Below are 57,671 nucleotides of genomic sequence, written 5' to 3'. Positions count from 1 at the left end.
CACAGCCACATACTGATGTTCCACAGCAATTTGTTAAAGATGGCCAAATCGTTTTAAATATCGTGCCTCATGCTGTTCATCAACTTATTATTGGAAATGAAGCCATTACTTTTTCTGCTCGTTTCGGGGGAGCATCAAAAGACATTTATGTACCTATTCAAGCTGTTCTAGGTATTTATGCACGTGAGAATGGACAAGGTTTATTTTTTGATCCTGAAGAATATGCCAATGTAGCGCCTGTAGAAAATACAGTAGAGTCTGAAGTACAAGAAACAATTGAAACAACATCAACTAAGAAAAAACCAACGTTAAGAATTTTAGATTAAATTTAGAGGAAGAAAGCATGGCATTTGATTTAGTCCAATACTTTGCTGAGCAGATAAAAATTCAAAAGCCTCAGCTTTTAAATCAATATCCAGTTAATGAAAAAAATAAACTGATTGATGAGGTGAATATTCTTACGCTTGGAAAACTGATTAGTTTATGGCGCCAAGATGACAATAAGATTTATCAAGAAATCAAAACTTCAGATCCACTTTATATTCAAGAAGTTGCTCGTCATTTAACAACGTCTAAGCATAATCAGTCAGCTTTAAAAAATTCAGAGCTAGAACAGAGTATTTCTGAAATTTTAACTTTGCAGTTAGCAGAACTTAACCAACTCGATGAAACAGGTGGTTTTGGGCATAATGGCTTAAAAGAATTAATTTTAGGCCAAGTAGAACATTTATCAGGTCAGGCAGAAGATTGGGTTTGGTCAACAAACCACCTAAATGAGTTAATTGGTTCTAAACCTGTGGAACAAGAAGAGCTATCATTGGATACAACAATGAAGGAGTTCAACCAAATGGTTCACCAAGCCCAACCTCATCATGACGATTTGCATATTGAAGAACAAGCTACTGAGAGTTCTGTACCTACATGGTCAAAGATTATTGCCCCTGTCGTTGCTTTAGCAATTTTGGGCTATCTCTATTGTATTTACACACAACTCGTTTAGTTTAATCATTGTTATAAAAAGGGGAATTTTTTTATTCCCCTTTTTTGATTAAAATTAAAATAATTTATTAATCAATATTGTATTAATATTCTATTACAATTACTTTAACTAAATTTTAAAATATATAATGTAAACCTCATCGCAGTCTCAAAAGTATAATGCAAGAATAATCTTATAATGTTTTTCAAAACTGACATTTTACGTCACTTCTTTCCCAAAACTGAAACTTCTCAATTTACTTGATTAATTGACTTCAAATTGTTCAGAAATATAATGAATTTTAACTACTTTTAGGAAAAAGTAGTAAATATAACTTTAGAATCCTGAGAGATAAAAACATGGCTAAACTTTCTTTAGATAGCTTAACTGAAATTGATGGTTTTATTGCTTCTGCACTTGTTGATTCAGAAAGTGGATTATCACTTGCAACACAAGGTGGTGGGGAAATTGATTTAGAATTGGCTGCTGCTGGAAATACAGAAGTAGTTCGTGCAAAACGAAATATCGCCAATGCTTTGAAATTAAATGACAATATTGAAGACATTTTAATTACATTGGGTAAGGCTTACCACTTAATTCGACCTCTAGAAAGTAATAATAATTTATTCCTTTACTTAGTGCTTGATCGTGCTAAATCGAACTTGGCTATGGCTCGTCATGAGTTAAAGTCATTTGAAAAAGAGCTAGACTTTAGCTAATTAATCTAAGATATGCTTTTTATATTTATTATAAAAAGCATATTAAAACTATTATATTATTCAATAAAACTTAATGTGATACTATGGATAGGAATTACATAAATATTGCTACTACTGGTTTAAGCTTAAAAGTTTTAGATGAATTAAAAACTTTAATCAGAAAGTTAATATCTAATGAGTATAGTATTAATTGGGTCAATATTTCTAACAGTCATATTGATCTATTATTAATTAATGAAAACTTTTTTGACTCAGATAATATTCAAAATATTCTTCAAAAGAAAAAATGTCCTTATTTAAAAATTACTAAAACTCCTTCACAAAATGGATATCAACTTAATGAACATACCCTACATCTGCCATTAGAAAAATTAGAATCTCTATTAGACTGGCTACAAATAAACCTAATATCTTATTTAAACCAAAAGGAGACTGTTGTAGTTTCAAATTTATCAAATGAGCCACTACTCATTGATGATAAATTTATTAGGAATTTGCACAGCCCAGAAAATGCCAAACTATACCTTTTTGATGATAAAGGCACTCTCGCCATTATTGATAACAGGACTCAGATGGCTTGGTTGGAACCATCACGCCAACAAACTCAAACCAATCAAAGCTTTGATTTCACTTTTGCTAAAACCTCTGACTTCACCAAAGTATCTCGTAAAAAAAACTACTATTTGCAGGACTGGCTATGGAATTTGATTTGGCATTCAAAAAACTTTGGAAATCTAGCTACAGAGGATAGATATTTTAAAATTGATCATTGGCCACAGCCCTACCAAAAAGAATATAGAAAAGTGAGCCTACAACTCTCTGCTTGTTTTATACAGGGAGCAAAAATTACTGATGTGGCTAACCAGCTGAACTTGTCAATTGATGATGTCTTGCGCTTCGTTACCGCTTGTTTAATGGCAAATAATGGAAAATTTATTTCTGCAAATAAATGTGCTTACACCCCCAATTCTTATTTAGAAAATTCAAATACAGACAGTCATTTTTTTAAAAATTTTATAGGGAAGATTAGACGGCGTTTTGGTCTTTAAGGGAAGTTATGATTATACAGCAATATAAAATTGTCTTTGCAGGTAGTATGGGGGCAGGTAAAACAGAAGCGATTAAATCGCTATCTGAAATTCCAATTCTAGAAACAGAAGCATTCAACACTGATGTACAAAGCCACCAGAAAACCCAGACCACTGTAGGCATTGATTATGGTGAAATTACTTTAGATGATGGAATCAAAATCGGACTCTATGGCACCCCGGGACAAAGCCGTTTTGATTTTATATGGTCGGTCATTTGTGAAGGTGCAATTGGCGTTATTTTATTATTAGATCACAATAGTCCTAATCCAATTGACGAGCTAGAAAGCTACTTAGAAACCTTTAAAAATTATAATGATAATATTGCAATTGGTATTACTCATATTGATGAGAATAAAGAATCATCACTTCAACAATATCGTCATTGGATAAAAGAAAACGGACTGTCATATCCGTTGTTTTTTATTGATGCACGCGAGCAAGAACAAATTTTAATGATGGTTGAATCATTAATTGCATCACTTGAAGTCAAAGTAGGTTAACATCTCAAGGGAATGATCATGCTTAGTATTCCAACTCAAAAACGCACCGCCCCTACACAACTGTTACAGCTGGCAAAAACTGAAGCTCATAATATTCTGATGAATACGCGTGGTGTAGATTTTGTAATGATTTGCTCTTCTGATGGTTTTGAATTAGCGACAGTAAGTCATAAAAATTACCATAACACCACCAAATTAGCAGCGGTGAGTAGCTCAATTTTGGCAATGGTCACTGCTTTTTTAAAAGAGATTCAACTCACTGGCTGTAATAACATTACTTTAGATGCAGATAATGGTAAGGCTATTCTGACGGCTATTCCAGCAACTCATCACCCGATGGTTATGGTCACGCTCAGCAATAAAGAGGTCCTTTTAGGGCAACTGCTTTATAGTCTAAAAAAAGCAAGTCAGTTGATTGCAGAGGCTGATGGAGAATAAATCAAGACTTATGATCGAAAATAAAAACCGCTCAAATAGAGCGGTTTTTTAATTAAATTTGAATACTAAATAACATTTGTCGTTTTTTTACTTGTTGCCCCTGTTGTCCTAACACATCTTCAACTACACCATCCACATCAGATTTAATCTGCTGTTGGATTTTCATGGCTTCAAGTACTAATAAAGTTTGACCTTTCACAACTTGATCACCTTTATTAACCAAAATATTTACCACAGCGCCATCCATCGGCGCACGAATATTGCCATCACCAGCCACATCAGCTATTTCAGGGGCAGCATAAGTCACATTTCGTATCGCAACATTGCCATTCTCTCGATCTAAGTAAAGCTGATCACCATCTAATACATATTGCACACGGCGGCGTACGCCATCAATTAAATAAACTAATTGCTCTGGTGTTCTCTCAAGCACTTCAATACAAACTGTTTGATCACAAAGCTGTGCCGTAAACGTGTTATTTACGGATGAAAGCTGCAATTGAATTTGCTGATCATCATATTTAAGCTTTAATGGTAATGGTACGCCAAGCCCAGTTTGCCACATCGCAGTACTTTTAATTTGGCTAAATAATGCCGCTGCAATCGCTAATGTTTCTAAAGATAAAACCTGCTTATGTAGACTGCTGTCATTTTGAAAATGCTGCTGAATAAATGCGGTATTGGTATCCCCTGTAACAACAACTGGATGGCGCAGTAAATTGACCAAGAACTGTTTATTACTATTCACTCCAAGTAAAACACTATCATCGACTGCACGAGCCAGTAAGCGAATCGCATCCTCACGGGTTTTACCGTATGCAATCACCTTCGCTACCATTGGATCGTAAAATGGACTGACTTCATCAGTTGCCAACATGCCATGATCGATACGCACATTTGGCAAAGTTGCAGGCTTCCAGCGTAAAACTTTTCCTGTTTGTGGTAAGAAATCCTGACGTGGGTCTTCTGCATACAAACGCACTTCGATAGCATGTCCATGTAAGGTCAATTCTTGTTGCTTTAACGGTAACTGCTCACCATTCGCAACACGTAGCTGCCATTCAACCAAGTCTAATCCAGTAATGAGTTCAGTGACTGGATGCTCTACCTGTAAACGGGTATTCATTTCTAAAAAATAAAATGCACCTGATGTATCAAGTAAAAACTCAACAGTTCCTGCACCTACGTAAGCACATGCTTTTGCCGCTGCTACAGCTGCTTCGCCCATTTGCTGACGCAGTTCAGGCGTCATGACCGGACACGGCGCCTCTTCAACAACCTTTTGGTGACGGCGTTGGATCGAACAATCACGCTCAAATAAATACACATAATTGCCGTGAGTATCACCAAAAACCTGAATTTCGACATGGCGTGGAGCAATGACTGCTTTTTCTAAAATGAGCTCGCCTGAACCAAAGGCATTTTCGGCTTCGGAACGTGCGGTTTGCAATGCCTCAACCAATTCGGATGACTGTTGTACCAAACGCATGCCACGACCACCACCACCCGCGGAAGCTTTGACCATAATTGGCAAGCCAATTTGCTCGGCTTGTATCGCTAAATATTCAAGGTCTTGATGATCACCTTCGTAACCCGGCACACAAGGTACGCCTGCTCCAATCATGGCAATTTTTGAAAGGCGTTTACTGCCCATTAACTCAATTGCAGAAGCAGTAGGCCCAATAAAAGTAATCTGGTTATCGATACATGCCTGAGCAAAATCAGTATTTTCAGACAAAAAGCCATAACCAGGGTGAACTGCATCAGCACCTGTTTTTTTGCATGCATCTATTATCTTGGTAATTGAAAGATATGACTCAGATACTTTTGAAGCACCAATATAAACAGCTTCATCGGCCTCTTGCACATGGCGAGCGTTATGGTCAGCATCAGAATAAACTGAGACAGTTTGATAACCCATTGCCTTAGCAGTTTGCATGACTCGAACTGCAATTTCACCACGATTGGCAACCAGTACTTTTGAAAATATCATTATTTTTATCCTTATCTCTTATGGCTCATCAGCCCAGTTTGGCAACCGTTTCTGGATAAAAGCCATCGTTCCCTCTTGTCCTTCAGCCCCACCAACCGCTTGGGCAAACTGCTGTGCAGCATCATCTAGTAAATCACTCAGAGGCTCATTGAGTGTTCGATGTAACAGTGCTTTAGTCACACGCGAAGCTTGAGGAGCTGCTCGTTTAATGTGTTGAATGGTTTCCTCTAGAGCTTGCTCTAATTCGATTTCATTATGTGCAATTTGATGAACCACTCCGGTACTAAGTGCGGTATGGCCCTCAAAACGCATGCCGAGTAAAGCAAGTCGGCGCGCCTGAGTCAGGCCAATACGTTTCACCACAAAAGGAGCAATTTGTGCAGGAATCACACCAAGCCCTGTTTCAGGTAAACCAAACTGGGCATTGTCACGACTAATCGCAGCATCGGAAACACAGGCCAAACCAAAACCACCACCTAAAACAGCACCTTCTAAAATCACTACAACCGTTTGCGGAGCAGCTTCAACTTGCTCAAGCATGGCACCAAAACGGCGGTTAAAATCAGTATAAGGTTGCAGGCTACCAACGTTAGTTGCTTCAACGCGTAAAGCAGCCATATCTTTAATATCACCACCTGCACAAAAGGTTCCGCCTTCCCCACGGATAATTACCGCACGAATTGAAAGGTCATCGCGAATAGCATTAAAGACTTGTTGAATGGCATTGACCATCTTCAAGTTCATGGCATTACGGCTCTCTGGTCGATTTAACCAGAGATATAAAATACTGCCGTCTTGTTCTAATTGAATGCTGTCATCAAGATCTAGGGCTTGTAGAGATGTCGAAAGTGTCATGGTGTATTCCTTATTTTTATTTCTGCTTTTTAGGCAGAATGTCCATTAACTTACAGATAATCCCCAACATAATCTCATCTGCCCCACCGCCAATAGAGCCTAAACGACCATCACGATACAGCTGTGATGCTGGGTTATCCCACATAAAGCCGTTACCACCCCAGTATTGCAGACAACTATCGGCAACTTCACGAGTTAAACGTCCAGCTTTGAGCTTTGCCATAGATGCCAGCTTGGTCACATCTTCACCAGCAATATGCTGTTCACACGCTTGATAGGTTAAGGCTTTAAGCGCTTCCACTTCAGTCATGAGTTCGGCAAAACGAAAATGGATATATTGGTTATTAATGAGGGGTTGACCAAAAGTGGTACGCTCTTTTGTATAGTCGATGGTCTTTTGGATTAAATTTTCCAACCCGCCAATGGCATTGGCACAAGCCCATAGACGCTCTTCCTGAAATTGCATCATTTGCATCATGAAGCCCATACCTTCAACACCCACCAAATTACGCTGTGGTACACGTACATTGTCTAAATAAACTTGTGCTGTGGTCGTTGAGCGCATACCTAATTTATTTAATGGTTCTGAAAAACTAATCCCCTTAGTCTTTGCCGGCACAATAATCATCGACTTATTAACGTGTGGTTTATCATCAGATGTATTGGCTAAAAGACAAAAGAAGTCGGCCTGCAATGAGTTGGTAATCCACATTTTGCTGCCGTTAATGACATAGTCATCGCCATCTTTTTTAGCAGTCGTTTTAATAGCAGCAACATCCGAACCAGCATGTACTTCTGATACTGCAATGGATGCGACATATTCCCCAGCAATCGCTGGTGTTAAAAACTCATCACGTAATTCTTTGCTACCAAAACGCGCCAAAGCAGGTGTTGCCATATCGGTTTGCACACCAATCGCCAAAGGTACCCCGCCACAAGCGGCATATCCAATTTCTTCTGCAACTACAAGGTTATACGAATAATCTAATGCCAAACCACCATTTTCCTCAGGCTTACAAATTCCTAATAAACCAAGATCACCCATTTTTTTAAATACATCGTGGATTGGGAACTGCCCCGCAGCTTCCCATTCTGGAATATGTGGATTCAGCTCATTTTGAACAAATTGACGAGCTGTGCGGCGCAATGCTTCATGTTCGGCAGTAAATTTCATGGTGTTATTCCTATTAATTTTTTTAATTGCGGTAGCGGTAAATGTTGATTAAAAACGGGACACACCAAAACGAGTTGGATTTAGCTCTCGTTGCTGTGCTTCATAAATGGTTTGTAAAAGGAAAATTAATAATTTTCGAGTATCTCGCGGATCGATAATGCCATCGTCATGTAGCATGGCCGTATTGAAAAGCGCGGTAGATTGCTGCTCCAATTTCATGGCCGTACTTTGTTCAAGAAAATCGAGCATTTGCGGATTAGGCTCCTGACCAGAAGCTTTTTGCTTTCCTTCAGCCACAATGCGTAGCACCTTTCCAGCTTGTGCAGCGCCCATTACAGCAACATGCGAATTTGGCCAAGCAAAAATAAAGTCTGGCGATAAACTCCGACCACACATTGCATAGTTACCTGCACCATATGAGCCTGCCACAACAATTGAAATTTTAGGTACAGAACAATTGGCAACCGCTTGAATCAGTTTTGAGCCATGCTTAATAATGCCATTTTGCTCGGCATCGGTTCCCACCATAAAACCTGTGGTGTTATGCAAGAACAATAATGGACGTTTGGTTTGCTCACACAGGTGTATAAACTGAGCTGCTTTCGCTGCCCCTTGAGGTGTAATCGGGCCATTATTGGTAATAATACCAATATGCAAGCCTCCAATTTTTGCCCAGCCACATACCGTTAAATCATCATATTCCTGTTTAAATTCTAGAAAATCTGAATCATCAATAATGCGCGCAACCACTTCTTTCATGTTAAATGGTTGTTTAGGGTCACTTGGAATAACACCCAACAGTTCATCGGCATCGTAACGAGGTTCTTTATAAGTCGTTTCAACTGGTTTGATTTGCTCTTTCCAGTTCAGATGTTCAAAAATTTCACGTGCAAGTCGAATACCATCAGCATCATTTTCTGCTAAATATTCTGCTGTTCCGGCAACCTGTGCATGCATTTCTGCCCCACCCAACTCTTCAGCTGTTGCAATTTCACCAGTGGCAGCTAAAAGTAAAGGTGGGCCTGCAAGTAACATTTCGGTTTGTTTGCGTACAGCAATGACATAATCGGAAAGACCGGGTTGATAAGCTCCTCCTGCCGTTGCATTACCATGCACCACTGCAAGTTGGGGAATACCCGCCGCAGAAAGACGTGCCTGATTGGCAAAGGTCATACCGCCATAAGTAAATACTTCAGCTGCATAATTTAAGTTGGCACCGCCACTTTCAGTCAGCGTAATCAGCGGAATTTTTTGTTCTAAGGCAATTTTTTGCAAACGCAAAGTTTTTTGTACACCCATAGGGGACATGGTCCCGCCCTTGATCGCACTATTACTTGCAGAGACCAGACAGCGCACACCACTGACAAAACCAATCCCAGCAATTACACCACCACCAGCTTCGGAGCCATCCTTGTCATCATGCATGTTGTAGCCAACCAAACCACAAAGCTCCACGAAAGGCGAATCGGCATCAAGTAATAACCGCACCCGCTCATGCGGCAAAATCTTGCCTTTTTTATCGAACTTCGATTTGGCAGCATACGATTTATCAATACTTTTTTGTTGAATTGCACGGACTTCACTCAGCTGAGCAAGCAGTGCCTCTTTATTTTTTTGATACTGTTCACTACCAACAGCAATTTCGGATTGAAGAATGGTCATTTTTTATTCCTCACTCCGAGCCTGAATTATTGCTTTGCTCGACTTTTTCAGTCTTATCTTTTTTAAAAATTTCAGGAATAAATGCACGATGGAAACCATTATAAGACTGACTATTTGTCGCCTCAGCTAGTGGATACATGCGTGTTCCTTGTGAGGCAGCACCATCAATACGTAAGGTCACGCCAGAAACAAAAGCCGCAGCATCGGACAGTAAATAACAAATCGCCGACGATACTTCTGACTCAGTTCCCATACGTTTTAGCGGTACATTGCCAGCAAGACTTGGAATAATTACTTTGGCAAAATCACCGCTATAATTATCCATACCAGATGACACAATCCACCCCGGTGCAACCGCATTTACACGAACACCTGATTTCCCCCACTCAACTGATGCTGTTTTAGTTAAGTTATCAACTCCCGAACGCGCAGCGCCAGAATGCCCCATTCCCGGCATGCCGCCCCACATATCAGCAGTCATGTTGACAATACTGCCACCATGTTTTGCCATCCATTGGTTATAAGCTTCACGCATTAAATAGAAAGTTGCGTGCAAATTATTACGCACTACTGCATCAAAACCATTTACAGAGATATTCTCTAAAGCTGCCGGGAACTGGCCACCCGCATTATTTACAAGCCCATCGAGCTTGCCGAATTTCTCAATCACTTCGGCAATCATATTTTTCACTTGTTCTTCTTCACGGTTATCACAAACAATGAAATGAACCTGACCACCATCTTCTATAATTTCTTGGCTTACTTTCTCTAATTTCTCAATTTTGCGTCCTGTAATCACCACTTGGGCACCAAGAGCAGCAAGCTCATGTGCTGTACAACGACCAATACCTGAGCCGCCACCTGTCACAATAATGACTTTATTAGCAAAAGCATCTGGTCTAAAAATTGATTGATAACTCATCTTTGTTTCATCCATTCATTTTATTTTTCTAAAAGATTTGCCGGAACTTTGACAGGCATATCCAATAATTGTTGTGCAAATGCTTTACCTTGCGGATCGATTCGCAGGCTTGCAACACCACCACCGCCTAAAGCATTCTCCAACATAAAATTCAGTGCATTTAAACCCAGTAACTCATAACGGATTACTCGCCCTTTCTCAGCATCCAAGACATGCTGCATATAACTTGCAACCGTCTGTTCAGTCAGTGCTGCACGAATCCATGGTAAATATTCTGCTTTACGCGCAATCACACCGATATTGCTATGATTGCCTTTATCACCACTACGGGCATGCGCAATTTCAATCAAAGGAACTTCAATTTCATTCCCTTGATAAACCGCACTTTCACCCGCTGCTAAAGTATTGAATTGCTCTGTAGAAGTGTTCCGAGGAATCTCAACCTGATAACGGTTTCCATCAAAATCGATTTCGACATTAATTTGATTTTTATCAATTAAAAATGAAAATAACTTAATCACTGGAGATGCTTTTGGTCGACCTCCAACAATTCCTGCCAAGGCGGGAGCCATACCTGTAGAGGCCTGTGCAATTTCAGACGCAAAGAACATACATGCTTCTTTAAACATGTGTTTTACAGCTATTTTGACCACAACTTCACGGCTATTTAAAGCCTGAGCATGTGCTCCATAGGTACTTTCAATACCTAAGATTTCAACCGACTTTTCACTAAATGGCGGCACCGAACGCATTGCTAAAACACGCTCACATTTCGCCAAAATTGCATCAGCAATCACTTGCGCTTTTTGTGGTGCCTCACGTCCTGCAATTAAGAAACTGACTAAAACCCGATAGCCATCAGGATAGGTCGCGCTGACTTTATATTGCGCAGTCGGTGCTTGCCCTTTTGCACCCGTCACACGAACTCGGTGCTCCCCGACTTGCTCTAAGTGCACGTGGCTGAAATCAGCAATTACATCAGGTAGTAAATATGCTTGAGGATTGCCAATTTCATAAACAATTTGCTCAGCAACCGTGGCGGTAGAAACCAGACCACCTGTCCCTTGTGGTTTGGTCACAACGAATGAACCATCTTCAGTCACTTCAACCACTGGAAACCCCATGTTGTCGAAGCCTTGTACCAATTGCCAATCGGTAAAATTACCGCCTGTACATTGCGCACCACATTCAATGACATGACCTGCCAAGGAACCTTGTGCCAACTTATCGTAGTCATCTAAAGACCATTGATATTCATGAAGTAAAGGGGCAAGCACCACTGCCGAATCAACTACTCGACCAGTAATCACAATATCTGCGCCTAAATTTAAAGCATCGCGAATAGCCACCGCACCTAAATAAGCATTACTGCTTGCCACCTGTTCTGGCAAAGCTTCACCGCTAAACATTTCCTGAATATTTTGCTGTTTGAGTTGTTCATGCTGCGCTAAAAGATCATCGCCTAAAACCACGGCAACTTTCAGATCTAGACCATATTCTTTAATTATTTTTTGCAAGGCATCTCGACACGCCAATGGATTAACACCACCAGCATTACTAATTACCTTAATCTTTTTTTCTGCAATTTTTTTAATTAGAGGTGCCATCACTCGACTGACAAAATCCAAAGCATAACCATGCTTTGGTTCCACCATCTTCGCTTTTGCCATAATCGACATAGTGATCTCTGACAAATAATCAAAAACCAAATAATTAATATCGGTTAGATGTACTAATTGGAAAGCGGCAGTATTGGTGTCTCCCCAAAAACCTGAGGCACAACCTATTTTTACGACATGCTCATCATCCTGTTGATTACTTGCCATCTTATTTCTCATTATTTTGTTTAAAAATTACACTCAACATTACCAAGCAAGCGCTTGGTTTGTAAAGAGCAAAATGTTATTGTGAAATTGACCAAAACTGCCAAACTCGACAGCTAAGCTAAAACATGATGAGATTTGGCAAACTTTTCTGTTAAGTATTTTTATATAGAGGAACCAGCTTTCGCATGATTGCTACTTCAATTGAACAGATTCCAAATATCTCTTGCTTTGACGATAGCCCACGTGGTCGTTTATTACGGGGGGCTGCTTATCTATTTCACAAACAAGGCTATGATAAAACTACCGTACGCGAACTTGCTCAATTTATTGGAATCCAGTCGGGAAGCTTATTCCACCACTTTAAAAGTAAAGATGACATCCTCGCTCACGTGATGGAGGAAACCATTATTTACAATCTTGCTCGTTTACAAGATGCGGCAGCTCAATCTACCAATCCAGAACAACAACTCCGTGCTCTTATTAAATCTGAACTCATTTCAATTACTGGAGACACAGGGGCAGCCATGGCTGTTTTGGTTTATGAATGGTTTGCCCTATCAAAAGAAAAACAAGATTATCTTTTAAAAATGCGTAATGAATATGAGCAAATCTGGTTGGATGTTATTGAAAAATTACGCACTGAAGGCAAGGTAAAGCATGATGCCTTTATTTGGCGAAGATTAGTTGGTGGTGCAATTTCGTGGACCGTCACTTGGTATAAAGCTGAGGGTAAAGTCAAAATTGATGGGTTAACCGAAATGGTCTGGGAGATGGCTTTAAAATAATAAAAGGTGGCTAAATGACCACCTTATAAAAATCAGTAAGCCAACTGCTTACTAATCAAATCTTTCATAATTTCTTCAGCACCACCACCAATCATATTGACCTTCACCTCACGGTAAATACGTTCCGACTTGGTACCTCGCATAAAGCCCATACCACCTAATGTTTGGACAGCTGCATCAGCACAAAATTGCATAGTGCGAGTCGCAACATTTTTCAGCATCGAAATTTGAGCTACTAACTCAGGTCCTTGTAACTTCGGCTGAGTCATTTTCCATGCAGTTTCTTCAAGCAATGCCCGTGTTGAGGTCAATTGTGTTGCCATATCTACCAATTTATGACGAACCACTTGATGATCAATTAATCGCTTACCAAAAGTTTTCCGTTGTTGCGCCCACTCTAAAGCTTCTTCGTAACAGACTAATGCATACCCATAAGCCACAACTCCCAAGAAGAACCGCTCCATATTAAAGTTATTCATAATAACTTTAAAACCGGCGTTTTCTTTGCCGAGCAGATTTGATGCAGGTACTCGTACTTGATCAAAATGCAAATGAGCCGTATCTGAAGCCCACCATCCCATTTTCTTTAAAGGTGTTTTAGTAATTCCTTCACTGTGCGCATCAACGAGCAACATTGAAATACCTTCTGCACCTGTTTTAGTTGGGTCTGTACGCACTGCAACTGTATAGTAATCTGCACGAATTCCCGATGTGATAAACGTCTTCTCACCCGAGACAATATAGTAATCACCATTACGAACAGCTTTAGTCTGTAATGCAGCGACATCCGAGCCACCACCAGGTTCTGTAATAGCTAAAGCAGAAATTTTTTCACCGGAAATAATACTTGGCAGGACTCTAGCCTTTAACTCCTCACTTCCAAAATGCTGAATGGGAGGGGCACCAATTGTGTGCACCATAAGTGAGGTATGTACTCCCCCAGAACCCCCCTTTGCCATTTCAATACCAGCCAGTAATGAATAGAATGGATCTGCATCAGGAATACCACCATATTCTTCTGGAAAACCTAGACCTAATAGACCAATTTCAGCTGCCTTTCTATAAAGCTCTCTAGGAAATGTCTCAGCCTCATCCCACTCATTAACAAAAGGAGCCATTTCTTTTTGTACAAATCGGCGAACATTGTCAGCAAAAGCAATGTGTTGTTCATTATAATAAATTGGATTGAGTTGCATATTTAGAAATGTCCTGATGTTTTTATATAATTCCTAAACATATCTTGTCATGTTTACAGTCAATCAAAAGTTGCAAGAATCTCCATTTTCTTGGCATAAAACATCAAACAGAATTATTTTTATTTATGCACAACACCTATACTCTTAAGCAGCAACGGAAACCACGAACAGCATAATAAGACTGTGCTCCATTATGATAAATGAATACCCGACTATAACGTCGGTCAGCAAAAATAGCTCCATCTAACCGTCGAATCTCATCTGGGGTTTTGAGCCAACTTGATGTTTTAAGATCAAACTCCCCTAACTTTTGTAATTCATGGTATTGCTCTTCTGTGAGAAGCTCAGCTCCCATTTCTTTAGCCACATCGATTGCACTATTTTTGGGAGGATGATCTTTTCTAGCCTCCAAAGCCTCTCGATCATAACAAAGGCTTCTACGACCTTTGGGTGCCTCAGGAGAACAATCAACAAATAAATACTCATCCTTCTGTTGATCATAAGAGATAACATCAGGTTCTCCTCCAGTATTTTCCATTTCTTGCAATGACCATAATTTTTCAGGCGATTCTAATAATTTAGCTCGGACATTTGTCCAATCAATTTCTTTATGGCGATGTGTGTTCTTTTCAAATCTCTTCTTTAATAGTTCAAGCAGTGAATCTAATTCTGTTGGAGTTAATTGTTTTTTAGTTGTCATTGAATAAATCCTTATAATTATTAAACTGAACGTCCATCAAAATAATTTATTTTTATTTTATCTAAGTCAAAGTCATCTATACATCGAACATTAATCGCCAATATAGAATTACCTTGGGGATCTATACCTTCAGCATAAGGATGAATACCACAATTTTTGCAGAAATGATGATTAATCACATGTTTATTAAAAGTATAGTTCGCTAAAATTTCAGGCGTTTCTAAAGAAACTTTAACTTGATTACTGGGTAAGAACCAAAGCAATGAGCCTTTCTTTTGACATATTGAACAATTACAAGATAAGGCTTCTATTAGCTCACCTTCTGCGACAAACTTTACCTGACCACAATGACAACTTCCTTGATATTTCATTATTCTTACTCTTTATAATTTTCATCCTATTTACTTTTCCAGTTTAAAGAATAAGTTTCCATATAAAAATGTAATCGAGCTACTTAATATTGATTTAGATGACTACGATAATAATGATCTTAAGTTTGAATTTAAGGGCCCATATGTAGGCTTAGAAGCCTATTTCTAACTTAGAACGGGTTCGAAGTTTCCTTCATATATAAAAAAGGACTCATATAGAGTCCTTTTTTATGGTCTTACTGCATCTAAATTAATAGATTAATTTAATTTCCCATAAAGAAACACCCCGGTTTCTTTCGAGACCGGGGTGTTAGAATAATGAGCTGGCGATGACTTACTCTCACATGGGAAACCCCACACTACCATCAGCGCTAAGAGGTTTCACTTCTGAGTTCGGGAAGGGATCAGGTGGTTCACTCTTGCTATGGTCGCCAGCACAACTGGTATGGATACTTGCATTGGTCTTAATATGCCGATGCGTTTTCCAAATCTTTACAGATGGGCTGATTGAATCTTACTTTATTTGTTCATTTTAGCTAAGCATATAACTAAATCAAGTTGCTTTGCATATTAATGAATCGATTGATGCTTTATATACAACTGCTTGGGTGTTGTATAGTCAAGCCTCACGAGCAATTAGTATTGGTCAGCTTCACATATCACTATGCTTCCACATCCAACCTATCAACGTCCTAGTCTCGAACGGCTCTTTAGAGGACATAAAGTCCTAGGGAAATCTTATCTTGAGGTAGGCTTCCCGCTTAGATGCTTTCAGCGGTTATCCCTTCCGAACATAGCTACCCGGCGATGCGACTGGCGTCACAACCGGTACACCAGAGGTTCGTCCACTCTGGTCCTCTCGTACTAGGAGCAGATCCTCTCAAATTTCCAGCGCCCACGGTAGATAGGGACCGAACTGTCTCACGACGTTCTAAACCCAGCTCGCGTACCTCTTTAAATGGCGAACAGCCATACCCTTGGGACCTGCTTCAGCCCCAGGATGAGATGAGCCGACATCGAGGTGCCAAACACCGCCGTCGATATGAACTCTTGGGCGGTATCAGCCTGTTATCCCCAGAGTACCTTTTATCCGTTGAGCGATGGCCCTTCCATACAGAACCACCGGATCACTAAGACCTACTTTCGTACCTGCTCGACTTGTGGGTCTCGCAGTTAAGCGCGCTTTTGCCTTTATACTCTACGCGTGATTTCCGACCACGCTGAGCGCACCTTCGTACTCCTCCGTTACTCTTTAGGAGGAGACCGCCCCAGTCAAACTACCCACCAGACATGGTCCTCGCCCCGGATTACGGGGCAGAGTTAGAACCTCAACATTACCAGGGTGGTATTTCAAGGACGGCTCCATTGGAACTAGCGTTCCAACTTCAAAGCCTCCCACCTATCCTACACAAGTAAGGTCAAAGTTCAATGTCAAGCTGCAGTAAAGGTTCACGGGGTCTTTCCGTCTAGCCGCGGGTACACTGCATCTTCACAGCGATTTCGATTTCACTGAGCCTCTGCTGGAGACAGCGCCGCCATCATTATGCCATTCGTGCAGGTCGGAACTTACCCGACAAGGAATTTCGCTACCTTAGGACCGTTATAGTTACGGCCGCCGTTTACTGGGGCTTCGATCAAGAGCTTCGCTTACGCTAACCCCATCAATTAACCTTCCAGCACCGGGCAGGCATCACACCCTATACGTCCACTTTCGTGTTTGCAGAGTGCTATGTTTTTAATAAACAGTTGCAGCGGCCTGGTTTCTGTGGCTGCCAATAGCTCAGACCGCAAGGGTCATCACCGTCAGCAGCGTACCTTCTCCCGAAGTTACGGTACCATTTTGCCTAGTTCCTTCAGCAGAGTTCTCTCAAGCGCCTTGGTCTACTCGACCTGACCACCTGTGTCGGTTTCGGGTACGATTCCTGTGTAACTGAAGCTTAGAGACTTTTCCTGGAAGCATGGTATCAGCCACTTCGCTGTACAAGTACAGCTTGCTATCAGATCTCAGCATAGAGCACCCCGGATTTGCCTAAGATGCATGCCTACTTCCTTCCACCTGGACAACCAACGCCAGGCTGACTTAACCTTCTCCGTCCTCTCATCGCATTACACAGAAGTATTGGAATATTAACCAATTTCCCATCGACTACGCCTTTCGGCCTCGCCTTAGGGGTCGACTCACCCAGCCCCGATTAACGTTGGACTGGAACCCTTGGTCTTTCGGCGAACGGGTTTTTCACCCGTTTTGTCGTTACTCACGTCAGCATTCGCACTTCTGATACCTCCAGCATACTTCTCAATACACCTTCATCGGCTTACAGAACGCTCCCCTACCACTTGACTAAAAGTCAAATCCGCAGCTTCGGCACATAGTTTTAGCCCCGTTACATCTTCCGCGCAGGCCGACTCGACTAGTGAGCTATTACGCTTTCTTTAAAGGGTGGCTGCTTCTAAGCCAACCTCCTAGCTGTCTATGCCTTCCCACATCGTTTCCCACTTAACTATGATTTTGGGGCCTTAGCTGGCGGTCTGGATTGTTTTCCTCTTGACTACGGACGTTAGCACCCGCAGTCTGTCTCCCGGATAGTACTCATAGGTATTCGGAGTTTGCATCGGTTTGGTAAGTCGGGATGACCCCCTAGCCGAAACAGTGCTCTACCCCCTATGGTATTCGTCCGAGGCGCTACCTAAATAGCTTTCGGGGAGAACCAGCTATCACCAGGCTTGATTAGCCTTTCACCCCTATCCACAAGTCATCCCCTGGCTTTTCAACGACAGTGGGTTCGGTCCTCCAGTTAGTGTTACCCAACCTTCAACCTGCTCATGGATAGATCGCCTGGTTTCGGGTCTATACCCAGCAACTAAACGCCCTATTAAGACTCGATTTCTCTACGGCTCCCCTATACGGTTAACCTCGCTACTGAATATAAGTCGCTGACCCATTATACAAAAGGTACGCAGTCACCGAACAAGTCGGCTCCCACTGCTTGTATGCATGCGGTTTCAGGATCTATTTCACTCCCCTCACAGGGGTTCTTTTCGCCTTTCCCTCACGGTACTGGTTCACTATCGGTCAGTCAGGAGTATTTAGCCTTGGAGGATGGTCCCCCCATATTCAGACAAGGTTTCACGTGCCTCGCCCTACTCGTCATCATTATGTGTGCCCTTTCGTGTACGGGAATATCACCCTCTACGTTCGCACTTCCCAGAGCGTTCCACTAAAACACACATAACTTAATGGGCTGATCCCCGTTCGCTCGCCGCTACTAAGGGAATCTCAATTGATTTCTTTTCCTAAGGGTACTGAGATGTTTCACTTCCCCTCGTTCGCCTTGCAACACTATGTATTCATGTTGCAATACCTACCTTAAAGTAGGTGGGTTCCCCCATTCAGAAATCTCCGGATCAAAGGATATTTGCCGCCTCCCCGGAGCTTATCGCAGGCTATTACGTCTTTCATCGCCTCTGACTGCCAAGGCATCCACCACATGCACTTAATTACTTGACTATACAACCCCAAACAGTCGTCAACACTTACAAGTGAGTGTTGTCCGTGCGATTCTTCATCGCTACTATCTGTTGTCTGTGTACTTAAACACTGTACAGCTTCAATCTAAATTCATATACCAAAACGCTTGATTCAGTTAATTTGCTAGTTCTCAATTCATCTAGATTAATTACTTAATCTAAACTCTTGAGTGAACAATTTATTTCAGACTCAATTTTGCCAATCTGTTAATGAATAAACATGCCTTCGTCAGGTCATGCTTAATACCGTGATACTTAAATCACAGAAGTTAATAAACCAAGATCTAAATCTTTATTTACTAATTTCTGTAATCCGAACTTCTCTTAAGTTCTGGTGGAGACTAGGAGAGTCGAACTCCTGACCTCCTGCGTGCAAAGCAGGCGCTCTACCAACTAAGCTAAGTCCCCAGCTTACATCATCAGTCATGTATCTTTTATCTATAACTTCAACCAGTCAAAGTCATGGTGGGTCTGACAAGACTTGAACTTGTGACCCCACGCTTATCAAGCGTGTGCTCTAACCAACTGAGCTACAGACCCTCAGATACATCTATGAAGAACAACTTGTTGTGGATTCTTACCAATCGTCAATCTTTCGTTAAGGAGGTGATCCAGCCGCAGGTTCCCCTACGGCTACCTTGTTACGACTTCACCCCAGTCATCGGCCACACCGTGGTAACCGCCCTCTTTGCAGTTAGGCTAGCTACTTCTGGTGCAACAAACTCCCATGGTGTGACGGGCGGTGTGTACAAGGCCCGGGAACGTATTCACCGCGGCATTCTGATCCGCGATTACTAGCGATTCCGACTTCATGGAGTCGAGTTGCAGACTCCAATCCGGACTACGATCGGCTTTTTGAGATTAGCATCCTATCGCTAGGTAGCAACCCTTTGTACCGACCATTGTAGCACGTGTGTAGCCCTGGCCGTAAGGGCCATGATGACTTGACGTCGTCCCCGCCTTCCTCCAGTTTGTCACTGGCAGTATCCTTAAAGTTCCCGACATTACTCGCTGGCAAATAAGGAAAAGGGTTGCGCTCGTTGCGGGACTTAACCCAACATCTCACGACACGAGCTGACGACAGCCATGCAGCACCTGTATGTAAGTTCCCGAAGGCACCAATCCATCTCTGGAAAGTTCTTACTATGTCAAGGCCAGGTAAGGTTCTTCGCGTTGCATCGAATTAAACCACATGCTCCACCGCTTGTGCGGGCCCCCGTCAATTCATTTGAGTTTTAGTCTTGCGACCGTACTCCCCAGGCGGTCTACTTATCGCGTTAGCTGCGCCACTAAAGCCTCAAAGGCCCCAACGGCTAGTAGACATCGTTTACGGCATGGACTACCAGGGTATCTAATCCTGTTTGCTCCCCATGCTTTCGCACCTCAGCGTCAGTGTTAGGCCAGATGGCTGCCTTCGCCATCGGTATTCCTCCAGATCTCTACGCATTTCACCGCTACACCTGGAATTCTACCATCCTCTCCCACACTCTAGCTAACCAGTATCGAATGCAATTCCCAAGTTAAGCTCGGGGATTTCACATTTGACTTAATTAGCCGCCTACGCGCGCTTTACGCCCAGTAAATCCGATTAACGCTTGCACCCTCTGTATTACCGCGGCTGCTGGCACAGAGTTAGCCGGTGCTTATTCTGCGAGTAACGTCTACTATCTCTAGGTATTAACTAAAGTAGCCTCCTCCTCGCTTAAAGTGCTTTACAACCATAAGGCCTTCTTCACACACGCGGCATGGCTGGATCAGGCTTCCGCCCATTGTCCAATATTCCCCACTGCTGCCTCCCGTAGGAGTCTGGGCCGTGTCTCAGTCCCAGTGTGGCGGATCATCCTCTCAGACCCGCTACAGATCGTCGCCTTGGTAGGCCTTTACCCCACCAACTAGCTAATCCGACTTAGGCTCATCTATTAGCGCAAGGTCCGAAGATCCCCTGCTTTCTCCCGTAGGACGTATGCGGTATTAGCATTCCTTTCGAAATGTTGTCCCCCACTAATAGGCAGATTCCTAAGCATTACTCACCCGTCCGCCGCTAAGATCAGTAGCAAGCTACCTCTCTCCGCTCGACTTGCATGTGTTAAGCCTGCCGCCAGCGTTCAATCTGAGCCATGATCAAACTCTTCAGTTAAAAATCATTTTGCACCTTATTAAAGACAAGGTGCCAATTCTGGCTCATCAATTTTCTGACTTAAATTTCGCTCAAATAAACTTCGAGTAATTTAAACCAATCAATCAATGATAATATTTCGATCGATCAATCAGTAAAAATCCACACAAGTTGTTCTTCAATTCTCTTAATGATCTTCTTCCTGGTTCGTCACCAGCAAGCTAGGTCGGCTATATTACTCTTAATCTCTTAAAAGTCAACAGGTAATTTCGATATTTTTAAAACTTAATCTCAAAACCAACTTCTCATCAAATTCATCACTTAAAGTAACCAACTTAATTCCAAGTAACTGTTTTTCAACAAGTTCTTATCTGCATCACCGCCGATGGATGTGCATTATAGACCATTAAATTCCTTTGACAACCCCTTTTTTAATATTACTGCAACAACAGTTCGCTTTTTAATCAAAAATGCTAAAAATAATCATTTTTTATATAAACATGGCTGTAAAAGCATCAATTTATCTAAAATTTTCTCATCTTGATTCTTTTCCTGCCATCTAAGTGGGCGACAATCAATATATTCACAATATCCCCCCTCACCTTGTAGACATTGTTCATTCCAACTTAATTGGTATTGAAAGCTTCCTACATATCCCGCAGCCAATCCAAATTTGTAGTCACCACGGCTTTGTGCATAGAGTTCAAAAATAATTTTTCCATTTTTTTTACACTGCCAAGAAAATTCTCTGGGTAAATACATCTCTTTACCGTTCGGTGTTCTAACTTTTGGATAAACGCGATGGATATGTAAATTTACATCTTCAGTAAAGCTCTCAACAGGTTTACCAAATTCTTGAATATCTAATCTTGAACATAAGATGATATTCCACTGATTTCTTATTTGTGAAAATGCAAGCTGAGTCGTTTCATTTAAATTAATAATTTGGCATGTGTAAAAACATAAAGATAAGAACGGTAAATGCAGGGCTCTTGCGTGTCTAAACCGCCCCAACCCTTCAACTTGATACTTTTGCCCTTTATAAAAAACTTCACCTTCACATAAACATAGTGTTGACCAATAGTCCGAAACACCCCACTGCAATGCAGAATTATTAGAGATATTTTCTGAAATATGAATAGTAAGATTACAACCCATTTCTAGGTCTAATCTCTGAAGATGGATTTTTGGGATTTTCCACTCAATCAAGTCTGTTTTATCAAACTTGTATTGTTCTGAGTCAAACTGGCACTGCCGCCGAATAGAATAAGTTTTTAAATGTCCCACACTATGTTGGCTATTACTTACAAGCACAGTTGCAGTATCAATTGCCGAAGTCGTAATGGTATGAGCGTTATAACAAAGGGGAATTCGTGGCTGCCCAACTAGACTAATGTAATTAAAGTAACGCAGTGGAGCAGGTAAATTTGGAAGGATTAAGCCTTGATAAACTATTTTAAAAAAGCCGCGAGAAGGCTGATATACAACCCCCTCCTTAGCATTCAGGCCCAGCTGCTGTAATTGATTAATTTGACTTATCAACTTAGGCATACTGAACCTCTTCTATTTTATGTTTTTATTGTTTCATTACTCTTGCGTGCAAATAGTGTCGTAACAAAACCAGAAAGAGCATAGAGAATTGAAACAGTCAAAATGCCCATTGGAATATTATAAGTGATTGCTGCAAAAATCAGTACTACTGGCAACATAACTACAAAGGGAACGCGTTTACGGTCCATTTGTTTGAAAGAGTAATATTTAATATTGGAAATCATGAGCAACCCCACAACAACCATAATCACAGCATTAATGGATTTAATCGCTATATCACGTAAATCAAAAATGAAAGGATAATCGCGAGCAACCCAAACAAGGGAAATAATGATAATGGCAGCGAGTGGACTTGCAATCCCAATAAAATAGCGCTTATCAACAACACCAATTTGTACATTGAAACGTGCTAAACGGAAAGCTGCACATGCTGTATAAACAAAACAACATGCTAACCCAATACGGCCTAAATCATGCAAACTCCAGCTATACATCAGCATTGCCGGAGCCACACCAAAAGCTAATAAATCAGAAAGGGAATCATATTGCTCGCCAAAAGCACTTTGTGCACCAATCGCGCGAGCAACTCGACCATCTAGACCATCTAGAAGCGCTGCTATAAAAATGGCATAAATAGCTTGGGTAAAATCCCCATTCATACTTGCAATGATGGAATAGAAACCAGACAACAAAGCGGCTGTCGTAATTAAGTTAGGCCAAAGATAAATACCTCGGCGCTTCACTTTTTGTCCTTCCGGATTATCCTCTTCTTCAACCACTTCGAATGTAATCCCATCAAATGAATGTTCATTATGAGTTAAATCTTGCTCTGGTTTAGGCGCATTTGTCATTATTTTCTATTCCAAACATGTGCATTGATTTAAGTTAACTGTTACTCACCTACTAACCAGCGAACAGCAGCGTGACCACCAGTTTCTTGCATGCGTAGATGCGGGAATAACCACTGTAGAGCCTGATCAGCTTGTTCAGAGAACTGCCAAGGTGGATTAATCACTAATAGACCACAACCATTCAAGCCTACAGGTGTGTCATCTGGCCATACACAAATTTCGCAGACTAACTGACGGCGAATTCCTGTTTTAAACATTTTCTTTTCAAAACGTTCAATCATCGCGCGGTCTTTGATTGGATACCAAACTGCAAAAACACCTGTTGGCCATTTCTTATGAGCTTGTTGTAACAGTTCAACTAATTGCGGAAAATCTTTACGCTCTAATTCGTAAGGTGGGTCAATCATGACCAAGCCACGTTTTTCTTTTGGCGGAATTACGCCAAGTAGACCTTCGTAGGCATCACGTTCATGTAAACCTGCACGTTTATCATAAATGTTGTGTCGCAATTGTTGAAATACATCGCGTTGCATTTCAAAAATTGTTGCCTTATCAATTTCACGCATGCCTTGCAAAGCAAACCATGGTGAGCCCGGATAACTACCTTTGCCTTCTTCAGAGCGTAGCTGTTCTACCAACTTCAAATATTGCTGGATTGCTTCAGGTGCCTGACGCTTTTCCATTTCAGATATTTGAACTAGACGGTGAATGCCTGTAAGAAACTCTCCAGACTTTTGTGCAGGTGCCAGAGATAAATCATATTTTCCTGCACCTCCATGCGTATCGATATAACGATAAGGTTTATCTTTAGCATTTAAACGGTTGAGAAGCTGTAGCAAAAGCACATGCTTCATAACATCTGCAAAGTTGCCCGCATGGAAATGGTGACGGTAATTCATGTTGACTTTAATTCCTCAATTCAACAAATAGTTTAACATGAAAAAAATATTCTTTCGTAAGGTTGTGATCATCTAAAATAGAGCGGCTTGATATTTTTACGATCTACTCGAGGTTATATGCTCTCTCACCCGCTTCCGGACTCATGGGATCTGGATCAAATTCTAGATGATTTAAATACGCATGGCTTTGCGATTATTAATCAAGCCTATTCGGATCAATATCGTGCTCAAGTCGCTAATGAGTGTAGCCATCATATTGATGAATTTAGAGAAGCTGGTATTCAAAACGGCGTGATGAGTAATATCCGTAGCGATCATATTCTCTGGATTAATGATCAACTTCCTATTGCTCAGCAACATATTGAAACCTTAACTTCTTTTTCACAAAATCTAAATCAAGCATTCTATTTAGGAATTAAAGAAGTGGAAGCTCATTTCGCCCGTTATGGTTTGGGTGAGTTTTATGCTTTACACCGAGACAATCCTCAACAAAAAAATGATCGTATTATCTCAACCGTTTATTATTTACATCCAGAATGGCAAGAAGATTGGGGTGGTCAATTACGACTGCAAGATAAAAATGAGAAGTGGCATATCGTTAATCCAGAGCCAAATCGACTTGTAATATTTCAAAGCAATTTATTACATGAAGTATTAACTTCAAAACAACAAAGACTCTCTATCACAGCTTGGCTTCGTAGCGGAAATTCGATTTGGGTTTAATGGTTACTCTTTAAATTTGGTAAATGAACCCGATATAAAAGCTATTGATTAAAGAAGGTAATGGCGTATGTCTATTGAAAGTAAAACAATTGTGAACCGAATTGGTGAAACAGACCAACTTTATTTGACTGAAAATACGCCTGAACTTGCTTTGGAGCGTGCCGAGTTACGCATGCAACTTGTCGTATTAAGTCGTGTTCGCCAAGAACAACTTCATTTTCTACAAGAAGCGATTGTTTTGCTTGAACAAGCTCGTATGGAATATGAAGAAATGCCTTTGAGCTTATATCTTAATTTGTCTCTACACTTGGCCAAAGCGTATATGCTTTATTTTGAACTAAATAAAGAAAAACGTTTTGCGCTGATTACTCAACAAATTTTGAAGCCATTAGCACATCATGAACATGCTGATATATATTTCTTCTTGGCTTATGCGTCAGCCGCTCGACAAGAGTCAGCATTGACACGCCATTGGCTAACTAAATATTTATCAACAAGCACGTGTGATCTAGCATTACTTCATGGCCAACCTGTATTTGACCTTGTCCGTCACGAGCCATGGTATAAAGATCAATTAAAAATAAAGACACATTAAACAGTTAATGTAATTAGGCCTGTTTTATATATTGAATGTAAAACAGGCCTTTGTTTTATTCGTTTATTTTTTCACACTATCTTCGTGTAGTTGTTCATTAAGTTCATCAATTACCACAATCCATTCATCATCTTTTTCCCAATGGCTCTTTAAAAAATCACTTTGACCTTTTGACCAAAAAGAGGCTTCATGCAATTTCTGTTCAGCAGGCAATTGATGTGTTTTGATAAAGTTTTCGATGCTTGCCTCATCTGAATCTAAACCCAGCTGATCAAATAAAAGCTCTAAAGTAGGTTGCTGTTCAAACATTGTTATTCTCCTATAACTTGTTTTAAATCATCTATTAACTAATCTAACAATAAAACCTTTTTATATGCATGATAATGTTTATATTTTCTTGTTGTTTTTTGTGTTTTGTTTCAAATGATTAAATATAAAAAAGCACTCTAAAAAGAGTGCTTTTTTTAACTTATCAAAAAGATAAATTATTTCAACATGTCAGCAATTGCTGCACGTTCTTCTTCAAGCTCGTTTAGAGTGAAGTTGATACGCTCACGGCTGAATTCATCGATTTCTAAACCTTGAACGATTTTGTATTCACCGTTTTCAGTTGTTACAGGGAAACCGAACATAACGCCTTCTGGAATACCATAAGAACCGTCAGATGGAATACCCATAGTTACCCATTTGCCGTTTGTGCCAAGTGCCCAATCGCGCATATGGTCAATTGCAGCGTTAGCAGCAGAAGCAGCAGAAGACAAACCACGTGCTTCGATAATCGCAGCACCACGTTTACCAACAGTTGGAAGGAACACATCTTTGTTCCATGCTGCATCGTTGATTTTGTCTTTTAAGCTTTCTCCATTTGCAGTTGCAAAACGGTAGTCAGCATACATTGTTGGAGAGTGGTTGCCCCAAACTGTTAAGTGTTCGATATCAGCAACTGCAACACCAGCTTTTTGAGCAACTTGAGTCAACGCACGGTTGTGGTCAAGACGCAACATAGCAGTAAAGTTTTTCGCTGGAAGGTCTGGAGCAGAGTTCATAGCGATGTAAGCGTTAGTGTTTGCAGGGTTACCTACAACTAATACTTTAACGTCACGACTAGCAACTTCGTTTAATGCTTGACCTTGACCGATGAAAATTTCACCGTTAACTTTTAACAAGTCAGCACGTTCCATACCAGGACCACGTGGACGAGAACCTACCAATAAAGCGTAGTCAGCATCTTTAAATGCAACTTTCGGATCATCAGTCCCGATCATGCCAGCCAATAAAGGGAAAGCACAGTCATCAAGTTCCATCATTACGCCTTTAAGCGCTTGTTGAGCTTTTTCAACTGGAACTTCAAGCAATTGTAAAATAACAGGTTGATCTTTACCTAACATTTCACCGCTTGCGATACGGAATAATAAGCTGTAACCAATTTGACCTGCAGCGCCAGTCACGGCAACACGAACGGGTTGCTTCATGTAATTGTCTCCAATGAATGTCCTTAATCGGGCTAAATAGGAATTCCATCTAACCAAATCATCATAAACGGCAAAGATTGTACTCTAAAGATGTGGCAGATGCATGTAAAAGCGACTCATTTTCACCAAAAGTCTGATAGAAAATACAAATTAATCTTTACAAATAGATTCAATGTATGGTCAGCATTTTTTTACGAAATGATAGTTACCTTTAGTAACTACCTTTAATCGTAATTTCACCAGGGCAATTCGATACCACATGATTTGCACATTGTTTATATTGGCCTTTTACCGTGTAACACACCTTCACTTCCGTTAAAACAACATCTGAACGTGATAACTGACAAGTCAAGCGAATACCATTTTGCGGCAAGCTCGGATTAAGACGAGTAAATTGCTGTTTTAAAGCCGACTGTTGAATTTCAACATTTGTCGAACTGGTAAGACTAGCTGGAATTTTTAAACGTTCAGCAAAGTTAATGACTGTCCGGAAATATTGACTTGCATTCATAGGAACGCATCCCCCTACACTTTTCCAAAGCTGTACACGCGCATTATTGTCAGGCATGACCCGAGCTACGACTTTGGCTTGCAATGGGGAAAGAGCTGCCGAACTTTCTGTTGAACAATCAGTCTGATTTGTTTCTGGCATAAGGCCTGTAATTGTCAGTGAATATCCTTCAAGACATTTACGTTGTTTTTGTTTAGAAGGATCTAACGCACATGCGGCAGGTGTCATTTGTACGTGCATCACATATCCCTGTAAATTAACAGGTTCGGCATGCAAAACGGAACTCATCAATCCTACCCCTGCACAGATAAGCCACCATGCAAGTTGCAAAATTGAACGAAGTTCCAAATATCTATATTTCATTTAATTAAAACTTGAATATGCCAATTAAAAGAAGATCCATCATCAACCACCTAAACTTAAGGCGATGTACGCATTGGAATGACTTTCATACGTTGTGATAATGATTGAGCCCCTTGCCCCAATATCACACCATAATGTGTTGCATTCGTCATAACATGCTTGACATAGTCTCTGGTTTCTAACAATGGAATTGTCTCTGTATATTGGTCAGCCGAAATTGATTGAAAGTCCGGTTGCCAACGTCTTGCCCGATTAGGTCCAGCATTATAACCTGCCGTTGCCAAAACTGGATTATTGCTTAATTGTCCCTGAATCATCGACAGATAAAATGTACCATATCGAATATTGGTATTCATTTCATTTAATGCCGCTGGATTATAGGTTTCGCCCATTTGACGTGCAATCAACTTTGCCGTATCGGGCATAATTTGCATAAGTCCACCCGCTCCAACGTGAGAACGTGCGGAGGTAACAAATCGGCTTTCTTGTCGCATTAAACCATAAGCCCACGCTGGATCAATTCCTGCATTGTAACTATGACTTACGACATTAGTCTTATGGGGTGTCACATAGCGATACGTATCATTATGTTTATTTGTTGTACGATCTGCTGCGTAAATCGCACGGTCATACCATCCCATATCATGAGCACGCTTTGCAGCAGCTAACAACACACCATCATCATGTTGAAGATAAGCTTGTCGAACTGCCCAGTTCCATTCTCGATTGGTATAAGTTGGATTTGCATTAATACGTCTTAAAGTAAAAGCACGATTAAAGTGAACATTCTGATCTAAACGTCTTAAATCACTTGCTGTTGGCTGATCATCATAAGGTTGGTGATTATAACGTTCACCCAAACGATCTTTAGCTAAAAGGTTGTGATAGTCATCGCCACTTTCAGCTAACTTCTTATAAATACGTTGCGCAGTATTTTTTGAATTACTGTCATTGCGCTGCTCTGTTGCACGAGCAAGCCAATATTGCCAGCGATCTTCTTGTTTTTGTGTCACGCTCATAGCATCAATAGCACGAATTAAACTTTCCCACGCACCAAATCGAATTGCCTGACGCGCATAAATTTCAGCTTCTTCAGGGCTTAGAGGGTAACCGTAACTTGCATCAAAATATTGAAGAACTTCACGATTGAAATTATTTTTCATGACCGTGGTGCCACCAATATAAGCAACCGTTCTATATAAATACTTTTGTATATTCTCTGGTGTACCTTGAGCGACACGTTGTACGTTCGAAAAAGCATTAGGTAAGTCATTATTAGCCAAACGACCTAATGCAAAAATCAAATAAGCATAGTCCGTATCATTTGTTTTAGGCGCACTCCACAAATAATTGAGTGGGTTAGCCTGAATTTGGTTAAGCTGAGCCAAAGACAGATTCATACCTAAAGTCTGCGCCGTAGCAAGGGCCTGCCCTGTTAAACCAGAACGTAACTGCACCCAAAGGCGCTGTTGCTTATCTTGCTGACTCATTAATGGGCTAGATAACATCAAGCGTCCCAAACCCACACATGATTCAGGTTGCGATTCGGTGGCTAACCATACATCTTTATATTCAGCAAAAACTAATGCATCACCAGTTTTGGCTCTCACCTGTGCCAATGCACAGTTTTCGGCTTGATCTGGATTGGTGACATAAGATAGTAAAGGTTGTGCAGATGCGAAGTCAGCTTGTTTAACTTTTTCTTCAACATAATCGGCTGCCAATTTCTCAGCCATTGCTGACTGAGGATAACGTTGAGCAAAACTTACAATCGAAGCTGAAGGTTGAAAGCCAAGATTGGTATTAAGTTTCCAATATTCTGGATAGTACCCCAATACATCATTTTGCATAGCAAGCTGATATTGGTCTAATAACGCGGTATTGCCACTATTTGCAGCATTTAACGCATCATTGAACTGCTCTTCGGCAGCATAGGTAAATGAACAACCAAGTAAACACATAGCTCCTAACCAGCTACGATGCATATATTTATTTTTCATTACACGACTATGGATTGATGAGCTCTTTCTACTTGGTCTCATAAATGTGTTAAACCCTGACTATTCACCTTCAAAGCATAGTTTAATTAGTCTTCGTGCTTTCTTTTGTTGTGTTATGTAACTCTATGATTCAACATCATTAAAATTCACATAATTTACTTCAAAAAAACCGTGTCACCTTCTAAAGGTTTACTGTTATCGGTTCGGTCCAAATACTGCTATAATGAATGGTTTGACCCATTTTGGGCAAATTTATTCTTTTTTAGATCGATCTGTTAGGAGCCTGCATGACGGTTCAAACCTTCATTCCCAATGGTGCCAAAGCTGCCTCAGAAAACACTGTTACCCAGCCAACGCACACCACTGATGTTTCAATAAAAAAACTTTATATTGAAACTCAAGGGTGTCAGATGAATGAGTATGACAGTCACCGTATGGCAGACCTTTTAGGGGACTCTCACGGTTACATTTTAACGAGCAACCCTAATGAAGCAGACATCCTGCTCATGAATACATGTTCTATTCGCGAAAAAGCACAAGAAAAAGTATTTAGTGAATTAGGGCGCTGGCGCAAACTAAAAGACAAAAATCCAGATCTTGTGATTGGTGTCGGTGGGTGTGTTGCCTCTCAAGAAGGTGACAATATTCAAAAACGTGCGCCTTATGTAGACATGATTTTTGGCCCTCAAACATTACACCGTTTACCACAAATGCTTGATCAACATAATGCTCAAGTAGAAAAACCTAAAAAAGACAAAATCAAACTCGTTGATATTTCTTTCCCAGATATTGAAAAGTTCGACTTTTTACCAGAACCACGCGTAGAAGGCTTTAAAGCATTTGTTTCTATTATGGAAGGCTGTTCTAAATACTGCTCTTTCTGTGTAGTTCCATATACACGCGGTGAAGAAGTTTCTCGACCTTTAGACGATGTACTTGCAGAAATTGCAGGCCTTGCTGAAAAAGGTGTCCGTGAAATTTCACTTCTTGGTCAAAATGTAAATGGTTACCGTGGTGAAACCTTCGAAGGTGGCATCTGTACCTTCCCTGAATTGTTACGACTCGTTGCAGAAATTCCGGGTATTGGACGCTTACGTTATACAACATCGCACCCACTTGAGTTCTCTGATGAGCTAATTCAGTGTTATGAAGATTTACCTCAAATGGTGTCACATTTACACTTGCCTGTTCAAAGTGGTTCGAATGACGTTTTACAGGCAATGAAGCGAAATCATACGATTGATGTTTATATCGATAAAATTGCGAAGCTACGTAAAATTCGTCCAGACATGCATTTATCAAGTGATTTTATTATTGGCTTCCCTGGTGAAACTGATGAAAATTTTGCAGAAACATTGCAATTTATCAAAGATTTAGATTTCGATCACTCATATAGTTTTGTTTATTCGAAACGCCCAGGTACACCTGCATCGGACTTGCCAGACACCACACCTGAGCAAGTTAAAAAAGAGCGTTTAGCTCAAGTTCAGAAAGTCATTAAACAGTCTAGTATTGAAAAAACAGATGCCATGTTAGGTAAAATTGAACGTGTACTTATTGAAAAAGTATCTGATCAAGACCCTAATATTTTAATTGGTACTGCTGACAATACACGTCTAGTCACTTTCGTTGGTGATGCAACTTGGGTTGGTCGTTTTGCAGAGATCGAGATTACTGAAATTAAAACTTTAAATTTTGTTTACGGTGAGCTCTTGAATCTTGAACCTGACGTGGCGTAATGTAGAGGTATTCTAAAGTCTACTGAAAGGTTTTCTCTTGACTGCAGCAATTCGACGTACCGTAACATTTCCTGAAATTTCAATGGAACGTTTAAAGAGCATTCTAGGTGCCTATAATGGGCACCTGAAGCAAATTGAACAGCGTTTAGATGTCAAAATTACTCATCGTGGAGATGTTTTTCACATAGATGGTGAAATAGATGCTGTTGGGAGAGCCGAAGCATTATTGCAACGACTCTACGAAGAGTCTGAGGTATCCCAGCAAATCAGTGCTGATCTATTACATCTCCTCATTCAATCGTCACAAACTGAACGCAATTTTGAGTTGGTTGGTGACGAAATGGATGAACACGATGCGCCGCTTGATGTCTATTTCCAGACCCGAAAAGGCCGCATTAATCCACGTGGTGCCAATCAAAAACGTTATGTACAACGTATTTTACAAAGCGATATTTCTTTTGGTGTAGGCCCTGCTGGTACAGGTAAAACCTATTTAGCAGTTGCTGCCGCCGTAGACATGCTGGAACGTAACGAAATCCAACGGATTTTACTTGTACGTCCTGCTGTAGAAGCTGGAGAAAAGCTGGGTTTCTTACCCGGTGATTTAACCCAGAAAATTGACCCCTATTTACGTCCTCTTTACGATGCCCTTTACGAAATGCTTGGCTTTGAAAAAGTTGCCAAGCTAATTGAGCGTCAAGTCATTGAGGTTGCGCCTCTTGCATATATGCGTGGTCGTACACTTAACCATTCATTTGTCATTTTGGATGAAGCTCAGAACACAACACCAGAACAGATGAAAATGTTCTTGACCCGTTTAGGTTTTGGCTCTCGTGCAGTGATTACAGGTGACATTACTCAAGTAGATTTACCTCGAGGTCAACAATCTGGTTTGGCACACGCACTTCGCGTACTCGAAAATATTACAGAAATTCATATTACCCGTTTCCATTCCCGTGACGTTGTACGTCACCAACTGGTTCAAAAAATCGTTGAAGCGTATGAAGGATGGGATGGTGAACAACAGCGTCTTAATGCTGAAGCACGTGCTGAACGCAAAGCACGTCAAGAGGCATTAGTTGCTGAAAACGATACAGCAGCAGACTTGCAACATCAGGATGCTTAAGGATTTATTTTGAAAATCAGTTTAAGTTTACAACAAGACTTTCAATCACCTGAGTTAGAGCTCAAACGAGCTCAACTCAAAAAAATTATTGAGACAACTTTACGCCACGTTGGCTATAAAGAAGATTGTGAAATTGGCGTTGCTTGTGTCGATTTAGCAGAAAGCCAACAACTTAATCTGCAATATCGAGAGAAAGATAAACCAACTAATGTTTTATCATTTCCAAGTGATATTCCTGAAGAAGTTTTACCAATGCTAGATGCCCTACCTCTAGGTGATTTAGTTATTTGTATTCCAGTGGTATTACAAGAAGCATTAGAACAGAAAAAAACTGCCCAAAACCATTTTGCACATCTCTTGGTACATGGTGTTTTACATTTGCTTGGCTATGACCATGAAACCAGTGATGAAGATGCAGAGGAAATGGAAGGGATTGAAGTCGAAATTCTAGCAAAGCTGAATATCGAAAATCCTTACCAAGAACAGATTTAATCATTATTAATTAGAAGAAAAACATAATCCGTCTTCAGATAGTTTTTTTCTGGTTAATTAAAATCAATGTGGATAAGCTAAAACTTATCCACATTTTTTATTAATGTACTTCAAATTCTGCTTGAGCCGGATCGAAACGCCACGTACGTACAATACGTAATTCAGAAATATCTTTCATATTGGCATCGAAATGTCCAAATGGTGCGCCGCGACGTACTGAAGACTTAGCTGCTTCATCTAATATTGAGTGCCCTGAGCTTTCAAGTAATCGAATTGCACGTATTCCGCCTTGGGCATTCAAAATCACCATTAAACGGACTTCGCCTCTTAGCTGTTGTTGTTTGGCTTCTTCTGGATAATAGCGATTACCATACAACTCTACTTTTTCACGGAACTTATCTAAATAAGCAGCCGAAGCATCTTTCTTCGCTTGAATTCCATCTACTGTTTTGATTTTTTGTTGCCGACTAAAATCTTGTCTACGTTGTAAATATTGTGCTTCAAGACTCGCAACCATCGCAGCTTTTGCCTGAAATTGACTTTGTAATTGTTCTAGTTCTTTTTTCCTTTGACTCGCATCAGCTTGTTTTTGCCAACTCAAAACAGTCATTAATACTTTTTCTTCAAATTTAAGCTCTCTTTGCTGCTGAACCTTTTGTAAACTTTCTAACTCTGCATTTCCAGTTGAAGCATCATTAGGCATCGGATTTGGAGTATCACTAGAGGTACGGTGAGCTTCTCGAAATGTGCCCGAACCTTGCTGGTCCGCTTGTGCTAAAAAGTCTGCCTGCTGAACTGGCTCATTGCTTGATCGAATTGAAATTGCAATTTCTTTAGTAGATTGCTCTGACGGGCTAGGTATGGCAAAGTGGATGAGCAACACAAAAACATGCAGTAAGATTGCCAATATTGTTGCAGCAATAAAGACTCGGTCTTGCCACCAATGGTAAAAAGGCTCTATGGATAGACTTCTTTTGTTCAACATAATCTTAAAAGCATATAAATGCCTTATCCCCACGGTTTAATACCGAATAAAATATAAACTGATATTCAAATCTGGATAAAAGTGTGATTCACTTCAAATATAGAGTTTTATCCATTTTCATTTTGTCAAAATGTATCAATTAAATTTGTTACACTGCAATATCAAAACTCGTTTTTTATCATAATAAAGATTGTGTTGGTTCTTAAGTAAATTATCTTCTGGAAGTTCTTTTATGCAAACGCTATTTTCCTCATTAGTCAGACGCCTTAAAAAGGTCTACCAAAAAGCAGAAGCATTCATTGAAGAAGAAAGAGATTTTACGTTATCACAAACCTTTCTGAATGCGACTTTACAACGTTATGTCACCAATAATGTTGAATTTCTAGATGACCTCCACGCTGATCTTTATCATGACTGGTTAAGATTATATGCAACCATGCATGTAAAAGGCCTAGAGACAACACTATCTGTTGATTTAAAACTAATTCAGATGGAATTTAATCAAGAACAACAGCTTTTAGTTTTTGAACAAATTAGTAATACACAAATTATTGAAGCGAAATATAAAAACTTTTGGCAGAAGATTGCCGTAAAAGCCGCGGTTTTTTACTACCATAAAATTTTGAAAAAAGATCCTTTAGGAATGATTCTGGAACGTTTTAATGTAGCAGAAGAACGTGATGAACTGATATTCCTTGATCTCAATCGCTGGTTTGGTAAAAAAGCCAGTATTATCGAGACATTAAGTAAAGTACATGTAAATTACGCACGAGTTCGTGAGGCTGAGCTAGTTGTATTTGGAAATGTGAATTTAGCAGCATTACTTTACCGTGATCAGGACGATGATTTTGAAGATGAATTAGAAGATTCTGAAATCACACCAATCCAGCAAAAAGATGTATAGCGCTGTGATGAATAAAAATGAATTAACTGCCAAAAAACACAAATAGATTACACATTTAGCATAAATCCTGATTTTTTCTCCATGATCAACAGGCATAATATGTTTAAGTTATAGATGCATCAGCACTGACTTTTCAGTCTGTACAAGGATATTTACTTATGGCAACAAAATTTCTGAAATCGTTTAGCATCGCAACAGGTATTTCAACAACTTTGCTTTTTGCAGGTTTCTCAAGCCATGCACTTGCCATGAGCCCATTTCAGGCAAATTATCAGTTCACTTATAATAATAAAGGTATGGGTTCGGCTACACGTACCTTAAGCCAGCAAGGTAATAATTGGACTTATAATTTCACGGCAAAAGCAGGTGGAATTGCTTCTGCAAGTGAAACAAGTAAATTTAGTTTTGCTAATGGTAAAATTGGATCTCAAAGTTTTAGCCGTACCAGCAAAATTTTGATTCATAACAACACCATGAATATTAACTTCAATCCAAACAGCAAAACTATTTCTACCAAGAAAGATGATAAAGCTCGTTCATTTGCTTGGCAGGCTGGTGTGCTTGATGAGTTAAATGCAGAATTACAAGTGCGTGAAGATTTAAAAAATGGTTCACTTAAAACTTCATACCCTCTTGCCGATGCAAAAGAAGTTGAAAATCGTCGTTTTGTAAAACAAGGCAATGAGAAAATTAAAACTTCTTATGGCACATTTGATACCGTAAAAGTTGTTTTAGAACATGGTAAACCAGACCGTAATACTATTTTCTGGTTAGCACCTAAATTGGACTACTTACCAGTTAAAGTCAGCCATGTTGATGGTAAAACTTCTTATGGCCTGTTATTAACAAGTTATACAGGTAAAACGAATTAAAGCTTGCATTTTTTCGGATGCTTTTTAAAATACGCATTTGCTTTAAAAGCATCCGTCTAGAGGATTCTCCCGTGCACGCACTAGAACAGAAAATCTTAACAGAAGGTATCGTTCTATCTGATCAAGTCTTGAAAGTCGACGCTTTCTTAAACCACCAAATTGATCCTGTATTAATGCAGCAGATTGGTAAAGAATTTGCCGCTCGCTTTAAAGATGCAGGGATTACCAAGATTATTACCATTGAAGCATCAGGTATTGCACCTGCAATCATGGCAGGTTTGGAACTTGGTGTACCTGTAATTTTCGCTCGTAAATATCAGTCATTGACGTTAAAAGATGACTTATATCGCTCTAAAGTATTTAGTTTTACTAAACAAACTGAAAACACGATTGCGATTTCAAACAAACACCTTCATTCAACTGATAAAGCATTAGTTATTGATGACTTCTTGGCGAATGGCCAAGCAGCATTAGGACTAATTGATTTAATTCACCAAGCAAATGCAGAAGTTGTGGGAGTTGGTATCGTGATTGAAAAATCATTCCAACCGGGCCGTGATTTATTGCTTGAAAAAGGCTATCGAGTTGAGTCATTAGCACGTGTTCTTTCTCTTACAGATGGTAAAGTTACTTTTGTAAAAGAATAAATTGTGCAAATAAAAAAGAGCGGATATCCGCTCTTTTTTTTGGCTGTTTAAAGAGAAACCACCAGCTTTTTAACAACTTCACCCAAACGCTTACCTTGAGCTTCACACAAAATCTTTTCATCCTGACTTAAGCTCTGGTCATGGCGGGGTCCGCTTACATGACTTGCCCCATACGGTGTTCCACCTGTTTTAGTGTTAGATAAAGCTGGAATTGCATTTGGTAATCCCAGAATCATCATCCCGTGATGAAATAACAGCGGCAACATCGTGAGTAAAGTACTCTCCTGCCCACCATGCATTGATCCAGAAGAAGTAAAAACACAAGCAGGTTTATTATGTAATGCTCCATTGAGCCAAAGACTCGTCGTTTGGTCCCAAAAATATTTCATTTCGCTTGCCATATTACCGAAGCGAGTTGGGGAACCTAACGCCAGACCCGCACAATTCGCTAGATCATCTAACGTACAGTAGATATCGCCTTCTGCTGGAATACTTGGTTCAGCTACCGTGATGACCGGAGCAATATTTGGCACTGTCCGAATTTTCACTGACATACCCGCAGACTCAACACCATTGGCAATTAAATGCGCCATTTCTTTAGTAGAACCATATTTACTGTAATAGAGTACAAGAATGTAAGGTTGCATCGGTTTCATAAATTTTGTTAAAAAGAACACTATACGGTATTTTTTATTTTTTTGGCGAAACCAATTTTATGAAATTCTAGAGGTGATTGATTGTTTAGCGTTAAAGGCAACACGAGCAAATTTCTCAAATTCGTTGAGTAAAAGGTTCACCAAATTTTGATGAATCTTATAATCACACAACAGAAAGCCAACTTTTCTGAAAAGATTATGGCTACAATTTTTTCTATAGCGCATAGTAAACTTACAGAACGACTTTAATTCTATAAGTTATTATTTTGCTTTAATCTACGATTTGAGTTCTTCAGCTCATACTTTGATAAGCTATTAATCGCCCAACATGATGATTAAAAAAATCGGGATAGACAACGCATGTTACAACGTTTTTTAAGTAAGCTTCCTTTTTATAATAAAACCTGGTTTCAGTTCGTTTTATATGTATTTAAACGTTTTGAAGCTGATCGGTGCCGTGAACAAGCTGGTTCCCTCACCTATACAACACTATTCGCAGTTGTACCGATGTTAACGGTTTTTTTAGTTATTATCTCTTCAATTAAAGCGTTAGAACCTGCAAGACAACAGCTCCAACATTTAATCTATAGTAATTTTTTACCCAAGAGCACTATTGCATTTGATAAAGCTCTAAATGCTTTCACAGAGAAATCGAGCAACCTGACCGTTATTGGTGTGCTATTTTTATTCGTCACTACCGTTTTAATGCTGACCTCAATTGAAACCGTCTTTAATCGCATTTGGCGCGTAAAAGAAACTCGTAGTGGCATTATGGGGTTCATGCGTTACTGGACCATCATCTCTTTAGGTCCGATTATCTTAGGAAGTGCATTCGTCATTTCCTCGACTGTCGCTTCCATGAATATTCTCAGCAATAATTTTGCAGGATATCAACTTGATGGATCATTCATACTCTGGTTGATTTCTTTTTTATTGACCATTGTTGGCTTTTTTATTTTGTATTGGACTATTCCGAACCGAACAGTTCCAGTTTATGCAGCCGGTATAGCGGCTTGCTTAAGTGCTGTACTTTTTGAAATACTCAAAAACCTATTCAGCTTCGTAATGTCAAATTTCACCAGCTATGAACTGATCTACGGCGCATTTGCAGCAGTACCTATTTTCCTGTTATGGATCTTTCTTTCATGGAATATTATTTTACTGGGCGTAGAAGTTAGTTTTGCTTTAACTGCTTTTCACTCAGGTAAAGAGCAAAAACGACACCCTGTTCTAATGTTATTAGATATTCTTGAGCTGTTTTATAAAAAGCAAAAGCTGGGTGAAAGTGTAAGTGATAAAGAAGCTTTAGAAATTTTAGGCCGTGGAGAAATTGGTCGCTGGCCTGCTTATGTGCTTTTACTAGAAGAACAAAATTTAGTTAAACGTACTGATAAAGATGAATATGTTCTAGCGCGTAATTTATCCCAAGTTGATTTCTGGAGTTTTTTCACAGCCCTTCCGTATCCATTGCCTTTACGTCAAGATGTCCAAAATGTGCATGATGACGATGAATGGATGGAAAAAATTGGACCAGCACTCATTGAGTCTAATGATTATTTAGCTGCAAAACTTTCTATTCCTCTTTCAACAGTTTTTGAAGAGAAATAGAAAAATAAGGCGATTTATTAATATAAATATCTTCCACTTCTAGACAATAAAAAACCCTATTATTGAAAAAATAATAGGGTTAAAAATTGGCAAATTTAAGAGTGGATTATGCTTTCACAAAAGTTTTCCATACAAAATCTTGCGTTGCACCTTTTAATGTCATTTTTAACTGATCACCCGAGTGTAATGGCCCAACACCAGCAGGTGAACCTGTCATAATTACATCACCCGGTTCTAGTGAAAAGACCTGATTAATATCAGCTAATAGATCACCAATCGTAAACATTAATAATGCCGTATTGCCATCTTGACGTAACTCATCATTAATATGGAAAGTGAATTTAGTTTCTTGCCAATCGGTAATTTCGCTCAAATCTACCCAGTCAGCTAATACACAAGCACCATCAAAAGCTTTTGCACGTTCCCATGGGTGACCTTTACTTTTCAGATCATTCTGTAAATCACGCATTGTTAAATCGAGACCTAATGTCACCGCACCAATCGCTTTTAATGCTTTTGCAGGATCTGTTTCACCTTTTAAAGGCTGGTCAATGCGTAAAACTAATTCACACTCAAAATGACAACTGCCCCAAGCTGGATTCCAGGAAATACCGTCATTTAAACCAATCAAACTACTAGGTGGTTTAATAAATAATATCGGCTTGTCAGGCATAGCATTATTTAATTCTTTGACATGATCAGCATAGCTTCTGCCTACGCAAACGATTTTTGAAGGACGTGTATTCATGAGGCTTCCTTTGTTGTTGCGGCTAATAATTCCAATAATTTATTTCTTAAATGTATTTTCAAATATCGTTTGATCTGAAACCTGTGCAAATGCTCGCTTTGGCACAATAATTACAGTTTTGTTTTTTAACTCAAGCATGTACGTCAGCTTACCTTTAGCAAAGGTTTGCACATCCGCATATTGCACTACTTGCTTACGTTCACTGGAATAAAGCTCAAAATAATCTTGATAAAGGTCGATTCCCTGCTCACTCTTTCCAAACTGGTAACGAACAAATTGACGTTTAAATAGCATCGGTAAAAGCCAATAACGCATCAGCCCTTGCATCACCAGAAAAAACAAACCTAATCCGACATAATATCGACCAACCCCAGAGAAGCCTAAATAAAGCCCCCAAATAATAATTGCAATACTAATCGCAGGTGTTAGAAAACGGGTAAATTGTTTTTTCCCAAATGTTACTAACGAAAATCCATCTTGTGATTCTTCTAAATTCAAATAGTAACGTAAAGATAAAGCTGTTTTTTGCTCAGTCATTGCAATGCATCAATACTCAATAAATCGAAACTATTAGAGCATATTCATTTCAGCTTTAAAACGAATCAAAGGCTATTTTTTGTTTTGTTTAAAAGAAGCAGTTATAGTTCAGTTGCAAAATATTTTTCGTTGCATATATGGAACGTAGATTCATATTTTTTGAGCTTATTTCACTTTTTAAAATTTCTACAATAAGAGCATCACCTTCTTAGTGGAATGTCTCATGTCTTTTTTTGCAAAATTATTTGGCTTAAATCAAAAAGCAACAGTCTCAAAAGATGTGGTTACGCACACCACTCAAGAGACGAATCTTTCAAATGAACCAAGCTTTTTAGAATTAATTAAAAAACGTCGTTCAATTTATTCAATAGGAAAGAACTTAAAACAGTCCCCAACTGAAATTGAAAAATTAATTCAAGAGGCTGTAAAACATAGTCCATCTGCATTTAACTCTCAGTCTTCTCGCGTTGTGATTTTATTTGATCAGTCCCACCAAAATTTCTGGAATATTGTTTTAGATGTATTAAAAATGATTATTCCAGCAGAAGCCCTAACTGGAACTGAACAGAAAATTCAAAGTTTTGCGGCAGGTGCAGGTACAGTTTTATTTTTTGAAGACCAACATGTGATTAAAGGTCTACAAGAGCAATTTGAAGCATATGCAGATAATTTTCCAATCTGGTCTGAGCACTCAACAGCAATTGCACAATTTGCAGTATGGAACGTACTAACTGAACAAGGTATTGGTGCTTCGTTACAACACTATAATCCGATCATTGATGAGAAAATTAATGCTGCGTTTAATGTCCCCGCTCATTGGAAATTAAGAGCTCAATTGGTATTTGGTTCCATCGAAGGCGAAGCCGGAGAAAAAGCTTTTATTGAAGATGAAAATCGTTTTAAAACATTTGGCTAATTTTCTACTTTTTAATTCTTTTCAAAGCTGGTTGCCACGAGCACCGGCTTTTAATAGAAATGACAAAAAATAGGCACAAAAAAACCGCTATATATAGCGGTTAATTCTTCAAGTGGTGCGCTCAGAGAGATTCGAACTCCCGACCCCTTAGTTCGTAGCCAAGTGCTCTATCCAGCTGAGCTATGAGCGCGTACTTGATGTTGCGCATTATACGCATTTTTTAAGGGTTAGGAAGCCTTTTTTCATCTTTCTGTCATCAACCGTCTAGTTCTTAGCCACACCTCTCTTTTACATAAAATAGTAGCTAAAATTATTGAAGACTTTCTTACCTAAGATGTATTTGAAATATTTTTTTTCAAATAAGTTTTATAGGCTTTTTGACGTATTTCGCCACATATCTAAAAGCTAAAGTCGACTATTTCACTCAACATTATAGAAATAATATATTTCTAGTTAAGCCCTAACATTATAGAGCCAAGTAAAATTTATCTAATATACTGCTTCAAATAAGTGGAAATATAAGAAAAAATATAATTAATTAAAAAAATATTATATAAAAACCATTATTATTTTTACGTCTAAATTAAATGAATTATTATTTCTTTAAATATTATTTAATATTAAAAAATGTGACTAAAAATACACATTGACAGCTTTTGATATCTAACCAATACTAAATTCCAATTATTGAGATATACATCTCATTAATTATATAGCGCAATAAATAATACTTACTTAAAAATACATAATTATATAGGAAATAGACCAACATGTTTTTACTAAAAAATCTCGTATCTTCGATCTCAAAAGTTACTCAAGACTTGGGTAATGTTGTATCGGTAAATACCACTGTAAACACGGGTTCTTCTGTTGATGCAAACGTTTCAACATCAGGCTTACTTTCAAATGTTATTTCTACAGTAACTAATACGGTTACGCATACTGCAACAGGCTTAGTTTCTGATGTGGTTGGCACTGTAACCGGTACTGTCGGTTCTACAAATCCATTAGAAACAGTAACCAATGTTGTGGGTGGTGTAACTGGTGGCTTGATTGGAGGCGTATCTGGTGGCAATCCTCTTGAAGTAGTCACTGGTGTTATCGGTGGCGTAACAGGTGGTGTGACCGGCGGAACATCACCAATTTCCCCAGTCATTGATGTCGTTCAAGGTGGTATTGATATTCTTCAGGGTGTCGAAAGCCTAAAAACTGAAATTATCAACACTGGCATTGAAACTGTTGCTGGAACAATCATTGGAGTACTCCCACAAACTGAACATCCTGTTTCTGAAATTGCAGACCTTGGCACCTTAACTTTTGAAACTTCTCGCGACACGGTAAACGGTGCTCTTGAAGTTGTTTCTGATTTAGTAGGTGGAGATATCTCGGGCGCAACTGCGTCAGCAACTGGAATTGTTGAAACACTTATCAACAATGGTACAACTGCTACAGGTATTGTCACTGGTGTAGTTGGAAGTGTTACCGATGTAGTGGGCGGTGTAACTGGTGGCGTTGGTGGTAATCCGCTTGAAGTGGTGACGGACATCATCGGTGGTGTAACAGGCGGCGTTGGTGGTAACCCTCTTGAAGTTGTGACTGACATCATCGGCGGTGTAACAGGTGGCGTTGGTGGTAACCCACTTGAAGTTGTAACCGACATCATCGGCGGCGTAACGGGCGGTATCGGTGGCGGCGCATCTCCAATTTCTCCAGTGATTGACGTAGTTCAAGGTGGTATCGATATTCTTCAAGGCGTTGAAAGCCTAAAAACTGAAATTATTAATACAGGTATCGACACTGTTGCCGACACAATCATTGGCATCCTTCCACAAACTGAACATCCTGTTTCTGAAATTGCTGACCTCGGCACATTAACTTTCGAAACTTCTCGCGACACAGTAAATGGTGCTCTTGAAGTTGTTTCTGATTTAGTTGGTGGAGATATCCAAGGTGCAACTGAATCAGCAACTGGTATTCTGGGTACACTTATCAATAATGGTACAACTGCTGCTGGTATTATCACTGGTGTTGTAGGAAGTGTTACAGATGTAGTTGGTGGCGTCACAGGCGGTGTTGGCGGTAATCCTCTTGAAGTTGTAACCGACATCATCGGCGGCGTAACAGGTGGTGTTAGTGGGAACCCACTTGAAGTCGTAACCGACATCATCGGCGGTGTAACTGGTGGCGTTGGCGGTAACCCGCTTGAAGTTGTGACTGACATCATCGGCAGTGTAACAGGCGGTGTTGGTGGTAATCCTCTTGAAGTTGTAACCGACATCATCGGCGGCGTAACAGGTGGTATTGGTGGCGGTACATCTCCAATCTCTCCAGTAATCGACGTAGTTCAAGGCGGTATCGATATTCTTCAAGGCGTTGAAAGCCTAAAAACTGAAATTATTAATACAGGTATCGACACTGTTGCCGACACAATCATTGGCATTCTTCCACAAACTGAACATCCTGTTTCTGAAATTGCTGACCTCGGCACACTAACTTTCGAAACTTCTCGCGACACAGTAAATGGTGCTCTTGAAGTTGTATCTGACTTAGTCGGTGGTGATATTCAAGGTGCAACTGAATCAGCGACGGGCATTATCGGTACACTTATTACTAATGGCTCTACTGCAACTGGTTTATTAACAGAAATCCTTGGCGGTGTAACAGGCACTATTGGTGGAGTTACTGGTGGTGATAGCCCTCTTGGCGTAGTAACTGATCTTCTTGGAGGTTTAACTGGTAGTGTTAGCGGCGATAGTCCACTCGGTGTAGTGACTGACCTTCTAGGCGGTTTAACTGGCGGCGTTACTAGTGGTACAGAAAACCCTATTGGTATCGTAACGGATATCGTGGGTAGCTTAACTGGTGGGGTGACTGGTCAAGGTGGCTTAGATGTCATTTCTAATTTACTTGGTGGATTAACAAGTGGCAGCCTACTCGGTGGAGTAACGTCTACAGTAACTAGCGTAACAAATACAACGCATACTATCGTACCTCAGTCATTACTTACTGATAACTTCTTAGATAATTCTTTCCATACTGTTTAATATCATTAAAAGAAAGCCACTTTTATAAGTGGCTTTCTGATTTAATATAGTTTCAAATATTAATTTAATACTAATCAATCTCTTGCCATCTATAATACTTTTTATGTGCTAATTCCAACATTGCATAATCATTAGGAGTATCACCATAAGCATATATAGTCGGGTATTGGCTTAAATCATATTTATTTTTTATTCTATTTACTTTTTCCAAATAACCACAATCACCATCAATAAAATGGCCTGTTAAAATGCCATTATGTGTTTCAAGTTGGTTGCATATAACATCTAAACCTAAAGAATGACACCAACTTTCTAAATAAACGCCTAATGATGCTGATACAACAACAATCTGATCACCTTGTTGTTTATGCCAGAGAATACGCTCCAAAGCATTTTCACGAACACATGTAGGAAGTACCTTTTTAGCAAACTCTTGCCCCATATCTTTTAGGGAATTCGCGTCATACCCCACATATCCTACTTGGCAGAGCTTAGTTCGAATGGTTTTATCCGTTACCCAACCAAGTTTATAGCCAGCTATATAGGGTGCAAGCCGAATACCACCGACGAGTTGTGTTTTTCTGTCTAAAGAAAATTTAAGAAACAAGCTGAATGTGTCGTTATGAGTGATGGTGCCATCAAAATCAAATAAAGCTAGGTTCATTTATGATTATCTCTAATATAATTAAAAAGTTATAAATTTAGATTTATTAAAATTACTAAAAAATAAGCACAAAAAAACCGCTATAAAAGCGGTTAATTTTTCAAGTTGGTGCGCTCAGAGAGATTCGAACTCCCGACCCCTTAGTTCGTAGCCAAGTGCTCTATCCAGCTGAGCTATGAGCGCGTAACTTGTGTGCCTTTCAGCGATTCGTTCTGTTTTACTTGGTGCGCTCAGAGAGATTCGAACTCCCGACCCCTTAGTTCGTAGCCAAGTGCTCTATCCAGCTGAGCTATGAGCGCATTAAGTAAATGGCGGTGAGAGAGGGATTCGAACCCTCGATACCAGTAATAGGTATGCTTCCTTAGCAGGGAAGTGATTTCAGCCACTCATCCACCTCACCGGAACGAGCCGCCATAATACAAACTAAAACCACATTGTTCAAGTCATCATACTGAAATTTTCTTGTTTTTTAGTTCAATGAATTATTTTTTAAGCAATTTCCTCATTATTTTCGTCTTTTTCGATCAAACGCTTGTTAAGATAGATATTATTTCTTCATCAAAATACTGTAGTGCATAACACATTATTGCAAACCTGAACGTGCAGTTCGGGTCTGCATGGCTTATGCTAAACTTATCTGCCAAGCGTGAAACAAAACGACATGACAAAAAACTGGGCTGACCCTGAAGCGAAAGCTGAAGCTGAACGTTATGACAATCCTATTCCAAGCCGTACTCTGATTTTAGATACGTTGGAACAGTTGCAAACACCACAATCTCATGCAGAGCTTGTCGATCATTTTAATATTCATGACCAAAAAAGTATCGAAGCATTAAGTCATCGTTTAAGTGCTATGGTTCGTGATGGTCAAATCATGAAAGACGGTTTTAAATTTCAGTTGGTGGCAGATCAACCAACATATGAAGCAACTGTTTATATTAATAGTAAAGGTTTAGGTACAGCACATATTGATGGTCAAACCGATCTTTTACTTCCTGAACGTGAATTACGTTTAGTATTTAATGGTGACCGAGTTAGAGTGCGCCAGACTTCAGTAGACCGTAAAGGTAAACCTTGGGGTTTTATCACAGAAGTTTTACAGCATCGTGTTAAACAATTAATTGGTAAATTGTCAGTTCATGAGGGTGAATATTTTATTCAACCCAACAATCCTAATCAGCATCAGCCTATTCCTTTAGAAAAAGAACTCGTAAAACATGCTGGGGCGAATGTTGGCGATATGCTGCGTGTTGCAATTGATAGCTATCCGACCCGTGAAGAGTTTTCAACAGCACATATTATTCAGTCTATGGCAGACAAAGCTGATACAGAAATTATCATTCCACAAACCATTCTTGAATTTGGTTTGCCATATGAATTTCCAGATCAGGTATTAAAAGAAGCAGAAAGTTTTAAAGAGCCATCTGCTCAAGACCGTGAAGGTCGTATTGATTTAAGAGATTTGGCATTAGTTACAATTGATGGTGAAGACGCTCGAGATTTTGACGATGCAGTTTATGCAGAAAAACGTCCGGGTGGTGGTTACCGCGTTGTCGTCGCAATTGCCGATGTCAGCCATTATGTACGCTTAGACTCAGCCCTCAACGAAGAAGCAGAAGAACGAGGCACTTCGGTATATTTCCCACACTTTGTATTACCAATGCTACCAGAGGCTTTGTCAAATGGCTTGTGTTCTCTGAACCCTCACGTAGACCGCTTATGTATGGTCTGTGACCTTAAGCTCTCTCGTTCAGGCCGTGTAACTGGTTACGATTTTTATCCGTCGGTTATGCATTCAAAAGCACGTTTGACCTATACACAGGTAGCGCAATACTTTGAAGGCGCAACAGATGCGATTCCAAAAGATCGTGATGTTCATAAATCTTTAAATACACTTTTCCAGCTTTATCAAATTTTGAAAAACTTGCGTGCTGATCGCCATGCAATGGAATTTGAAACCATTGAAACGTACATGACTTTTGATGAGCTGGGCGGGATTAAAGAAATTTTGCCACGTACACGTAATGAAGCACATAAGCTCATTGAAGAATGTATGTTGCTTGCTAACGTTGCTGCAGCTGAATATGCATTAGAACATGATGTTCCAATGTTATATCGTGTGCATGAAGCTCCTGAGTTTTCACGTATTCAGAAGGTAAAAGACTTTGTGAAATTGCTTGGTCTACCCTTCCCTGACCAACCAACTCAAGCAGACTATCAAAAAGTTATTGAAGCGACCAAAGACCGTATTGATGCACCAAGTATTCATGCCGTTTTATTACGCTCAATGATGCAAGCTTATTATGGCGCAAAAAATGCGGGACACTATGGTTTGGCTTATGAAGCTTATACCCATTTCACTTCGCCAATCCGTCGTTACCCAGATTTATTGTTACACCGTGCTATTAAGGCACACTTGAAACAAAAGCCTTATCCTCTCTCTGGGGCTGCGCTAGATGATGCTGGTGAACATTTTTCTCAAACTGAACGCCGTGCAGATGAAGCTTCTCGTAGCGTAACAACTTGGTTGAAGTGTCACTACATGCAACAGCATTTGGGTGACGAGTTTATTGGTATCGTAAGTGCAGTAACCGAATTTGGTTTATTCATTACGCTTAAAGATCTATATGTCGATGGCATGATTCATATTAGCCAACTCGGCGATGACTTCTTTATTTATGACCAAGCGAGCCAAAATCTGGTAGGTCAAAATCGTGGTCAAATCTTTGGTTTAGGCGATGAAGTTAAAATTCAGGTTGCTGGCGTAAATCTTGAAGAACGTAAAATTGACTTCCAGCTTCTTCAGCAAATCACGCATGCAGGAAGAGTCGTTCGTAGCCGAGCTCCACGCACAACTAAAACATCTTCACAGGCAACTGAAGAAGTTTTCAGTAAACCAACAAGTAGTGATGGTGAAAGACCTGTTCATAAAAAGAAAGAAAAAGCCAAGGCGAGTTCTTATACTAAAAAGTCTAGTAAAAAACCTTCTGCAAAAGCCGAAAGTAAACCAGAAAAAGTAAAGAAAAAGTCTAAGCCTAAAAAGAAAAAGGCCAATGCAAAATCAAAAGCTGAATAATTAAGCACTAGATGTTGCTAGCCTAGAAATAAGTCCCGATTTGGGACTTATTTCTTTTTAGAAAGCTTATTTTGCACATTAAACTTGATTTCTGGCTTGAGAGGACCTACATCTAATAACATGTTTAAAAAATAATGTGGCTAACAGCAATGACTTTACAGCAAGCGACCTTACCAACCCCGCGTTTTGATGAAATTAAATTAGAAAATTTAAAACAAGACATCCAACAAGCGATTCAAGCAGGCCAAGAATTTTTAAATACACTTACCGCTGTACCTACCGATACCGCTCAACAACTTGCCGTACTTGAACAAGTCGATACACTTGAAAATAACCTCAGTGAATCATGGGGTGTTTTATCACATTTAAATGCGGTAATGAACAATGCTGAAACCAGAGAAGTCTATCAATCGTTATTACCGACCTTGAGTGAATATTACACTCAACTTGGTCAACACACGGCGCTCTATCAAACTTATCAGCATATCCATGATGGTCAGGGTTATACCTCTCTTAGTCCAGCCCAACAAAGTGCTATTCGACTCGCTTTACGTGATTTTAAACTTTCTGGTGTGGCTTTAGAGGGTGAAGAAAAAAAACGCTATGCAGATATTTCTGCTCGCCTTTCACAGCTTTCTTCTGATTTTTCTAACCATGTACTTGATGCAACACAAGCATACTTTAAACCGCTTACAGAAACTGAGCTAAAAGGTCTTCCTGAAAGTAATGTTGAGTTATTAAAACAATACGGTAAACAACGTGAACTCGATCAAGCTGTAGCAACTCTAGATTTCCCAGCTTATTTTGCAATCATGACTTATGCAGATGACCGCGCTTTGCGTGAAGAGCTTTACAGAGCCTATGTTACTCGCGCATCTGATCAGTCTGAGCAAACTGAGTTTGATAACAGCAAAATTATGGAAGAAATTTTAAGTCTTCGTCAGGAAATGGCGAAGCTACTTGGTTTCAATAACTACGCTGAATATTCTCTTGCAAGCAAAATGGCACCAGATGTAAAAACGGTACATGACTTTTTAGTTGATCTCGCTGAGCATGCTCGTGCCCCTGCTCTTCAAGAAGTTGCTGAACTTCAAGAGATTGCCAAGCAAGATGGTGTTGACGAACTTAAACCTTGGGATAGTACTTATTATTCTGAAAAGCTCAAACAGCAACAATTCAACTTATCGCAAGAAGCACTAAAACCTTATTTTCCTGCACCTAAAGTCATTCAGGGTTTATTCCAGATCGTGCAGCGCTTATATGGTATTAGCATCATCGAAAGACAAGCACCAGTCTGGCATCCAGATGCACGTTATTTTGAATTAGAAGACCAAGGCCAAGTGATTGGTGGTTTCTTCTTTGACATCTATGCACGTACGGGTAAACGTGGCGGTGCATGGATGAATGGTTTCCGCTCACGCATGCAAACTGTTCATGGTTTACAAAAACCAATTTGCTACATGGTGTGTAACTTCACGCCTCCAGTAGGTGATCAACCTGCTTTACTCACCCATGATGAAGTAATCACGTTATTCCATGAGTTTGGACATGGTTTACATCACATGCTAACCGAAGTAGATAATATTTCAGTTGCAGGAACTCATGGTGTTGCTTGGGATGCAGTAGAGCTACCAAGCCAGTTCATGGAATTCTGGTCTTGGGATAAAGAAAGCCTAGATGTATTAAGTGAACACATCGATAGCAAACAAACTTTGCCACAAGAATTACTCGATGCTTTATTAAATGCGCGATTCTTCCAGTCTGGTATGCAAACTTTACGTCAGCTTGAATTTGCATTGTTTGATTTGACTATTCACACTAAAACACCTGCTTTGAATAGTGAGCAAATTCAGCAGACCTTAGATGATATTCGTAAGCAGTACGCAGTAGTTCCAGCTGTGGACTACAACCGCTTCCAGCATAGCTTCAGTCATATTTTTGCTGGTGGTTATGCGGCGGGTTATTACTCTTACAAATGGGCAGAAGTTTTAGCGAGTGATGCATTTGACCGTTTTGAACACGAAGGTATTTTCAACACTCAAACTGGTAAAGAATTCCGTCAGGCAATTTTAGCAGTGGGTGGTAAAGATACTGCACTTGAAGCATTTGTGAGTTTCCGTGGCCGTGAACCTAAAATTGATGCACTGTTACGTCATCAAGGTTGGACGAATGACAGTAAAACCGCTTAAACTATGGGCCTAAATTGATCGTGTGGTTAGGGTGATAAAGATGAAAAAACGTTTCATTGCTGGGGCTAAATGTCCAAAATGTGAAGCAACAGATCGGATTGTCATGCTAACCACCGCTGAAGACGAATGGATTGAATGTATCGAATGCGGTTATAGTGAAAATCGTCCGACTCATATTGATGAGCCTGAAGCACCCGCTGTACCTGATGAAGTTGGAGTAATACAGTTCAAGCCTCGTCGTCCTGACTAAAGGTCTTAGAGATGCCACTACAAAGAAAACAAAACTCAAAACTATTGTGGATTTTAATTGGGGGCTTAAGCATTCTTGTAGTGCTTTTTTTAGCTGCACAATGGTTTTTCAAAAAAACCGAGTCATCCGCACCAATGGTTGATCCTCAACCTGTTTCGACACCCGCTCCTGCTAAAACCACGGATCCATCATCAAGTTCAGAACCTGTAGCAGAAGCTGCAAGTTCACAACAGCTTGTGAATGAAGATGTACTCAAACAGCCTGTACCAGCTCAAGAGTCTTTAGCAAAAGAAGAAGTGTCTAAACTCGATGACATCCATCGCCAGCTAAAAGATCAGGAAGCAACTTTAAAAGCTCAGCATGCTGATGCTGATCAATTAACTAAACTCAAAGAAGAACAAGTTAAATTGCTTGAAGCTCAGCTCAAACAGCAATAGTTTTTCAATGGGAAATAAAAAAGCTAAAGATAGATAACTTTAGCTTTTTTTATTTTAATTCATAACTCTAGCCATTCTTTTTTCCTAAATTTATTGAATCCTCTTAATAAAAAAAGCCCTCCATTTAGGAAGGCTTTTTTGTATAACCGATACTTTAATTTAAGTTAATGATACCAACCGAATAACTTAAATACATATGGCACATAAGTAACCAATACTAGTGATGAGAACAAGACAATAATTGGTAGCAACCAGCGCTCATAGCGGAAGTAGAAGCTTGTATATTTCTCTTTCGCTTCAGCATCAGCAGCGTTCACTTCATCATCTCCGACGGACAACCGCGTGAGTAGATGGTTCAAGGCAACTGGTGGAGTTACATAACCAAATTCGAATGCAACCAACACAATCATCCAGAAGTGAATTGGATGAATACCATTTTCGTATGCTACAGGCGCAATGGTTGCAGCAACTAAAATTACAGCACCAAATGGATCTGTACACATACCAATAATAGCAAGTAACAGTGCAATACATGCCAGTGATATATAGATACTGCCTAAATGAGTCGGCAATAATTCAACCACTTCAGAACGTTCAATTAAACCACCAACACTTGCAGACAATGCCATCAAAATAATTAGTGCGCCAATATGGCCTACAGTTTCTGAAGTTGCAAAGCGAAGCGCTCCACCAAAACTAAGACGGAACTGAGAACTATGCGGATCATGCGCTCGAAGGAATGGTGATTTCTGTTCATGTTCACGAACAATCGCCTCATGAATATTGATCGCAGGAGTTTCTTTTGTAGCGACCAATTTGTCATACAAAATCATTGCGATCAGAACTAATGGCAAAATTACTGGGGCAGTAAATTCATTCATTCCTGTGTCTAACGCATATTTATAAATAGCAAGAACAACAGCAGTGATCAAAATGTATGGAATTACAGGTACAAAGGCGCGCATCATGCCCGGGATCGCAACTTTTGGCGAATTTACACGGAACTTCTCTTCAGCCAAGAGTAATGAAACACCCAAGAAAATAAATGCTGTTAACCAAAATACATAAACACCATGGCCAAACAACTCATCGGACGTTACATGACGGCTGTCCAGCATCGCAATTAAAACGACTAGTAGACATGGACGTACCACCACACCTAAAGAACCTGACATTGCAGATACAGCCAATGCATATTGACGGCGAGCACCCGCATTCCAGACTTCTTTATAAATAATTGCACCTGCCGCAATAACGAAAATACCTGACGCGCCTGTATAAGCCGTCGGTACCGCAGCTGCAATTAGAATTAACCATGTTAAGGTTTCTGGTGCCAAATTCCATGGACGAAGCACATTAAGGAACAAGTCCATAACACGTGTTTGGGTTAAAAGCATACCTGCCCAAATAAACAAGGCAAGGTTTAAGAAAATACCTGAGAACTCAACCAACAAGCCAAGGTAAATCCCTTGCCCCATTGGGTAATCCATAAAGAATGTGAATACTATGCCCGTAATCAAAGCCATGTAAGCATATAAAGGTACACTTAATAAGGCTAAGCCAATATTACCGCCTTCACGTTTTGCTGGTGGTGAAAAAAATAGTTGATAAAGACTAATTAAAGTCAGAACAACGAATAGAATCATCCAAATCCAGTAAATAGTTACTGTTTCATAAGTAGGTGTCACACCAGAGTTAATGACTGAACGATACTGACTAATTACAGAGAAACTGAGTAACGCATTACCAATCACCATAAAGATTGAATAGACTTTGTAATCGATTTTTGTTGCTGGATTACGTAAGCCAATATGGTGAAATTTTAACGATGCGGTAATCGCAGAAATTAGAACCATAAAAATCAGCAAAATTGCGCGGTTTTCTGTACCAAATTTAAAAATACCAAAGAAACCAGTCTCAATGGCGCGGTAAGTACGCACACCAGGGTTAGCTTCGATATATTTAATTGTCTTGTCATATGCCTGATATTTCTCGTCACATTGTTGCTGCGCTGCGAGAAGGGATGCACGGACATCACTTTCAGATGCGGCACCAAAGAAACTCGAAAAATCATCAGATGCATTCGCTTTCATTTGTTCTTTTACTTGAGCATCGATATTTGGATGTCGATCACAAGTCGGCTTTTCAGGTTCAGCACGCAAAAATGAATATTGCATGCCTATCGCAGGATCACCATAAAGACGTTCCCCGATACGTAATAATTGCCCGTGGATCATCTCCCCGGTACCAATGATTAGTGTCATTAATAATAGAATGAGGATGACGAATGTTGAGATCCATTCGTTCCAGATATAACCCAACAGACCTAATCCAGATCTTTTTTCCTGATGTTCTTGCATAAATATTCCAATTTTGTTCTCTCAAAAACCTGAAAAACAGGAGCTTGAGTCATGCAATTTTCTTGGTCAGGGGTTAATTCCTTCCCCCTTCTACCAATCCCTTTATTCAACGATCAAATTTGCATCAAACTTTGTTAATAAAGAATGACTAAAATCACTTTTTTAACAGTTTGTATTGTCAATATTTCTTTTTTAATCTTTGAGCAAGCCAATAGCAGCCCCCAAAGATTGCTCCACCAATTGCTCCATATAAATGAGCTTCAGTTAAGACTGGGCTCCCTATTAACTGGGCAGTTCCTGTTTGTCCAAAAGTATTTTCCCATATCAGTTTTGCAATAATTAACCCTAAGACCAGAAAAGCAAAATTCCGTTCTTTACGATATTGCAAATAAACTAAAGCAACTGCTGTATATAGCCCATGTAAAACACCTGACAAACCAGCATATGCCTCGATATAAGGTAAATAAAAATAGAAGACCAAGCTAATGAACGGTGGCAACAGTAAAAGTAGACTTAAAAGATGCCACGCTTTGGTGTGCGGAAAGATAAACGGTAAACAGGCGAATGCCATCATGTTTAAAAGGAAATGAATCCACCCTACGTGTACCCAATGTGCAGTCCATAAACGCCAGAATTCACCAAGTAAACTTTCGCGCCAATAAATAAAAGTATCAGGAAATACTTGTAGACATGCAGATATGGAAATGCACACTGCGACCAAAAGCACTTTATTATTCAGTACATGATCTTTCATGGCACACTCCTTGAAATTAAACTTCTTGCAATTATTGTAGAACTTAACAATAGACTCGCAAGAAGTTAGTCTTTCAAATATGTTTACTGTGCTGCTGGTGGCGCAGATGAATCCGCAGGAGCTTCAGATGCGGCCCCGCCATCAAACAACTCATCTAGCTCTGCTGCACCTTCGTTCTTATCATCCCAGAAATGTGACATACCATCATCTCCAGTACGCACACCTGTATGCTCAGTCCAGTAACGGTCAGAAATACCGCGTACAATCAGACCAGCCATACTATCGATTAACTTAAAGTTCGGATTAACAGGCTTATCATCAGCTTGAGAGGCAGCATAGGATCTTAATGCATCACGGATTTTTGCATCATCACCACTTGCTTGAGCAGCTACCGCATATAACGCATGAGATAAGCGAACACCTTTTTGCTCACCAATTTGCACTGATTGCTTTAATGTTTGGTATGGATCAGGTTTACCTTCATCAGCACCTGGCAATAAAGTCCAGATAACAGCACGGGTTGCGTTAGGCGCGCCCCAGAATTTTTCATTATCGAGACAGACCATGCCACGCTCTACAATAGCGGCGATATCTTTTGGAACATTGACTGCGCCACCAGAGTTAATATCATTGGTCACAGCCTGAAGACCACTAATCATTCCAAGTAAATAAACTGTTTGATCAGTATCACTACGCATCGTTGGACAAGAATCACCTAAATGGTATTTATATTTAGATTCCCAACGATCAGCGAACAACTTATAGCCTGTATATTGACGCTCAGCAGCAATTGCTGCCCAGCGCTTTTGTGCAATACGTGCATCTTGAGCTTCAGTTACTTGCCCTGCTTTTGATGCACGCAAATAACGTAATTCCTGTTCTAATGCTTGATTCTCAGCACATACACCTGAAGCTGCATACATTAATACCGCAACACGCGTTGGATCTGCACCCATACCTTTAGTAGACATGATTGCTGGTGTTAAAGCACTACCAGTATTACAAACCATTTCAGCATCTTGCATTGCCAGAATAGGCGGAACGACGTGCTTTTCCGTAAAACCTAAAGCAACATTTGCTCCGGTTTTCACGACGTATGAACAACCTGATAAAACTGAAGCTGCAAGAAAACTCATCGCCAAACCTTGGCTTATTTTTTGGACTTTAGACATCTTCCTGTCCTCTATGTAATTTGTTTTTTCCTTTTCAGATGTACATTAGCAGATGCATATCTTGAATAAAAGAGTAATTACTCTAATTGTAGCGCTTATACTTTGACACACTTCACAGCAGATAAAATTGACAGTTTTTCAGGGAAACAGAAATTTTAGGCAAAAAAAAGTAGCATTGCGACGGTTCAGCACATGCTACTTATTAACTGAGATAAGCTTTTAACGGCTTATATTATTTTTGTTCTATATAATCCTTAAGTAAAGTTCCTGCTCTTCCTACTACCACAGCCATAACTACTGCAATTAACAGAAACATCCACATTGAAATCTCCATGAGAGACCTCCTTACTACAATCGCACCCAGTTATAAACTGGACACTTGATGAAATTAATCGACTAACCAATTTAATAATTGACTGATCGACGACCTTGCATCCTCTGTCTCTTAACTTTGTTAAAATTAACTCTGTTAAGATGTTCCCTGAGTAAAGTTCCTGCTCTTCCTATCACCACTGCCAGAATGATGGCAATGACCAAGAACGACCATGTTGGCATCTCCATTTTGAGACCTCCGACACACTTTACGTTGGTGTTTGTACTTTAACCGATCAAATAGGTACCCATAGGAGAAATTGTCAGACAATCGTATTTCCTTAGCTTTTTTCTATATTTTAATTAGACAATCCTGAGCGCAAGCAAAAAAATAAAGATTAAATTATTGTTTTTTATAATTTTTAAATAAATATACAAATGTAGAATTGTCTAACAATTAATGAAGTTTCTGTAGGACTTTTAACTTTTTCCAATACTGTAAAGGAAGTTGATCAAACCAGATTATGGCTACTTTCACAGATGCTCCCTCAAAATAAACAACCATAAATAGCTGATAATCAATTATTTTATTAATTTCTACACGGTGAATCACTTTTTTAGGAAGATAAACAACTGACCAAGATTTTTGATCTAAATATGCAATTTGAGAAATTCGTGATTGTTTTAAAAACAATAGGAAAGCAATAGATAAAAGGATCAGACTAAATAGCCACCACATAGGTGGTAACAATTGATAAAGTAGGATTACTAAACACAAGCCAATAAAAAGCTGAAATATTATCGAGAAACGACTATATTTCAGCTCAAAATTCAATTCTTTTATCAAAACAGTTTAGCCATGTACGTACTGTTTTAATTTATAAATAAATTCACGTAACTCTGTGCGTGGAGGTTCAGAAACTTCCATGAACCAATCTAGCAAATCTGGATCTTCTTGTTCGACTAATTCTGCAAATAAGGCCTTCTCTGCCGGATCCGCAGTTAGATAATAGTTTTTTACATAAGGGTCAAAATAGACGTCAATTTCTTTTAAGCCGCGGCGTGCTCGATAAATTACTTTACGTTCTTCCAAGGTCATTTCGTCAGACATTTATTTCCCCATCTGCGTTGATAGTGCGCCTAGTTTACCTGATCACATTCCAAAGATCGCTAAAAATATCAAATTGACCAAATTTATCATCTTGTACTCATAATTGAGCATTCATCACATTGTTCGCCATGAAATGCTTCCGTATGTTTAAGGAAATAACATCACACCTGAACCAAGGAAGAAATACAAATGCAATCTGGTGCCATCCGTCCTATTCCAAATATGTTACCGAGAAAACTATTTAACGAAGAGCATGAAGCTTTCCGCGAGACAGTACGTAAATTCTATGAAAAAGAAGTTGTTCCCAATATTGAAAAATATGAAAAACAGCAACATGTTGATCGAGATCTTTGGAATAAGGCTGGAGAATTAGGTCTTCTTTGCACCACAATGCCAGAGCAATATGGTGGGTCTGGAGTAGACCGCTTATACAGTATGATCTTAATTGAAGAACAAGCTTATGCTATGGATTCTAGTACGGGCTTTTCTTTGCATTCAGATATTGTTGCCAATTACGTAAATAACTTTGGTAATGAAGAACAAAAACAAAAGTGGTTACCAAAAATGGCAACAGGAGAAGTGGTCACGGCTATTGCCATGACTGAGCCTGGTACTGGTTCTGATTTACAAGCAGTGAGAACCACAGCTGTAGTTGATGGTGATGATTATGTCATTAATGGTTCTAAAATTTTCATTACCAATGGCTACTTATGTGACATGGTCGTAGTTGTTTGTAAAACGGGTAATAACGACAAAGGTTCAGCAAACTTATCACTTATTATTGTTGAGGCAGACAGAGCTGGTTTTAGCAAAGGCAAGCCTCTGAATAAAATTGGAATGAAAGGCCAAGATACGTGCGAATTATTTTTTGATAACGTTCGTGTTCCTAAAGAAAATCTCTTAGGTATGGAAGGCATGGGCTTTATCATGCTCATGAAAGAATTGGCTTGGGAACGAATGCTAGTCGCTATTATTTGTCAGGCAGGCGCTGAAGCTGCATTTGCGCATACTGTCCAATATACAAAAGACCGTAAAGCATTTGGCAAACCTGTTAGTGCATTTCAAAATACGCGTTTTAAACTTGCTGAACTGAGAACAGAAATCGATTTCTGCCGTACTTATTTAGATCGTTGTATGGAATTACAGCTTGAAGAAAAATTGAGTGTGGAAGCTGCCGCAGCTGCTAAATATAAAATTTCAGACATGTTCTCAAAAGTTGTAGATGAATGTCTTCAATTACATGGTGGTTATG

At 39.7% G+C, this 57,671-nt stretch carries 47 protein-coding genes, 6 tRNA genes, 3 rRNA genes and 3 pseudogenes (2 of these 59 cut by a window edge); 24 read left to right on the top strand and 35 right to left on the bottom strand.

Annotated features, from left to right (window positions below):
- The 6 genes and pseudogenes from MJX77_RS08045 to MJX77_RS08020 all read left to right on the top strand — a co-directional run.
- Positions 1 to 326, top strand: partial view of a ClpXP protease specificity-enhancing factor gene (locus MJX77_RS08045; protein WP_005299900.1) — the 3' portion only. Its footprint begins 109 nt before the window's first position; only the last 326 of its 435 coding nucleotides appear in the window; its start codon lies off the left edge, out of view; it ends in the stop codon at positions 324 to 326.
- Positions 327 to 343: 17 nt separating this feature from the next.
- A complete protein-coding gene (locus MJX77_RS08040) occupies positions 344 to 1,000 on the top strand; it encodes a hypothetical protein (protein WP_049838418.1) in 657 nt (218 codons plus the stop codon).
- 338 nt (positions 1,001 to 1,338) lie between these two features.
- Positions 1,339 to 1,698, top strand: a complete 360-nt coding sequence (locus MJX77_RS08035) for a roadblock/LC7 domain-containing protein (protein WP_005299893.1) — start codon at positions 1,339 to 1,341, stop codon at positions 1,696 to 1,698.
- 83 nt (positions 1,699 to 1,781) lie between these two features.
- Positions 1,782 to 2,747 (top strand): hypothetical protein, encoded by a 966-nt coding sequence (locus MJX77_RS08030; protein WP_252061135.1) that lies wholly within the window; start codon positions 1,782 to 1,784, stop codon positions 2,745 to 2,747.
- Positions 2,748 to 2,755: 8 nt separating this feature from the next.
- A pseudogene (locus MJX77_RS08025) lies at positions 2,756 to 3,315 on the top strand (GTP-binding protein).
- Entirely contained in the window at positions 3,308 to 3,727 is a 420-nt protein-coding gene (locus MJX77_RS08020) for a roadblock/LC7 domain-containing protein (protein ID WP_004796294.1), read from the top strand. Before MJX77_RS08025 ends, MJX77_RS08020 begins: the two are co-directional and overlap by 8 nt.
- 52 nt (positions 3,728 to 3,779) lie before the next feature.
- Here the strand turns inward: MJX77_RS08020 and MJX77_RS08015 are convergent, their stop codons facing one another.
- From MJX77_RS08015 to MJX77_RS07990, 6 genes are read right to left on the bottom strand one after another with little or no spacing between them, the layout of a single operon-like run.
- Positions 3,780 to 5,720 carry an acetyl/propionyl/methylcrotonyl-CoA carboxylase subunit alpha gene (locus MJX77_RS08015; protein WP_252061134.1) on the bottom strand — a complete coding sequence of 647 codons (1,941 nt, stop codon included), beginning with the start codon at positions 5,718 to 5,720 and terminating at the stop codon, positions 3,780 to 3,782.
- 18 nt (positions 5,721 to 5,738) lie between these two features.
- Positions 5,739 to 6,575, bottom strand: a complete 837-nt coding sequence (locus MJX77_RS08010; RefSeq protein WP_252061133.1) for an enoyl-CoA hydratase/isomerase family protein — start codon at positions 6,573 to 6,575, stop codon at positions 5,739 to 5,741.
- A gap of 16 nt (positions 6,576 to 6,591) precedes the next feature.
- Positions 6,592 to 7,749 (bottom strand): acyl-CoA dehydrogenase family protein, encoded by a 1,158-nt coding sequence (locus MJX77_RS08005; RefSeq protein ID WP_100193024.1) that lies wholly within the window; start codon positions 7,747 to 7,749, stop codon positions 6,592 to 6,594.
- 48 nt (positions 7,750 to 7,797) lie between these two features.
- Positions 7,798 to 9,411: an acyl-CoA carboxylase subunit beta gene (locus MJX77_RS08000; protein ID WP_252061132.1), complete on the bottom strand. Its 1,614-nt coding sequence runs from the start codon at positions 9,409 to 9,411 to the stop codon at positions 7,798 to 7,800.
- A 10-nt stretch (positions 9,412 to 9,421) separates the two neighbouring features.
- Positions 9,422 to 10,333 carry an SDR family oxidoreductase gene (locus MJX77_RS07995; protein WP_252061131.1) on the bottom strand — a complete coding sequence of 304 codons (912 nt, stop codon included), beginning with the start codon at positions 10,331 to 10,333 and terminating at the stop codon, positions 9,422 to 9,424.
- Between the two features lie 20 nt (positions 10,334 to 10,353).
- Positions 10,354 to 12,159, bottom strand: coding sequence for an acyclic terpene utilization AtuA family protein (locus MJX77_RS07990; RefSeq protein WP_252061130.1), 1,806 nt, complete (start codon positions 12,157 to 12,159; stop codon positions 10,354 to 10,356).
- A gap of 185 nt (positions 12,160 to 12,344) precedes the next feature.
- Between MJX77_RS07990 and MJX77_RS07985 the strand changes: the two genes are divergently transcribed.
- On the top strand, positions 12,345 to 12,944 hold the full coding sequence (locus MJX77_RS07985; protein ID WP_252061129.1) for a TetR/AcrR family transcriptional regulator: 600 nt from the start codon (positions 12,345 to 12,347) through the stop codon (positions 12,942 to 12,944).
- Positions 12,945 to 12,976: 32 nt separating this feature from the next.
- Here the strand turns inward: MJX77_RS07985 and MJX77_RS07980 are convergent, their stop codons facing one another.
- The 3 genes from MJX77_RS07980 to MJX77_RS07970 form a co-directional block, all read right to left on the bottom strand.
- Positions 12,977 to 14,140 (bottom strand): acyl-CoA dehydrogenase family protein, encoded by a 1,164-nt coding sequence (locus tag MJX77_RS07980; protein ID WP_252061128.1) that lies wholly within the window; start codon positions 14,138 to 14,140, stop codon positions 12,977 to 12,979.
- A gap of 136 nt (positions 14,141 to 14,276) precedes the next feature.
- A complete protein-coding gene (locus tag MJX77_RS07975; RefSeq protein ID WP_252061126.1) occupies positions 14,277 to 14,840 on the bottom strand; it encodes a DUF4256 domain-containing protein in 564 nt (187 codons plus the stop codon).
- A gap of 20 nt (positions 14,841 to 14,860) precedes the next feature.
- Positions 14,861 to 15,211 carry a GFA family protein gene (locus MJX77_RS07970; protein WP_252061124.1) on the bottom strand — a complete coding sequence of 117 codons (351 nt, stop codon included), beginning with the start codon at positions 15,209 to 15,211 and terminating at the stop codon, positions 14,861 to 14,863.
- 79 nt (positions 15,212 to 15,290) lie between these two features.
- Here MJX77_RS07970 and MJX77_RS07965 point away from each other — a divergent pair.
- Positions 15,291 to 15,380 (top strand): annotated as a pseudogene (locus tag MJX77_RS07965) (TIGR04219 family outer membrane beta-barrel protein); the annotation flags it as partial.
- A gap of 152 nt (positions 15,381 to 15,532) precedes the next feature.
- Here the strand turns inward: MJX77_RS07965 and rrf are convergent.
- The 8 genes and pseudogenes from rrf to MJX77_RS07925 form a co-directional block, all read right to left on the bottom strand.
- Positions 15,533 to 15,647 (bottom strand): 5S ribosomal RNA (gene rrf / locus MJX77_RS07960).
- Between the two features lie 179 nt (positions 15,648 to 15,826).
- Positions 15,827 to 18,719: ribosomal RNA gene (locus MJX77_RS07955) — 23S ribosomal RNA — on the bottom strand.
- Positions 18,720 to 19,071: 352 nt separating this feature from the next.
- Positions 19,072 to 19,147: transfer RNA gene (locus MJX77_RS07950), tRNA-Ala, on the bottom strand.
- 55 nt (positions 19,148 to 19,202) lie between these two features.
- A tRNA-Ile gene (locus MJX77_RS07945) sits at positions 19,203 to 19,279 on the bottom strand.
- 59 nt (positions 19,280 to 19,338) lie between these two features.
- A 16S ribosomal RNA gene (locus tag MJX77_RS07940) occupies positions 19,339 to 20,876 on the bottom strand.
- Together the 16S, 23S and 5S rRNA genes with 2 tRNA genes alongside form the textbook arrangement of a ribosomal RNA operon.
- Before the next feature lie 452 nt (positions 20,877 to 21,328).
- A pseudogene (locus tag MJX77_RS07935) lies at positions 21,329 to 22,406 on the bottom strand (DUF6670 family protein).
- 17 nt (positions 22,407 to 22,423) lie between these two features.
- A complete protein-coding gene (gene pssA, locus MJX77_RS07930; protein WP_004789558.1) occupies positions 22,424 to 23,257 on the bottom strand; it encodes a CDP-diacylglycerol--serine O-phosphatidyltransferase in 834 nt (277 codons plus the stop codon).
- Between the two features lie 41 nt (positions 23,258 to 23,298).
- Positions 23,299 to 24,156 carry a 23S rRNA (adenine(2030)-N(6))-methyltransferase RlmJ gene (locus MJX77_RS07925; RefSeq protein WP_004789560.1) on the bottom strand — a complete coding sequence of 286 codons (858 nt, stop codon included), beginning with the start codon at positions 24,154 to 24,156 and terminating at the stop codon, positions 23,299 to 23,301.
- Between the two features lie 117 nt (positions 24,157 to 24,273).
- On the opposite strand from MJX77_RS07925, the gene MJX77_RS07920 reads away from it, so the two are divergent.
- On the top strand, positions 24,274 to 24,879 hold the full coding sequence (locus tag MJX77_RS07920) for a 2OG-Fe(II) oxygenase (protein ID WP_004789561.1): 606 nt from the start codon (positions 24,274 to 24,276) through the stop codon (positions 24,877 to 24,879).
- 67 nt (positions 24,880 to 24,946) lie between these two features.
- The gene (locus MJX77_RS07915) at positions 24,947 to 25,474 is read left to right on the top strand and encodes a hypothetical protein (RefSeq protein WP_005301348.1); all 528 of its coding nucleotides are present in this window, start codon (positions 24,947 to 24,949) and stop codon (positions 25,472 to 25,474) included.
- 63 nt (positions 25,475 to 25,537) lie between these two features.
- On the opposite strand, the gene MJX77_RS07910 is transcribed toward MJX77_RS07915, so the two are convergent.
- The 4 genes from MJX77_RS07910 to MJX77_RS07895 form a co-directional block, all read right to left on the bottom strand.
- On the bottom strand, positions 25,538 to 25,783 hold the full coding sequence (locus tag MJX77_RS07910; RefSeq protein ID WP_002119522.1) for a DUF2789 family protein: 246 nt from the start codon (positions 25,781 to 25,783) through the stop codon (positions 25,538 to 25,540).
- 176 nt (positions 25,784 to 25,959) lie between these two features.
- Positions 25,960 to 26,946, bottom strand: a complete 987-nt coding sequence (locus tag MJX77_RS07905) for a malate dehydrogenase (RefSeq protein ID WP_003653591.1) — start codon at positions 26,944 to 26,946, stop codon at positions 25,960 to 25,962.
- Between the two features lie 211 nt (positions 26,947 to 27,157).
- Positions 27,158 to 27,820: a ribonuclease T2 family protein gene (locus MJX77_RS07900; RefSeq protein ID WP_004789563.1), complete on the bottom strand. Its 663-nt coding sequence runs from the start codon at positions 27,818 to 27,820 to the stop codon at positions 27,158 to 27,160.
- A gap of 56 nt (positions 27,821 to 27,876) precedes the next feature.
- Positions 27,877 to 29,820, bottom strand: coding sequence for a lytic transglycosylase domain-containing protein (locus tag MJX77_RS07895; RefSeq protein ID WP_107882056.1), 1,944 nt, complete (start codon positions 29,818 to 29,820; stop codon positions 27,877 to 27,879).
- Positions 29,821 to 30,107: 287 nt separating this feature from the next.
- On the opposite strand from MJX77_RS07895, the gene miaB reads away from it, so the two are divergent.
- From miaB to ybeY, 3 genes are read left to right on the top strand one after another with little or no spacing between them, the layout of a single operon-like run.
- A complete protein-coding gene (gene miaB / locus MJX77_RS07890; protein ID WP_005301343.1) occupies positions 30,108 to 31,559 on the top strand; it encodes a tRNA (N6-isopentenyl adenosine(37)-C2)-methylthiotransferase MiaB in 1,452 nt (483 codons plus the stop codon).
- Positions 31,560 to 31,596: 37 nt separating this feature from the next.
- The gene (locus MJX77_RS07885) at positions 31,597 to 32,685 is read left to right on the top strand and encodes a PhoH family protein (RefSeq protein ID WP_004789570.1); all 1,089 of its coding nucleotides are present in this window, start codon (positions 31,597 to 31,599) and stop codon (positions 32,683 to 32,685) included.
- Positions 32,686 to 32,694: 9 nt separating this feature from the next.
- On the top strand, positions 32,695 to 33,177 hold the full coding sequence (ybeY, locus tag MJX77_RS07880) for an rRNA maturation RNase YbeY (RefSeq protein WP_004789571.1): 483 nt from the start codon (positions 32,695 to 32,697) through the stop codon (positions 33,175 to 33,177).
- 100 nt (positions 33,178 to 33,277) lie between these two features.
- On the opposite strand, the gene MJX77_RS07875 is transcribed toward ybeY, so the two are convergent.
- Positions 33,278 to 34,162 carry an energy transducer TonB gene (locus MJX77_RS07875; protein ID WP_252061122.1) on the bottom strand — a complete coding sequence of 295 codons (885 nt, stop codon included), beginning with the start codon at positions 34,160 to 34,162 and terminating at the stop codon, positions 33,278 to 33,280.
- Positions 34,163 to 34,394: 232 nt separating this feature from the next.
- On the opposite strand from MJX77_RS07875, the gene MJX77_RS07870 reads away from it, so the two are divergent.
- The 3 genes from MJX77_RS07870 (at position 34,395) to MJX77_RS07860 (ending at position 36,585) form a co-directional block, all read left to right on the top strand.
- Complete coding sequence (locus tag MJX77_RS07870; RefSeq protein WP_004789576.1) at positions 34,395 to 35,066, top strand: hypothetical protein; 672 nt, start codon at positions 34,395 to 34,397, stop codon at positions 35,064 to 35,066.
- A gap of 158 nt (positions 35,067 to 35,224) precedes the next feature.
- Positions 35,225 to 35,938: a DUF3108 domain-containing protein gene (locus MJX77_RS07865; protein ID WP_252061121.1), complete on the top strand. Its 714-nt coding sequence runs from the start codon at positions 35,225 to 35,227 to the stop codon at positions 35,936 to 35,938.
- A gap of 71 nt (positions 35,939 to 36,009) precedes the next feature.
- On the top strand, positions 36,010 to 36,585 hold the full coding sequence (locus tag MJX77_RS07860; protein ID WP_252061120.1) for a xanthine phosphoribosyltransferase: 576 nt from the start codon (positions 36,010 to 36,012) through the stop codon (positions 36,583 to 36,585).
- A gap of 47 nt (positions 36,586 to 36,632) precedes the next feature.
- On the opposite strand, the gene wrbA is transcribed toward MJX77_RS07860, so the two are convergent.
- Complete coding sequence (wrbA, locus tag MJX77_RS07855; RefSeq protein ID WP_252061118.1) at positions 36,633 to 37,241, bottom strand: NAD(P)H:quinone oxidoreductase; 609 nt, start codon at positions 37,239 to 37,241, stop codon at positions 36,633 to 36,635.
- A gap of 360 nt (positions 37,242 to 37,601) precedes the next feature.
- Here wrbA and MJX77_RS07850 point away from each other — a divergent pair, with 360 nt between their 5' ends.
- A complete protein-coding gene (locus MJX77_RS07850) occupies positions 37,602 to 38,849 on the top strand; it encodes a YihY family inner membrane protein (RefSeq protein WP_016140126.1) in 1,248 nt (415 codons plus the stop codon).
- A gap of 106 nt (positions 38,850 to 38,955) precedes the next feature.
- Here MJX77_RS07850 and MJX77_RS07845 read toward each other — a convergent pair whose 3' ends face one another.
- Together MJX77_RS07845 and MJX77_RS07840 are read right to left on the bottom strand one after the other, a co-directional pair.
- Complete coding sequence (locus MJX77_RS07845; protein ID WP_111854999.1) at positions 38,956 to 39,597, bottom strand: fumarylacetoacetate hydrolase family protein; 642 nt, start codon at positions 39,595 to 39,597, stop codon at positions 38,956 to 38,958.
- A gap of 39 nt (positions 39,598 to 39,636) precedes the next feature.
- Positions 39,637 to 40,134: a YcxB family protein gene (locus tag MJX77_RS07840; RefSeq protein WP_005301331.1), complete on the bottom strand. Its 498-nt coding sequence runs from the start codon at positions 40,132 to 40,134 to the stop codon at positions 39,637 to 39,639.
- Positions 40,135 to 40,357: 223 nt separating this feature from the next.
- Between MJX77_RS07840 and MJX77_RS07835 the strand changes: the two genes are divergently transcribed.
- A complete protein-coding gene (locus MJX77_RS07835; protein ID WP_252061117.1) occupies positions 40,358 to 41,050 on the top strand; it encodes a nitroreductase family protein in 693 nt (230 codons plus the stop codon).
- Positions 41,051 to 41,163: 113 nt separating this feature from the next.
- On the opposite strand, the gene MJX77_RS07830 is transcribed toward MJX77_RS07835, so the two are convergent.
- A tRNA-Arg gene (locus MJX77_RS07830) sits at positions 41,164 to 41,240 on the bottom strand.
- A gap of 580 nt (positions 41,241 to 41,820) precedes the next feature.
- Here MJX77_RS07830 and MJX77_RS07825 point away from each other — a divergent pair.
- On the top strand, positions 41,821 to 44,094 hold the full coding sequence (locus MJX77_RS07825; protein ID WP_252061116.1) for a hypothetical protein: 2,274 nt from the start codon (positions 41,821 to 41,823) through the stop codon (positions 44,092 to 44,094).
- A gap of 70 nt (positions 44,095 to 44,164) precedes the next feature.
- Here MJX77_RS07825 and MJX77_RS07820 read toward each other — a convergent pair whose 3' ends face one another.
- From MJX77_RS07820 to MJX77_RS07805, 4 genes are all read right to left on the bottom strand, one after another.
- A complete protein-coding gene (locus MJX77_RS07820) occupies positions 44,165 to 44,758 on the bottom strand; it encodes an HAD-IB family hydrolase (RefSeq protein WP_005301324.1) in 594 nt (197 codons plus the stop codon).
- A gap of 106 nt (positions 44,759 to 44,864) precedes the next feature.
- Positions 44,865 to 44,941, bottom strand: a tRNA-Arg gene (locus tag MJX77_RS07815).
- A 39-nt stretch (positions 44,942 to 44,980) separates the two neighbouring features.
- Positions 44,981 to 45,057, bottom strand: a tRNA-Arg gene (locus MJX77_RS07810).
- A gap of 10 nt (positions 45,058 to 45,067) precedes the next feature.
- A tRNA-Ser gene (locus tag MJX77_RS07805) sits at positions 45,068 to 45,158 on the bottom strand.
- 261 nt (positions 45,159 to 45,419) lie between these two features.
- On the opposite strand from MJX77_RS07805, the gene rnr reads away from it, so the two are divergent.
- From rnr to MJX77_RS07785, 4 genes are all read left to right on the top strand, one after another.
- Positions 45,420 to 47,834, top strand: coding sequence for a ribonuclease R (gene rnr, locus MJX77_RS07800; protein ID WP_252061115.1), 2,415 nt, complete (start codon positions 45,420 to 45,422; stop codon positions 47,832 to 47,834).
- A gap of 134 nt (positions 47,835 to 47,968) precedes the next feature.
- Positions 47,969 to 50,023: a M3 family metallopeptidase gene (locus MJX77_RS07795; RefSeq protein ID WP_252061113.1), complete on the top strand. Its 2,055-nt coding sequence runs from the start codon at positions 47,969 to 47,971 to the stop codon at positions 50,021 to 50,023.
- A gap of 40 nt (positions 50,024 to 50,063) precedes the next feature.
- The gene (locus tag MJX77_RS07790) at positions 50,064 to 50,273 is read left to right on the top strand and encodes a YheV family putative zinc ribbon protein (RefSeq protein ID WP_004639498.1); all 210 of its coding nucleotides are present in this window, start codon (positions 50,064 to 50,066) and stop codon (positions 50,271 to 50,273) included.
- An 11-nt stretch (positions 50,274 to 50,284) separates the two neighbouring features.
- On the top strand, positions 50,285 to 50,710 hold the full coding sequence (locus MJX77_RS07785; RefSeq protein ID WP_013196786.1) for a hypothetical protein: 426 nt from the start codon (positions 50,285 to 50,287) through the stop codon (positions 50,708 to 50,710).
- Between the two features lie 164 nt (positions 50,711 to 50,874).
- Here the strand turns inward: MJX77_RS07785 and MJX77_RS07780 are convergent, their stop codons facing one another.
- The 5 genes from MJX77_RS07780 to MJX77_RS07760 form a co-directional block, all read right to left on the bottom strand.
- Positions 50,875 to 53,070 carry a TRAP transporter large permease subunit gene (locus MJX77_RS07780; protein ID WP_252061112.1) on the bottom strand — a complete coding sequence of 732 codons (2,196 nt, stop codon included), beginning with the start codon at positions 53,068 to 53,070 and terminating at the stop codon, positions 50,875 to 50,877.
- 178 nt (positions 53,071 to 53,248) lie between these two features.
- Positions 53,249 to 53,824 carry a rhombosortase gene (gene rrtA, locus MJX77_RS07775; protein WP_004789598.1) on the bottom strand — a complete coding sequence of 192 codons (576 nt, stop codon included), beginning with the start codon at positions 53,822 to 53,824 and terminating at the stop codon, positions 53,249 to 53,251.
- A gap of 83 nt (positions 53,825 to 53,907) precedes the next feature.
- Positions 53,908 to 54,996, bottom strand: a complete 1,089-nt coding sequence (locus MJX77_RS07770; RefSeq protein WP_013196784.1) for a hypothetical protein — start codon at positions 54,994 to 54,996, stop codon at positions 53,908 to 53,910.
- A 769-nt stretch (positions 54,997 to 55,765) separates the two neighbouring features.
- Positions 55,766 to 56,155 carry a hypothetical protein gene (locus tag MJX77_RS07765; protein WP_252061111.1) on the bottom strand — a complete coding sequence of 130 codons (390 nt, stop codon included), beginning with the start codon at positions 56,153 to 56,155 and terminating at the stop codon, positions 55,766 to 55,768.
- Between the two features lie 6 nt (positions 56,156 to 56,161).
- Positions 56,162 to 56,419, bottom strand: coding sequence for an FAD assembly factor SdhE (locus tag MJX77_RS07760; protein ID WP_005301304.1), 258 nt, complete (start codon positions 56,417 to 56,419; stop codon positions 56,162 to 56,164).
- Positions 56,420 to 56,608: 189 nt separating this feature from the next.
- Between MJX77_RS07760 and MJX77_RS07755 the strand changes: the two genes are divergently transcribed.
- Positions 56,609 to 57,671, top strand: partial view of an acyl-CoA dehydrogenase family protein gene (locus MJX77_RS07755; RefSeq protein ID WP_151823161.1) — the 5' portion only. 110 nt of this gene lie beyond the right edge of the window; only the first 1,063 of its 1,173 coding nucleotides appear in the window; the start codon lies at positions 56,609 to 56,611; the stop codon falls past the right edge of the window.

Origin of the sequence: Acinetobacter sp. AHP123 (assembly GCF_023757925.1) — a bacterium.
Lineage (GTDB): Bacteria > Pseudomonadota > Gammaproteobacteria > Pseudomonadales > Moraxellaceae > Acinetobacter > Acinetobacter oleivorans.
This window is presented reverse-complemented; position numbering and strand designations above follow the sequence as displayed.

Coding starts and splice junctions, on each gene's coding strand:
- MJX77_RS08040 (WP_049838418.1), top strand. CDS start 344: ATGGCATTTGATTTAGTCCAATACTTTGCTGAGCAGATAAAAATTCAA.
- MJX77_RS08035 (WP_005299893.1), top strand. CDS start 1,339: ATGGCTAAACTTTCTTTAGATAGCTTAACTGAAATTGATGGTTTTATT.
- MJX77_RS08030 (WP_252061135.1), top strand. CDS start 1,782: ATGGATAGGAATTACATAAATATTGCTACTACTGGTTTAAGCTTAAAA.
- MJX77_RS08020 (WP_004796294.1), top strand. CDS start 3,308: ATGCTTAGTATTCCAACTCAAAAACGCACCGCCCCTACACAACTGTTA.
- MJX77_RS08015 (WP_252061134.1), bottom strand. CDS start 5,720: ATGATATTTTCAAAAGTACTGGTTGCCAATCGTGGTGAAATTGCAGTT.
- MJX77_RS08010 (WP_252061133.1), bottom strand. CDS start 6,575: ATGACACTTTCGACATCTCTACAAGCCCTAGATCTTGATGACAGCATT.
- MJX77_RS08005 (WP_100193024.1), bottom strand. CDS start 7,749: ATGAAATTTACTGCCGAACATGAAGCATTGCGCCGCACAGCTCGTCAA.
- MJX77_RS08000 (WP_252061132.1), bottom strand. CDS start 9,411: ATGACCATTCTTCAATCCGAAATTGCTGTTGGTAGTGAACAGTATCAA.
- MJX77_RS07995 (WP_252061131.1), bottom strand. CDS start 10,333: ATGAGTTATCAATCAATTTTTAGACCAGATGCTTTTGCTAATAAAGTC.
- MJX77_RS07990 (WP_252061130.1), bottom strand. CDS start 12,159: ATGGCAAGTAATCAACAGGATGATGAGCATGTCGTAAAAATAGGTTGT.
- MJX77_RS07985 (WP_252061129.1), top strand. CDS start 12,345: ATGATTGCTACTTCAATTGAACAGATTCCAAATATCTCTTGCTTTGAC.
- MJX77_RS07980 (WP_252061128.1), bottom strand. CDS start 14,140: ATGCAACTCAATCCAATTTATTATAATGAACAACACATTGCTTTTGCT.
- MJX77_RS07975 (WP_252061126.1), bottom strand. CDS start 14,840: ATGACAACTAAAAAACAATTAACTCCAACAGAATTAGATTCACTGCTT.
- MJX77_RS07970 (WP_252061124.1), bottom strand. CDS start 15,211: ATGAAATATCAAGGAAGTTGTCATTGTGGTCAGGTAAAGTTTGTCGCA.
- pssA (WP_004789558.1), bottom strand. CDS start 23,257: ATGACAAATGCGCCTAAACCAGAGCAAGATTTAACTCATAATGAACAT.
- MJX77_RS07925 (WP_004789560.1), bottom strand. CDS start 24,156: ATGAATTACCGTCACCATTTCCATGCGGGCAACTTTGCAGATGTTATG.
- MJX77_RS07920 (WP_004789561.1), top strand. CDS start 24,274: ATGCTCTCTCACCCGCTTCCGGACTCATGGGATCTGGATCAAATTCTA.
- MJX77_RS07915 (WP_005301348.1), top strand. CDS start 24,947: ATGTCTATTGAAAGTAAAACAATTGTGAACCGAATTGGTGAAACAGAC.
- MJX77_RS07910 (WP_002119522.1), bottom strand. CDS start 25,783: ATGTTTGAACAGCAACCTACTTTAGAGCTTTTATTTGATCAGCTGGGT.
- MJX77_RS07905 (WP_003653591.1), bottom strand. CDS start 26,946: ATGAAGCAACCCGTTCGTGTTGCCGTGACTGGCGCTGCAGGTCAAATT.
- MJX77_RS07900 (WP_004789563.1), bottom strand. CDS start 27,820: ATGAAATATAGATATTTGGAACTTCGTTCAATTTTGCAACTTGCATGG.
- MJX77_RS07895 (WP_107882056.1), bottom strand. CDS start 29,820: ATGAAAAATAAATATATGCATCGTAGCTGGTTAGGAGCTATGTGTTTA.
- miaB (WP_005301343.1), top strand. CDS start 30,108: ATGACGGTTCAAACCTTCATTCCCAATGGTGCCAAAGCTGCCTCAGAA.
- MJX77_RS07875 (WP_252061122.1), bottom strand. CDS start 34,162: ATGTTGAACAAAAGAAGTCTATCCATAGAGCCTTTTTACCATTGGTGG.
- MJX77_RS07870 (WP_004789576.1), top strand. CDS start 34,395: ATGCAAACGCTATTTTCCTCATTAGTCAGACGCCTTAAAAAGGTCTAC.
- MJX77_RS07865 (WP_252061121.1), top strand. CDS start 35,225: ATGGCAACAAAATTTCTGAAATCGTTTAGCATCGCAACAGGTATTTCA.
- wrbA (WP_252061118.1), bottom strand. CDS start 37,241: ATGAAACCGATGCAACCTTACATTCTTGTACTCTATTACAGTAAATAT.
- MJX77_RS07850 (WP_016140126.1), top strand. CDS start 37,602: ATGTTACAACGTTTTTTAAGTAAGCTTCCTTTTTATAATAAAACCTGG.
- MJX77_RS07845 (WP_111854999.1), bottom strand. CDS start 39,597: ATGAATACACGTCCTTCAAAAATCGTTTGCGTAGGCAGAAGCTATGCT.
- MJX77_RS07840 (WP_005301331.1), bottom strand. CDS start 40,134: ATGACTGAGCAAAAAACAGCTTTATCTTTACGTTACTATTTGAATTTA.
- MJX77_RS07835 (WP_252061117.1), top strand. CDS start 40,358: ATGTCTTTTTTTGCAAAATTATTTGGCTTAAATCAAAAAGCAACAGTC.
- MJX77_RS07825 (WP_252061116.1), top strand. CDS start 41,821: ATGTTTTTACTAAAAAATCTCGTATCTTCGATCTCAAAAGTTACTCAA.
- MJX77_RS07820 (WP_005301324.1), bottom strand. CDS start 44,758: ATGAACCTAGCTTTATTTGATTTTGATGGCACCATCACTCATAACGAC.
- rnr (WP_252061115.1), top strand. CDS start 45,420: ATGACAAAAAACTGGGCTGACCCTGAAGCGAAAGCTGAAGCTGAACGT.
- MJX77_RS07795 (WP_252061113.1), top strand. CDS start 47,969: ATGTGGCTAACAGCAATGACTTTACAGCAAGCGACCTTACCAACCCCG.
- MJX77_RS07790 (WP_004639498.1), top strand. CDS start 50,064: ATGAAAAAACGTTTCATTGCTGGGGCTAAATGTCCAAAATGTGAAGCA.
- MJX77_RS07785 (WP_013196786.1), top strand. CDS start 50,285: ATGCCACTACAAAGAAAACAAAACTCAAAACTATTGTGGATTTTAATT.
- MJX77_RS07780 (WP_252061112.1), bottom strand. CDS start 53,070: ATGCAAGAACATCAGGAAAAAAGATCTGGATTAGGTCTGTTGGGTTAT.
- rrtA (WP_004789598.1), bottom strand. CDS start 53,824: ATGAAAGATCATGTACTGAATAATAAAGTGCTTTTGGTCGCAGTGTGC.
- MJX77_RS07770 (WP_013196784.1), bottom strand. CDS start 54,996: ATGTCTAAAGTCCAAAAAATAAGCCAAGGTTTGGCGATGAGTTTTCTT.
- MJX77_RS07760 (WP_005301304.1), bottom strand. CDS start 56,419: ATGTCTGACGAAATGACCTTGGAAGAACGTAAAGTAATTTATCGAGCA.